Annotated in this window: 48 protein-coding genes and 5 tRNA genes (1 of these 53 running past the window's edge); 26 read left to right on the top strand and 27 right to left on the bottom strand. The window is 27.1% G+C overall.

Features of this window, described 5'->3' with window-relative positions:
* Positions 1–196 precede the first annotated feature (196 nt).
* The 9 genes from mnmG to BUMPG002_RS00045 all read left to right on the top strand — a co-directional run bounded on the left by mnmG (position 197) and on the right by BUMPG002_RS00045 (position 8793).
* Positions 197–2083 carry a tRNA uridine-5-carboxymethylaminomethyl(34) synthesis enzyme MnmG gene (mnmG, locus tag BUMPG002_RS00005; RefSeq protein WP_025368665.1) on the top strand — a complete coding sequence of 629 codons (1887 nt, stop codon included), beginning with the start codon at positions 197–199 and terminating at the stop codon, positions 2081–2083.
* A gap of 171 nt (positions 2084–2254) precedes the next feature.
* Complete coding sequence (gene atpB, locus BUMPG002_RS00010) at positions 2255–3079, top strand: F0F1 ATP synthase subunit A (protein ID WP_025368666.1); 825 nt, start codon at positions 2255–2257, stop codon at positions 3077–3079.
* A 42-nt stretch (positions 3080–3121) separates the two neighbouring features.
* Positions 3122–3361 carry a F0F1 ATP synthase subunit C gene (gene atpE / locus BUMPG002_RS00015; protein WP_025368667.1) on the top strand — a complete coding sequence of 80 codons (240 nt, stop codon included), beginning with the start codon at positions 3122–3124 and terminating at the stop codon, positions 3359–3361.
* 93 nt (positions 3362–3454) lie between these two features.
* Entirely contained in the window at positions 3455–3946 is a 492-nt protein-coding gene (locus tag BUMPG002_RS00020; protein WP_235065610.1) for a F0F1 ATP synthase subunit B, read from the top strand.
* A complete protein-coding gene (locus BUMPG002_RS00025; RefSeq protein WP_025368669.1) occupies positions 3946–4479 on the top strand; it encodes a F0F1 ATP synthase subunit delta in 534 nt (177 codons plus the stop codon). Before BUMPG002_RS00020 ends, BUMPG002_RS00025 begins: the two co-directional genes overlap by 1 nt.
* A gap of 14 nt (positions 4480–4493) precedes the next feature.
* Complete coding sequence (gene atpA, locus BUMPG002_RS00030) at positions 4494–6032, top strand: F0F1 ATP synthase subunit alpha (RefSeq protein ID WP_025368670.1); 1539 nt, start codon at positions 4494–4496, stop codon at positions 6030–6032.
* A 34-nt stretch (positions 6033–6066) separates the two neighbouring features.
* The gene (gene atpG, locus BUMPG002_RS00035) at positions 6067–6939 is read left to right on the top strand and encodes a F0F1 ATP synthase subunit gamma (RefSeq protein ID WP_025368671.1); all 873 of its coding nucleotides are present in this window, start codon (positions 6067–6069) and stop codon (positions 6937–6939) included.
* A 26-nt stretch (positions 6940–6965) separates the two neighbouring features.
* Complete coding sequence (gene atpD / locus BUMPG002_RS00040) at positions 6966–8363, top strand: F0F1 ATP synthase subunit beta (RefSeq protein ID WP_025368672.1); 1398 nt, start codon at positions 6966–6968, stop codon at positions 8361–8363.
* 16 nt (positions 8364–8379) lie between these two features.
* Entirely contained in the window at positions 8380–8793 is a 414-nt protein-coding gene (locus BUMPG002_RS00045) for a F0F1 ATP synthase subunit epsilon (protein WP_079172786.1), read from the top strand.
* Between the two features lie 70 nt (positions 8794–8863).
* Here BUMPG002_RS00045 and gyrB read toward each other — a convergent pair whose 3' ends face one another.
* Genes gyrB through dnaA form a run of 3 tightly spaced genes read right to left on the bottom strand, consistent with a single transcriptional unit; the run spans position 8864 to position 13803 of the window.
* Positions 8864–11275, bottom strand: coding sequence for a DNA topoisomerase (ATP-hydrolyzing) subunit B (gene gyrB, locus BUMPG002_RS00050; protein WP_025368674.1), 2412 nt, complete (start codon positions 11273–11275; stop codon positions 8864–8866).
* 58 nt (positions 11276–11333) lie between these two features.
* Complete coding sequence (gene dnaN, locus BUMPG002_RS00055) at positions 11334–12434, bottom strand: DNA polymerase III subunit beta (protein ID WP_025384556.1); 1101 nt, start codon at positions 12432–12434, stop codon at positions 11334–11336.
* Between the two features lie 4 nt (positions 12435–12438).
* Positions 12439–13803, bottom strand: a complete 1365-nt coding sequence (dnaA, locus tag BUMPG002_RS00060) for a chromosomal replication initiator protein DnaA (protein ID WP_025368676.1) — start codon at positions 13801–13803, stop codon at positions 12439–12441.
* 456 nt (positions 13804–14259) lie between these two features.
* Between dnaA and rpmH the strand changes: the two genes are divergently transcribed.
* From rpmH to mnmE, 4 genes are all read left to right on the top strand, one after another.
* Positions 14260–14403 carry a 50S ribosomal protein L34 gene (gene rpmH, locus BUMPG002_RS00065; RefSeq protein ID WP_025368677.1) on the top strand — a complete coding sequence of 48 codons (144 nt, stop codon included), beginning with the start codon at positions 14260–14262 and terminating at the stop codon, positions 14401–14403.
* Between the two features lie 12 nt (positions 14404–14415).
* Positions 14416–14760, top strand: coding sequence for a ribonuclease P protein component (gene rnpA / locus BUMPG002_RS00070; protein WP_025368678.1), 345 nt, complete (start codon positions 14416–14418; stop codon positions 14758–14760).
* Positions 14761–14943: 183 nt separating this feature from the next.
* Positions 14944–16536: a membrane protein insertase YidC gene (gene yidC / locus BUMPG002_RS00075; RefSeq protein WP_025368679.1), complete on the top strand. Its 1593-nt coding sequence runs from the start codon at positions 14944–14946 to the stop codon at positions 16534–16536.
* Positions 16537–16620: 84 nt separating this feature from the next.
* Complete coding sequence (gene mnmE, locus BUMPG002_RS00080) at positions 16621–17982, top strand: tRNA uridine-5-carboxymethylaminomethyl(34) synthesis GTPase MnmE (RefSeq protein ID WP_025368680.1); 1362 nt, start codon at positions 16621–16623, stop codon at positions 17980–17982.
* A 23-nt stretch (positions 17983–18005) separates the two neighbouring features.
* Here mnmE and BUMPG002_RS00085 read toward each other — a convergent pair.
* A tRNA-Phe gene (locus tag BUMPG002_RS00085) sits at positions 18006–18078 on the bottom strand.
* Positions 18079–18349: 271 nt separating this feature from the next.
* Between BUMPG002_RS00085 and BUMPG002_RS00090 the strand changes: the two genes are divergently transcribed.
* On the top strand, positions 18350–18640 hold the full coding sequence (locus BUMPG002_RS00090) for a co-chaperone GroES (RefSeq protein WP_025368681.1): 291 nt from the start codon (positions 18350–18352) through the stop codon (positions 18638–18640).
* Positions 18641–18688: 48 nt separating this feature from the next.
* Positions 18689–20335: a chaperonin GroEL gene (gene groL, locus BUMPG002_RS00095; RefSeq protein ID WP_025368682.1), complete on the top strand. Its 1647-nt coding sequence runs from the start codon at positions 18689–18691 to the stop codon at positions 20333–20335.
* Positions 20336–20437: 102 nt separating this feature from the next.
* On the opposite strand, the gene epmB is transcribed toward groL, so the two are convergent.
* Positions 20438–21451 carry an EF-P beta-lysylation protein EpmB gene (epmB, locus tag BUMPG002_RS00100; RefSeq protein WP_025368683.1) on the bottom strand — a complete coding sequence of 338 codons (1014 nt, stop codon included), beginning with the start codon at positions 21449–21451 and terminating at the stop codon, positions 20438–20440.
* 25 nt (positions 21452–21476) lie between these two features.
* Here epmB and efp point away from each other — a divergent pair, with 25 nt between their 5' ends.
* On the top strand, positions 21477–22046 hold the full coding sequence (efp, locus tag BUMPG002_RS00105) for an elongation factor P (protein ID WP_025368684.1): 570 nt from the start codon (positions 21477–21479) through the stop codon (positions 22044–22046).
* A 15-nt stretch (positions 22047–22061) separates the two neighbouring features.
* On the opposite strand, the gene dnaC is transcribed toward efp, so the two are convergent.
* The 3 genes from dnaC to rsmD are packed head-to-tail and all read right to left on the bottom strand — an operon-like array spanning position 22062 to position 23904.
* Entirely contained in the window at positions 22062–22802 is a 741-nt protein-coding gene (dnaC, locus tag BUMPG002_RS00110; protein WP_025368685.1) for a DNA replication protein DnaC, read from the bottom strand.
* On the bottom strand, positions 22802–23299 hold the full coding sequence (dnaT, locus tag BUMPG002_RS00115) for a primosomal protein DnaT (RefSeq protein WP_025368686.1): 498 nt from the start codon (positions 23297–23299) through the stop codon (positions 22802–22804). Before dnaT ends, dnaC begins: the two co-directional genes overlap by 1 nt.
* A 32-nt stretch (positions 23300–23331) precedes the next feature.
* Positions 23332–23904, bottom strand: a complete 573-nt coding sequence (gene rsmD, locus BUMPG002_RS00120; RefSeq protein WP_044006116.1) for a 16S rRNA (guanine(966)-N(2))-methyltransferase RsmD — start codon at positions 23902–23904, stop codon at positions 23332–23334.
* A gap of 135 nt (positions 23905–24039) precedes the next feature.
* On the opposite strand from rsmD, the gene ftsY reads away from it, so the two are divergent.
* Positions 24040–25203: a signal recognition particle-docking protein FtsY gene (gene ftsY, locus BUMPG002_RS00125; protein ID WP_025384557.1), complete on the top strand. Its 1164-nt coding sequence runs from the start codon at positions 24040–24042 to the stop codon at positions 25201–25203.
* Between the two features lie 153 nt (positions 25204–25356).
* Positions 25357–26214, top strand: a complete 858-nt coding sequence (gene rpoH / locus BUMPG002_RS00130; protein ID WP_025404212.1) for an RNA polymerase sigma factor RpoH — start codon at positions 25357–25359, stop codon at positions 26212–26214.
* Positions 26215–26367: 153 nt separating this feature from the next.
* On the opposite strand, the gene glmS is transcribed toward rpoH, so the two are convergent.
* Positions 26368–28194 (bottom strand): glutamine--fructose-6-phosphate transaminase (isomerizing), encoded by a 1827-nt coding sequence (glmS, locus tag BUMPG002_RS00135; protein ID WP_025368689.1) that lies wholly within the window; start codon positions 28192–28194, stop codon positions 26368–26370.
* Positions 28195–28259: 65 nt separating this feature from the next.
* Entirely contained in the window at positions 28260–29630 is a 1371-nt protein-coding gene (gene glmU / locus BUMPG002_RS00140) for a bifunctional UDP-N-acetylglucosamine diphosphorylase/glucosamine-1-phosphate N-acetyltransferase GlmU (protein ID WP_044006117.1), read from the bottom strand.
* 187 nt (positions 29631–29817) lie between these two features.
* Between glmU and BUMPG002_RS00145 the strand changes: the two genes are divergently transcribed.
* Positions 29818–30645, top strand: a complete 828-nt coding sequence (locus BUMPG002_RS00145) for a Cof-type HAD-IIB family hydrolase (protein ID WP_025368690.1) — start codon at positions 29818–29820, stop codon at positions 30643–30645.
* 51 nt (positions 30646–30696) lie between these two features.
* On the opposite strand, the gene metR is transcribed toward BUMPG002_RS00145, so the two are convergent.
* A complete protein-coding gene (gene metR, locus BUMPG002_RS00150) occupies positions 30697–31602 on the bottom strand; it encodes an HTH-type transcriptional regulator MetR (RefSeq protein WP_044006118.1) in 906 nt (301 codons plus the stop codon).
* Positions 31603–31744: 142 nt separating this feature from the next.
* On the opposite strand from metR, the gene metE reads away from it, so the two are divergent.
* Positions 31745–34006: a 5-methyltetrahydropteroyltriglutamate--homocysteine S-methyltransferase gene (metE, locus tag BUMPG002_RS00155; protein ID WP_025368691.1), complete on the top strand. Its 2262-nt coding sequence runs from the start codon at positions 31745–31747 to the stop codon at positions 34004–34006.
* A 169-nt stretch (positions 34007–34175) separates the two neighbouring features.
* On the opposite strand, the gene purH is transcribed toward metE, so the two are convergent.
* From purH to murB, 15 genes are all read right to left on the bottom strand, one after another.
* Positions 34176–35753, bottom strand: a complete 1578-nt coding sequence (gene purH, locus BUMPG002_RS00160; RefSeq protein WP_025404213.1) for a bifunctional phosphoribosylaminoimidazolecarboxamide formyltransferase/IMP cyclohydrolase — start codon at positions 35751–35753, stop codon at positions 34176–34178.
* A 173-nt stretch (positions 35754–35926) separates the two neighbouring features.
* The gene (locus tag BUMPG002_RS00165) at positions 35927–36199 is read right to left on the bottom strand and encodes an HU family DNA-binding protein (RefSeq protein ID WP_025368693.1); all 273 of its coding nucleotides are present in this window, start codon (positions 36197–36199) and stop codon (positions 35927–35929) included.
* A gap of 581 nt (positions 36200–36780) precedes the next feature.
* On the bottom strand, positions 36781–41013 hold the full coding sequence (rpoC, locus tag BUMPG002_RS00170) for a DNA-directed RNA polymerase subunit beta' (RefSeq protein WP_025368694.1): 4233 nt from the start codon (positions 41011–41013) through the stop codon (positions 36781–36783).
* Between the two features lie 77 nt (positions 41014–41090).
* Complete coding sequence (gene rpoB, locus BUMPG002_RS00175) at positions 41091–45119, bottom strand: DNA-directed RNA polymerase subunit beta (protein WP_025404214.1); 4029 nt, start codon at positions 45117–45119, stop codon at positions 41091–41093.
* A 234-nt stretch (positions 45120–45353) separates the two neighbouring features.
* Positions 45354–45722, bottom strand: coding sequence for a 50S ribosomal protein L7/L12 (rplL, locus tag BUMPG002_RS00180; protein WP_025368696.1), 369 nt, complete (start codon positions 45720–45722; stop codon positions 45354–45356).
* Positions 45723–45785: 63 nt separating this feature from the next.
* Positions 45786–46283, bottom strand: coding sequence for a 50S ribosomal protein L10 (rplJ, locus tag BUMPG002_RS00185; RefSeq protein WP_025368697.1), 498 nt, complete (start codon positions 46281–46283; stop codon positions 45786–45788).
* 230 nt (positions 46284–46513) lie between these two features.
* Complete coding sequence (rplA, locus tag BUMPG002_RS00190; protein ID WP_025404215.1) at positions 46514–47209, bottom strand: 50S ribosomal protein L1; 696 nt, start codon at positions 47207–47209, stop codon at positions 46514–46516.
* A gap of 3 nt (positions 47210–47212) precedes the next feature.
* Positions 47213–47641 carry a 50S ribosomal protein L11 gene (gene rplK, locus BUMPG002_RS00195; RefSeq protein WP_025368699.1) on the bottom strand — a complete coding sequence of 143 codons (429 nt, stop codon included), beginning with the start codon at positions 47639–47641 and terminating at the stop codon, positions 47213–47215.
* A gap of 58 nt (positions 47642–47699) precedes the next feature.
* Positions 47700–48245: a transcription termination/antitermination protein NusG gene (gene nusG / locus BUMPG002_RS00200; RefSeq protein WP_025368700.1), complete on the bottom strand. Its 546-nt coding sequence runs from the start codon at positions 48243–48245 to the stop codon at positions 47700–47702.
* Position 48246: 1 nt separating this feature from the next.
* Positions 48247–48630, bottom strand: a complete 384-nt coding sequence (gene secE, locus BUMPG002_RS00205) for a preprotein translocase subunit SecE (protein ID WP_025368701.1) — start codon at positions 48628–48630, stop codon at positions 48247–48249.
* Between the two features lie 280 nt (positions 48631–48910).
* Positions 48911–48983: transfer RNA gene (locus tag BUMPG002_RS00210), tRNA-Thr, on the bottom strand.
* Between the two features lie 7 nt (positions 48984–48990).
* Positions 48991–49062: transfer RNA gene (locus BUMPG002_RS00215), tRNA-Gly, on the bottom strand.
* A 19-nt stretch (positions 49063–49081) separates the two neighbouring features.
* Positions 49082–49163: transfer RNA gene (locus BUMPG002_RS00220), tRNA-Tyr, on the bottom strand.
* A 42-nt stretch (positions 49164–49205) separates the two neighbouring features.
* A tRNA-Thr gene (locus BUMPG002_RS00225) sits at positions 49206–49278 on the bottom strand.
* Between the two features lie 117 nt (positions 49279–49395).
* Positions 49396–50466 carry a UDP-N-acetylmuramate dehydrogenase gene (gene murB / locus BUMPG002_RS00230; protein ID WP_025368702.1) on the bottom strand — a complete coding sequence of 357 codons (1071 nt, stop codon included), beginning with the start codon at positions 50464–50466 and terminating at the stop codon, positions 49396–49398.
* Between the two features lie 124 nt (positions 50467–50590).
* Here murB and metF point away from each other — a divergent pair, with 124 nt between their 5' ends.
* Complete coding sequence (gene metF, locus BUMPG002_RS00235) at positions 50591–51469, top strand: methylenetetrahydrofolate reductase (protein WP_025368703.1); 879 nt, start codon at positions 50591–50593, stop codon at positions 51467–51469.
* 7 nt (positions 51470–51476) lie between these two features.
* Here the strand turns inward: metF and argE are convergent, their stop codons facing one another.
* Positions 51477–52622 (bottom strand): acetylornithine deacetylase, encoded by a 1146-nt coding sequence (argE, locus tag BUMPG002_RS00240; RefSeq protein ID WP_025368704.1) that lies wholly within the window; start codon positions 52620–52622, stop codon positions 51477–51479.
* Between the two features lie 162 nt (positions 52623–52784).
* Between argE and argC the strand changes: the two genes are divergently transcribed.
* The 5 genes from argC to BUMPG002_RS00265 form a co-directional block, all read left to right on the top strand.
* Entirely contained in the window at positions 52785–53789 is a 1005-nt protein-coding gene (gene argC / locus BUMPG002_RS00245; RefSeq protein WP_025368705.1) for an N-acetyl-gamma-glutamyl-phosphate reductase, read from the top strand.
* A 20-nt stretch (positions 53790–53809) separates the two neighbouring features.
* Positions 53810–54583, top strand: a complete 774-nt coding sequence (argB, locus tag BUMPG002_RS00250) for an acetylglutamate kinase (RefSeq protein WP_079172795.1) — start codon at positions 53810–53812, stop codon at positions 54581–54583.
* Positions 54584–54611: 28 nt separating this feature from the next.
* Entirely contained in the window at positions 54612–55823 is a 1212-nt protein-coding gene (locus BUMPG002_RS00255; RefSeq protein WP_025368707.1) for an argininosuccinate synthase, read from the top strand.
* 20 nt (positions 55824–55843) lie between these two features.
* Positions 55844–57223, top strand: a complete 1380-nt coding sequence (argH, locus tag BUMPG002_RS00260; RefSeq protein WP_025368708.1) for an argininosuccinate lyase — start codon at positions 55844–55846, stop codon at positions 57221–57223.
* 126 nt (positions 57224–57349) lie between these two features.
* A protein-coding gene (locus tag BUMPG002_RS00265) for a rhodanese-like domain-containing protein (RefSeq protein WP_025368709.1) crosses the window boundary here: on the top strand, positions 57350–57671 show its 5' portion. 113 nt of this gene lie beyond the right edge of the window; 322 of the gene's 435 nt are visible here — the first part of the coding sequence; its start codon is at positions 57350–57352; the stop codon falls past the right edge of the window.

The following is a 57671-nucleotide window of genomic DNA, read 5'->3' on the forward strand; positions in this document are numbered from 1 at the left end:
TATCCACAGATTTCACCTTCACTAATAATAATAATAATATCATTATATTTTTCTTTATTTTTAATAAATAAAATAAAACAAAACAAAAAGATCTTTTTCTTTAAGATTTTATGTTTATAATTTACATGTGTTATCTTTAATTAAATATTAATATATATTAATAAAGTAATTTAAAATGGTCTAAAAAGGTTTTTATATGTTGAAATTAAAAAATTTTGATGTAATTATTATAGGTGCCGGACATGCTGGTACTGAAGCAGCTATGGCTTCAGCAAGAATGGGTTGTAAAACTCTGTTATTAACTCAAAAAATAACAGATTTAGGTGTTTTATCATGTAATCCAGCTATCGGAGGTATCGGAAAAAGTCATTTAGTAAAAGAAATAGATGCATTAGGTGGGATCATGGCAAAAGCTATTGATTATTCAGGTATTCAGTTTAGAATTTTAAATTCTACTAAAGGTCCAGCAGTTAGATCTACAAGAGCTCAAGCTGATAGAATTCTTTATCATCAAAATATTAAAAAAATATTACAAAAACAAAGTAATTTGTTAATTTTAGAAGAAGAAGTTAAAGATTTAATTATTAAAAATTATACTGTTGTAGGTATATTAACACAAAATGAAATTAATTTTTATTCAAGATCTATTGTTTTGGCGACAGGTACTTTTTTAGGTGGTAAAATACATATAGGGTTAAATAGTTATTCTGCTGGAAGAATGGGAGATAAATCTTCGATAGATTTGTCTGTTCGTTTAAGACAATTATCCTTAAAAGTTAACAGATTAAAGACTGGTACACCACCTCGAATTGATGTAAATACTATTAATTTTGATAATCTATTTGTACAATATGGAGATGTTCCTGTTCCAGTTTTTTCGTTTATGGGAGATCCGTTAGATCATCCAAAACAAATACCATGTTATCTTACATATACGAATGAAAAAACACATGAAATAATACGTAATAATTTAGATAAAAGTCCAATATATACCGGTTTTTTGAAAGGATTGGGACCACGATATTGTCCTTCTATAGAAGATAAGGTTGTACGTTTTCCGGATAGAAAATCACATCAGATTTTTTTAGAACCAGAAGGATTATCTAGTATTAAAATATATCCTAATGGAATTTCTACTAGTCTTCCTTTAAATATTCAAGAAAAAATAATAAAGTCTATTAAAGGTTTAGAAAAGTCTAAAATTATTAGTCCTGGATATGCTATTGAATACGATTTTTTTGATCCAAAAGATTTAAAACTTACTTTAGAAAGTAAGTTAATTAGTGGGCTTTTTTTTGCTGGTCAAATTAATGGAACAACTGGATATGAAGAAGCTGCTTCTCAAGGATTATTAGCTGGTTTAAACGCTGCATTAAATTCAATGAATTCTGAAGGTTGGTTCCCTAGACGTGATCAAGCATATTTAGGTGTTTTAATAGATGATCTTACTACCCAAGGTACACAAGAACCATATCGTATGTTTACTTCACGAGCTGAATACCGACTAACATTAAGAGAAGATAATGCGGATTTACGTTTAACTGATATTGGTCGTAAGATTGGATTAATAGATGATCTAAGATGGGCTCGTTATAATGAAAAATTATTGAATATTAAAACAGAAAGTAGGCGTTTGAAAGAAATAAAAATATATCCTAAATCATCTGATTCTGATTTTTTAAATAGGTTATGCAATATTAAATTAACGAAAGAAGTCAGTGCAGTCGATTTATTAAAAAGACCAGAAATTACATATAAAAGTTTAAAAAAATTAGAAATATTTAAAGAAGGAATTTCCGATTTAGAAGCTATTGAACAAATAGAAAATGAAATAAAATACGAAGGTTATATTAAAAGACAAAAAGAAGAAATTTATCGACAAATGAAAAATGAACATACTTTTTTATTATCTATTCAAGATTACAAAAAAATAAAAGGTTTATCTAATGAAGTAGCTGTAAAATTAAATACTTATAAACCTCTTTCTATTGGTCAGGCATCACGAATTTCTGGTATTACGCCTGCTGCAATATCTATTTTATTAGTTTATTTAAAAAAAGAATCTTATAGAAATGTTTTATAGTTTATTATTTTTTTAAAAAATTAAAATTTGATTTTCATTGATTTAAAATACATAATAATTTTTTATTAGTTTTATTATTTTAAGAATTTTTAAAAAAAATTATTTTTTAATTTTGTAATATTTTTTTTGTTGTATAATCTTCTTTAAAATTATAAAAAATGAGAAAATCCTATGATTTTAGAAAAGATATCAAATCCTCAAAAATATATTAGTCATCATTTAAGTCATTTACAGATAGATTTGTGTAGTTTTGAAATTGTAAAACCAGGAACATATTCTTCTCATTTTTGGATGTTAAATATTGATTCAATAATTTTTTCTTTTGTTTTAGGAAGTTTTTTTTTGAGTGTTTTTTATATAGTAGGAAAAAAAATTACTACAAGTATTCCGAATAAATTACAAGTTTTGATTGAATTGATTTTTGAATTTATTACTTCGAATGTAAAAAATATGTATCAAGGTAAAAATTCTTTAATTGCACCTCTATCGTTAACAGTTTTTATGTGGGTTTTTTTAATGAATCTCATGGATCTCGTGCCCATTGATTTTTTTCCATTTATTTCTGAAAAAGTATTTAAACTACCAGCTATGCGTATTGTACCTTCTGCTGATATCAATATTACTTTGTCAATGTCACTGGGTGTTTTTGTTTTAATTTTATTTTATACTGTTAAAATAAAAGGATTTATAGGTTTTTTAAAAGAACTAACTTTACAACCTTTTAATCATCCTGTATTTTTTGTTTTTAATTTTATATTAGAATTTGTCTCATTATTATCTAAACCAATTTCTTTGGGATTACGACTTTTTGGAAATATGTATGCAGGGGAAATGATTTTTATTTTGATTGCAGGTTTGCTTCCATGGTGGTCACAATGTTTATTAAATGTACCATGGGCTATTTTTCATATTTTAATAATTTCATTACAGGCTTTTATTTTTATGGTATTAACAATTGTTTATTTATCAATGGCTTCACAATCTCATAAAAATTAAAATATTATATGAATTTATTAGAAATAGAAACTGGAGTGTATAATGGGAAATTTAAATGTTGACATGCTTTATATAGCCGTAGCTATAATGGTGGGATTAGCATCCATTGGAGCTGCAATTGGAATAGGTATTTTAGGTGGTAAATTTTTAGAAGGTGCTGCTAGACAACCTGATTTGATTCCTTTACTCAGAACACAATTTTTTGTAGTAATGGGATTAGTTGATGCTATTCCAATGATTGCTGTAGGTTTAGGCCTATATATGCTTTTTGCTATTTCATGATTTTTTTAACAAATACTATTTTGATGATTGAAAAAAATCTTTACGTTTTTTTGATAACGTAAAGATTGATTTTTATTTTAATACAAAAGGTGCATGACTGTGAATTTGAATGCAACAATTCTTGGACAAACTATTTCATTTATTTTATTTGTCTGGTTTTGTATGAAGTATATTTGGCCTCCTATTATTTTAGCTATTGAAACTAGACAAAAAGAAATTAAACAATCATTAATTATTGCAAAACAAGCTAAAGAAGAATTATCTATTATTCAAAGAAAAATGGAAATAGAAATTCAAGAAGCAAAAGAAAAAGCATCTACTATTCTTAACGAAGCAAATAAACAAAAGTTGTTTATTTTAGAAACAGCAAAAGAACAAGCATTAGAAGAAAGTAAAAAAATTCTGATAAAAGCTCAATTAGAAATTGATATGAAAATAGCTTCTGCACGTAAGAATCTTCAAAAAGAAATAGTAGATTTATCTGTTTCTATAGCAGAAAAAGTTATTAAAAAAAATGTTTGTCAAGATAAAAATGAAATTTTAGTGGACGAATTAGTTGTTTCTTTATCACAGGTAAAAAATTAATGTCAGTAGAACATACTATTGCTAGACCGTATGCTAGAGCAATATTTGAAATTGCGGTGAATAGTAATTCCATTGAAAAATGGAAAGAAATGTTAATTTTTATTAATGTAATTGCTTCTTGTGAAAAAGTTAGAAAATTTTTATCAGGTTCTCTTTCACCTAAATATCTAGCATCAATTTTTATAATTGTTGGTGGAGAAATAATTAATCAAGAAGCAAAAAATTTAATAAGAGTATTAGCTGAAAATCAACGTTTGAAAATATTAGATAGTATATTAGAACAGTTTTTAGCATTAGAAGCAGATTATAAAAAAATTGTAATTATTGAATTGAGAACAGCGTTTCTTTTAAAAGAAAAACAGATTGTCAAAATACGAAAAACACTAGAAAAATATTTTTCAAGTAAGATTAAACTTGTGTATAAAATTGATGAATATATACTTGACGGTATTATTATAAAAGTGAATAACATAGTTTTTGATTTATCTGTTCGAAGTTATCTTAAACAATTATCAGATGCTTTAAATTTTTAAGAGAAAAATAATATATGCGATTAAATTCGACAGAAATTACTAAATTAATTAAAGAAAGAATAACTCAATTTGAAATATTAAATGAATCTTATAATGAAGGTACTATCATTTCTATTAGTGATGGTATTATCAGAATTAATGGTCTTTCCAATGTAATGTTAGGTGAAATGATTCTATTGCCTAATCATCAATATGCAATAGCTTTAAATATTGAAAGAGATACAATTGGTGCTGTAGTTATGGGGCCTTATATTCATGTTACCGAAGGTATGCAAGTTAAGTGTACAGGTAAAATTTTAGAAGTGCCAGTAGGTGTTAATTTACTTGGACGCGTAGTAAATGCATTGGGTAGTCCTATTGATGGAAAAGAGTCTATAAAAAATGATGGTTATTTTCCGGTAGAAGCTGATGCACCTGGTGTTATTGAACGTCAGTCAATCAATCAACCAATACAAACAGGTTATAAAGTTATTGATGCGATGATTCCTATTGGACGAGGACAACGTGAGTTAATTATTGGTGATAGACAAACAGGAAAAACTGCACTTGCTATTGATACAATTATTAACCAAAAATCATCTGGTATTAAATGTATTTATGTTGCTATTGGACAAAAACTTTCTACTGTTATTAATGTTGTTAAAAAATTAGAAGAAAATGATGCTTTATTTAATACGATTATAGTTGTAGCTTCTGCTTCAGAAGCTGCTGCTTTACAATATTTAGCACCGTATTCTGGTTGTGCAATGGCTGAATATTTTCGCAATCAAGGACAAGATGCATTAATTATTTATGATGACCTTTCAAAACATGCTGTAGCTTACCGTCAAATCTCTTTGTTATTACGTAGACCTCCAGGTCGAGAAGCTTTTCCAGGAGATATATTTTATCTTCATTCTCGTTTGTTAGAACGATCATCTCGTATTTCTTTAGAACATGTTCAAAACATCACTAAAAATAAAAATATTAAACAGACTGGTTCAATTACAGCTTTGCCTATTATTGAAACACAATCAGGAGATGTTTCTGCATTTGTTCCTACGAATGTAATCTCTATTACTGATGGTCAGATATTTTTAGAATCAAATTTATTTAATTCAGGTATTCGTCCTGCTGTAAATCCTGGTATATCTGTTTCTCGTGTAGGTAGTGCTGCACAAACTAAAATCATAAAAAAATTATCTTCCGGAATTCGTACAGCATTAGCTCAATATCAAGAATTAGTAGCATTTTCACAATTTGCATCTGATTTAGATGAAATAACTAGAAAACAGCTAAATTATGGTCAAAAAATTACAGAATTATTAAAGCAAAAACAATATTCTCCTATGTCTGTAGCTGAACAAGGACTCATACTTTTTGTTGCAGAAAATAATTTTCTTGATGATGTTTCTGTAGATGAAATTGTTAAATTTGAAAAATTAATATTACTTTATGCACATAATTATCATTCAGAGTTAATGGAAGCAATTAATAAGGATGGTATTTTTAATGATGTCATAGAAAAAAAATTTATACAATTAATTACTGATTTTAAAAAAACTCAATTTTAATTAAATATATTTCATAAGTTAAAAAGAGAAGATAGTGACTAGTACAAAAGAAATAAAAAATCAAATAATTAGTGTTATTAATACAAAAAAAATTACGAAAGCCATGGAAATGGTTGCAGTATCTAAAATGAGAAAAACTGAAGAAAGAATGCGATCTGGTCGTCCATATTCTGATATTATTAGGAAAGTGATTGAACACGTTTTACAAGGAAATTTAGAATATAGACATAGTTATTTAGAAAAAAGAGTAATTAAACGTATTGGAATGATTGTTATTTCTACTGATAGAGGACTATGTGGAAGTTTAAATAGTAACCTTTTTAAAAAAGTTTTATTAAAAATTCAAAAATTTACTAAAATAAATATTCCATGTGATTTTATACTATTTGGTTTGAAAAGTTTATCTGTTTTTAAATTATTTGGTAGTCATATTCTCTCTAAAACAACTAATTTAGGAGTCAATCCCAATTTAATAGACTTAATTAATTCTGTTGAAATTATATTAGAAGAATATCGATCTAATCGTATTGATAAAATTTTTGTTGCCTATAATAAATTTTATAATAAAATGTTGCAACAACCTAAAGTAATGCAATTACTACCTTTATCTAGAAATAGTATGGAAAATATTAGTACCAAAAAATGGGACTATTTATATGAACCAGAATCAAAATTTATTTTAGATACTTTATTTAAACGATATGTTGAATCTCAAGTCTATCAAAGTATTTTAGAAAATATAGCAAGTGAACAAGCTGCTCGTATGATTGCAATGAAAACTGCAACAGATAATAGTGGTAATCGCATTAAAGAGTTGCAATTAATATATAATAGAGTTCGACAAGCTAACATTACTCAAGAATTAACTGAAATTGTTGCTGGTGCATCAGCAGTTTCAATTAATTAAAAATTAGTTAGAGGTTTTAAAAAATTATGTCTACTGGCAAAATTATCCAAATTATTGGTGCGATAGTCGATGTAGAATTTCATCAAGATTCAGTACCAAAAATATATAATGCTTTAGAAGTACACCATAAGCATGGTAAATTGATATTAGAAGTACAACAACAATTAGGTGCAGGTGTTGTTCGAACTATTGCTATGGGCTCTTCTGATGGTTTAAAAAGGGGTCTAGTCGTCACTGATCTCGAACATTATATAAAAGTACCAGTAGGAGAAGCAACATTAGGTCGTATTCTGAATGTATTAGGTGAAACAATAGATCATAAAGGTGTATTAAAAAATAAAAAAAACATTGATATAGAATATTGGGAAATTCATCGTTCTCCGCCTAGTTATCAGGAACAGGCTAGTTCTCAGGAAATATTAGAAACTGGTATAAAAGTGATTGATTTAATTTGTCCTTTTGCAAAAGGTGGTAAAGTTGGTTTATTTGGTGGTGCTGGTGTAGGTAAAACTGTAAACATGATGGAATTGATTCGCAATATTGCAATAGAACATTCTGGTTATTCAGTCTTTACTGGAGTAGGAGAAAGAACTCGCGAAGGAAATGATTTTTATCATGAAATGAATGATTCTAAAGTATTAGATAAAGTTTCTCTTGTATATGGACAAATGAACGAACCTCCAGGTAATAGATTAAGAGTTGCTTTTACTGGTCTGACCATTGCAGAAAAATTTCGTGATGAAGGAAAAGACGTTTTACTTTTTATTGATAATATTTATCGGTATACATTAGCAGGTACAGAAGTTTCTGCATTATTAGGACGTATGCCATCCGCAGTAGGCTATCAACCAACTTTAGCAGAAGAAATGGGTTTACTTCAAGAAAGGATTACTTCCACAAAAAAAGGTTCAATTACTTCTGTTCAGGCTGTCTATGTTCCTGCTGATGATTTAACAGATCCTTCACCTGCTACAACTTTTGCACATTTAGATTCTACTGTTACATTAAGCCGTCAAATAGCATCGTTAGGTATCTATCCTGCTATTGATCCTTTAAATTCGACAAGTCGTCAATTAGATCCTTATATCGTAGGTGAAGAACATTATAAAACAGCCTTAGGTGTGCAATCAATATTACAAAGATATCAAGAATTAAAAGATATTATTGCTATTTTAGGTATGGATGAGCTTTCAGAACAAGACAAATTATTAGTATCAAGATCACGTAAAATACAAAGGTTTTTATCTCAACCATTTTTTGTTGCGGAAGTATTTACTGGTTTTCCAGGAAAATATGTTTCCTTAAAAGATAATATTCGTGCATTTAAAGGAATTATAGAAGGTGAATTCGATCATCTACCAGAGCAAGCATTTTATATGGTAGGTTCTATTGAAGAAGTTATAGAAAAAGCTAAAAGTTTATAATATTTAGGATATATCTATGAATTTTTATTTAGATGTTGTGAGTGTTGAAAAACGCATATTTTCTGGATTAGTAAAAAAAATACGCGTATCCGGAAGTGAAGGCGAACTTGGTATTTATCCAGGACATGTTCAATTATTAAGTATTATTAAACCTGGTATGGTACATATTTTTCATACAGAAGGAAAAGAAGAATGTATTTATATATCTGGAGGTATATTAGAAGTTCAACCATCTATTGTTTCTATCTTATCAGATATCGCTATTCCTGCTGTTGATTTAGATCGTAGATCTATTTTACAAGCAAAAAAAAATGCAGAAAAAAAAATTAATAATGAAAATTTAAAAATAAAAAAAAATGATATTTTATTAGAAATTTCTAAAGAAATTGCAAAATTACGTGTTCTTGAAATGATGGATAAATTCAAATGAAAAAACATTTCGCGGCTGGTTTTTTCCTGCCGCAAGTATTTTAAAGATGTTATAGTTGATTAAAATTTTTTCATATATCAATATTTTCTGCTTTTAAAGCATTTTTTTCTATAAATTTTCGTCTAGGTTCAACTGCATCTCCCATTAAGGTATTAAATAAATTATTCGCAGAGATTGCATCTTGAATACTAACTTGTAACATATTTCTAGTTTCAGGATTCATGGTTGTATTCCATAATTGTTCTGGATTCATTTCTCCTAATCCTTTATAACGTTGTATAAATAAACCACGTTTAGATTGTTGGATTAACCATTCTAAAGTGTTTTTTATATTATCTATTTTATAGCTAGATCCTGTTTTTTCTACAAAAACTTCATGTATAAAAAAATTTTGAAATATTTTACCTAAATTAGTAATCAAGAAATATTCTTTACTTTTAAAAAAATCTGCTTTAAATTCATATTTAACATGATATGAGTATCTAGAGATTTTTATAGTAGGTTCAAATATATTTTGATGTATGTTCTTTTTTATTTCTGTAGAATAAGAATTATTATTATAATCTTTTTTATTCAATTTATCTGATAAAGTATTTATCCAAATTTCTACTGTATTAATATTATTTAAATTATCTAAATGAGGATGATAAATAAGTTCATTTAAAATTACTTTTGGAAAGTAATGTTTGTTTTTTTCCATGATAATTAGAATTGAATTATATTCAGATATCATTTTTTTAAATTTTTGTATGTTTTTATTAATATCAGGATTATTATTACTTTTTAACATTAAATCTTTTAGAGCATTTTTAATTTGATATTTATTCATGTCTTGATCATTTTTAATATATTCTTCTTTTTTTCCTTTTTTTACTTTGTATAATGGAGGTTGTGCAATATAAATATGTCCTTTTTCAATTAATTCTGGTAATTGACGATAAAAAAAAGTTAAAAGTAATGTTCGAATATGTGCACCGTCTACATCCGCATCAGTCATGATAATAATATAGTTATATCTTAATTTATCTATGTTATATTCGTTTTTACCAATTCCACAGCCTAATGCAGTTATTAGAGAAGATAATTCTTGAGATAAAAGCATTTTTTCAAATTTTGATTTTTCGACATTTAATATTTTTCCTTTTAAAGGAAGTATAGCTTGATTTTTTCGATTTCTTCCTTGTTTTGCGGATCCACCAGCTGAATCACCTTCAACTAAATAAATTTCTGAAAGTTTAGGATCATTTTCTTGACAATCAGATAATTTTCCAGGTAAAGCTCCTAAATCTAATATTCCTTTTTTTTTGTTTATTTCTCTAGCACGTCGTGCAGCTTCTCTTGTTTTTGCAGCAGTGATGACTTTTTGAATAATAGATTTGGCATCAGTGGGATTTTCTAAAAGATATTCAATAAGATTTTCGTTAATTAATGATTCTATAATTGATCTTGCTTCAGAAGATACTAACTTATCTTTAGTTTGAGAAGAGAACTTTGGATCAGGTATTTTAATTGATATAATAGCTGTTAATCCTTCACGTGCATCTTCACCTATAATAGTTGTTTTATTTTTTTTATTATATCCTTCTCTTTCTATATGGAGGTTTAAAGTCCGAGTTAGACCAGAACGAAAACCTGCTAAATGTGTTCCTCCATCTTTTTGCGGTATATTATTAGTGAAACATAATATATTTTCTTTATGTGAATTAGTCCATTGCATAGCAACTTCTAATTCTATTTGATTTCTCATAGATCGAAAATAAAAAATGCGTGAATGAATTAGTATTTGATTTATATTTAGGAATTTAATAAAAGCTTTAATGCCTCCTTTATGTTGATAATGGTTTTTTATATTAGTTCTGTTATCTTTTAGATGAATTGAAATATTTGCATTTAGAAAAGATAGTTCGCGTAATCTTTTAGACAAAATTTCATATTGAAATTGGATGTTATTAGTAAATGTTTTATAACTAGGCCAAAATCTTATATAAGTACCTGTAGTATCACTTTTCCCAATAATAGAAAGAGGGTGATCTGGTTTTCCATTTCTATATATTTGTTGATATTTTTTTTTATTTTTATAAATTATAAGTTCTAATTTTTCTGACAGAGCATTTACAACTGATATTCCTACACCATGTAATCCACCTGATATTTTATATGAAGAATTATCAAATTTACCTCCTGCATGTAGTACTGTCATAATCACTTCTGCAGCTGAAATATTTTCTTCAGGATGAATATCAGTAGGAATACCTCTTCCATTATCTTTAACAGATACAGAATTATCTGAATGAATAATAATTATAATTTCTTTACAATAACCTGATAATGCTTCATCAATAGAATTATCTACAACTTCAAAAACCATGTGATGCAATCCACTTCCATCATCTGTATCTCCAATATACATACCTGGTCGTTTACGAACCGCATCGAGCCCTCTTAAAATTTTTATATTAGAAGAATCATATATATTTGTCATGAATTTTCCTATTTAATTAAATGATTTTTTTATTAAAAAAGAAATATTTTTTAAATATTTATCGTTTTAATAACATTACGACATATAAAGTAGCAGTATCATTTTCTGATTTTATTTGAATAGAATTATTAGATTCATTCAAATATAAAAAGATATTTTCACTAGTAATAGTATTTAATACATCAATTATATAATATACATTCATGGACATTTTTATTGTCTTCCCAGAATAATTGATATTAAATTTATCTTCTGCTGTTTCTTCTTCCTGATTATCAGAGAATACTTTCAGTTGATTATGTTTAATATGCATTTCTATTCCACAAAATTTTTCATGTGATAAAATAGCTACACGCAATAGTGATTTTTTTAGTAATTGACAATTTAAAATAATTGGTTCTTTTTTTATATTAATTAAAATACTTTCATAATCAGGATACTTACCTTCAATGAGCTGAGTAGTAAAAATTAAATCTCCTATATGTATTCTAATATTATTTTTACCAATCAAAATATGTATTAATTGTTTTTGAATATTTAATAATCTATATAATTCAAGTATACCTTTTCTTGGAATAATTACTGAGAAAGGAATTATATCTTTTTTTAAAAAAATTTTTGAGATTGCTAGACGGTATCCATCTGTAGCAACAGTACGAAGGAACGTGTTATTTTTTTCTAATAACATGCCATTCAAATAATATCGAACATCTTGTTTGCCCATAGAAAATTGAGTTTTTTCGATCATATTTTTTAAAATATCTGAAGAGATGAAAAATTCAGAAATATGACGAAAATCATGATGATTAGGAAAATTATCAGATGGTAAAGTAGTTAATATATAATTACTGTTATTAGAAGTAATATGCATTTTGTTTTCATATAATTGCATCTGCATTTCTGATGATTCTAATGCATTTCGACAAATGTCTAAGAGTTTTTTACCAGAAATTGTTATAGTTCCAGATGTATATTTTTTTGATACTGTAATATTAGAAATTAATTCTATTTCTAAGTTTGTTGTTGTTAACGATAAAATTCCATTTTTAATAGTAATTAATATATTTTCTAAAATAGGAAATGCAGTATTTTTAATAATTAAGCGATTTATTTTTTGTAGATGCTTAATTAAAATATTATTATTAATGTTAAATTTCATATAATCACACTGATAGAGTTCTAATTAAATTTGAAAAATCTTCTTTAATATCATGACTTTCTTCTCTTAATTGTTCAATTTTTCGACATGCGTGTAATACTGTTGTATGATCTCTCCCACTAAAAGCATCTCCAATTTCAGGTAAACTATGATTTGTCAATTCTTTAGCCATAGCCATGGCCATCTGTCTCGGACGAGCTACTGAACGTGAACGTCTCTTAGATAATAAGTCTGCTACTTTAATTTTATAATATTCAGCTACTGTTTTTTGAATATTATCGATAGTAATAAGTTTTTCTTGTAAAGCTAGTATATCTCGAAGTGCTTCACGAACAAAGTCTACCGTAATCGTTCGATGGGTAAAATGAGCATTCACAATGACTCGATTAAGAGCTCCTTCTAATTCACGTACGTTAGAACGTAACCGTTTTGCAATAAAAAAAGCAACTTCATCAGATAATACAATATTATTTTCATCAGCTTTTTTTATAAGAATAGCGACTCTAGTTTCTAGTTCTGGTGGATCTATAGCTACAGTAAGCCCCCAACCAAATCTAGATTTAAGACGATCTTCAACACCATTTATTTCTTTGGGATAACGATCTGAAGTTAAAATTATTTGTTGATTACCTTCTAGTAATGCGTTAAATGTATGAAAAAATTCTTCTTGTGACCGTTCTTTGTTTGCAAAAAATTGAATGTCATCAATTAATAATGCATCAACTGAACGATAGTATAATTTAAATTTTTCAATAGCATTATTTTGTAGTGCTTTTACCATATCTTGGACAAAACGTTCAGAGTGCATATAGATAATTTTAATATCATATTTATATGCTAGAATTCCGTTTCCTATAGCATGAAGCAGATGTGTTTTTCCTAATCCTGTGCCACCATATAAATATAATGGATTATAAGAATTTCCAGGATTTTTAGCTACTTGAGATGCTGCAGCTCTTGCTAGCTGATTAGATTTACCTTCTATAAAATTTTCAAAATTATGTTTTTTGTTAATATTGGAACGATAAGATGATTTTTTAAATGTTGGGATTTCATCCCAGATAAGTTTTTTATTTTTATTGTTAAAGCTATTTGCAATATTTTTTTTTAATTTTTTTTCTTTAGAATGATGGTATATTCTAAATTTTACTAATGGCGGACTAGAACCACAAAAATCTTGCAATATTATTTTAATCTGAATTAAGTATTTATCTTTTACCCAATCTAAAACAAATTTATTTGGAGCATATATTTCTAAGATATTATTGTTTATTTTGGCCTTAAGAGAGCGTATCCACATACTAAACTCTGTAGTTGGTAGCTCATCCTGTAACCGGTCAAGACACTGTTTCCAAAGACAAAGTGACACGGTAGACTCCAATCGAACAAAAATTAATAAAAAATAAAATTTGAAAAATTATTGTTTCTTTATATATTTATTTTGAGATATATAATTTTATGCAAATAATTTACATAAAATTATATTTTTTTACATTAAAAGTTATACAATCTAAGATTGGTGAGTATAACGCAAAAGGATGTAATATATTTTTGAGATATTTTATTTATCTAAAGAAGTGATTTTTAGATTTACTGTTATTTTTTAAATAGAAATATAGTTATCATAACAGAATATAAAATTAAAAATGTTTTTTTAGATAAGTTAATTTTGTATCTATTTTTTATGTTTATACAATCAATAAGAATCATTTATGTAAGTAGAGATTTACATAAAGTTAATTGACTATATAATTAATAATATTTACTCTTATTTAAAGTCCACACCATAAATCATATTTAATGAAAATTATTAGGTAATATTAAAATGAAACGAACTTTTCAACCATCAGTCTTAAAACGTAATCGATCACATGGATTTAGAATTCGTATGGCAACAAAAAATGGTCGTTATATTTTATCACGCAGACGTGCTAAATTGAGAACACGTTTAACTGTTTCTAGTAAATAGTAGGTTAATATTGTGCTAGATTATTTTTTTAAAAAAAAATTAAGATTGTTGAATTCTGTAAATTTTCAATATGTTTTTAGTCAACCCTCTAAAAAAAATACTTTAGAGATAAGTATATTAGGACGTTTGAATTTTTTACAATATCCTAGATTAGGTCTAAGTATACCTCGTAAAAATATTAAACATGCTCATAATCGAAATTTAATTAAACGATTAGTTCGAGAAACTTTTCGTTTATTACAACATAAATTAATTGCAATGGATTTTATCGTTATAGCACAAAAAAAAATTACTAATTTAAAGAACAAAAAGATAATAAATATGTTAAACATTTTATGGTCTAATTATTACCGATAATTTTATTATCTACTTAATTCAAATCATTTTGTCATGAATACAATTAAATTATCAATTGTATTCCATCCATATATTATTTTTTTATATATTTTAATGATTTATTTTTTTTAAATCATAGATTTAAACAGTAGATAGCTATAATTATTTAATTTTAAATATTAAAGATACAAGTGAATATTAATTATGGAAGTACAACGTAATTTTTTTATTTTTGCTTTTTTATTTGTTTCTTTTTTGCTTTGGCAAGCATGGCAAAGTCAATCATTTCCAAGAAACAAAATGAATGAAAAAACAGAAAAAATTTTTCATTTAACTGGTACAAATAAAAATAAAAAACAAATTTTTCTTAAAAATAATGTAGTTAGTTTATTAGTAAATATGTATGGAGGTGATATAGAAGAAGCAAATTTACTTGCATATAAAGAGACATTATATTCATCTCATCCTTTTAAACTTCTTGAAACTACACCTGATTTTATTTATCAGGCACAAAGTGGTTTAATTGGTAAAAATGGTCCAGATAGTTCAATATATAATACTAGACCATTATATTCTTCTAATAAAAAATTTTTCGAACTAAAAGAAGGTCAAAAAGAACTACGTGTTCCAATAAAATGGAGTGATAAAAACGGTGTAACTTATACAAAAATTTTCATTCTCAAACCCGATAGATACGACATTGAAGTAGAATATGATATTTGTAATTTGAGTAAAGATAGATTAGAAATGAATATGTTTGGCCAAATTAAACAAACAATCAAGTTACCTAAAAATCGTGATATTTATAGTGGTAATTTTGCTCTTCAAACATTTCGTGGTGCTGCTTATTCTAGTACTACTAATAAATATGAAAAATATAAATTCGATACAATTTCTAACAATAAAAACTTAAACGTTATTACAGAAAAAGGATGGATTGCAATGTTACAGCAATATTTTGCTGTTGCTTGGATTCCTGATAATTTAGGTCAAAATACAATATATACTTCTAGTTTAGATAACGGTGTTGTAGCAATTGGTTATAAGTCATCTTCTATTAATATTTTACCAAATTCTAGAACTTTGATAAAATCAAAATTATGGGTTGGTCCTGAAATACAAAAAGAAATGAAATTAGTAGCTCCAAATTTAGATTTAACAGTCGATTATGGTTGGCTCTGGTTTTTATCTCAACCGTTGTTTAAATTATTAACTATTATAAATAGTATTATAAATAACTGGGGTTTTTCTATTATTTTAATTACTTTTATTATGAAAATAATAACTTATCCTCTGACAAAATCACAATATGTTTCAATGTCAAAAATACGTGCATTACAACCCAAAATTAAAGAAATAAAAGAAGCGTTTTCAGATAACAAACAACGAATTAGTCAAGAAATGATTATTTTATATAAAAAAGAAAAAATAAATCCTTTAGGTGGATTTTTACCTGTTTTTATTCAAATGCCAGTTTTCTTATCTCTTTATTATATGCTGATAGGTTCTGTTGAATTACGTCATGCTCCTTTTGTATTATGGATTAAAGATTTATCTAGTCAGGATCCATTTTATGTATTGCCTATAATAATGGGTTTGACGATGTTTTTTATTCAAAAAACATCATCTAATAATATTTCTGATCCTATTCAAAAAAAGATTATGAATTTTATGCCTGTTATTTTTACAGTGTTTTTTTTATGGTTTCCTTCAGGATTAGTTTTGTATTACATTGTTAGTAATTTAGTCACTATTATACAACAAAAGTTTATTTTTTCTAATTTTAAAAGCAATTAGTTTCATAAGATTAATATTTCAAAAATTGAAAAATAAATAATTAAGTTTTAAACTCGTAACATTTATAATGTAAGAAAATATTTTATGATTCATATTGAAACAATTGTTGCACCAGTTACTTCTCCAGGAAAAAGTGCAGTTAGCATTTTGAGAATTTCTGGTTCTCAAACGAAAATAGTTGCTAAAAAAGTTTTGGGTTCAATTCCCAAAGCAAGATTTGCTACTTATTCAAAATTTTTAGGTAAAAATTCTGTAGTATTAGATCAAGGTATATCTTTATGGTTTCCTGCTCCTTTTTCATTTACAGGAGAAGATGTATTAGAATTACAAGGGCATGGTAGTCCTTTAATAATGGACTTATTAATCAAAAGAATTACTTCTATTGAAAACGTAAGAATGGCTAAACCAGGAGAATTTTCTGAACGTGCTTTTTTAAATGGGAAAATAGATTTAATTCAAGCTGAGGCTATAGATGATTTAATTAATTCAGAAACAGAATCATCTATTCGTGCATCATTACATTCTTTGCAAGGAGATTTTTCTTCTCATATTAAACAGTTAATATCTACAGTGATTGAATTTCGTACTAATATAGAATCTAGTATAGATTTTTCAGAAGAAGAAATTGATATTGATTTAAAAAGTTTAATATATATAAAACTAAAAGAGCTAGAAGAAAAATTTATAAAAACAAAAAAAGTAATTTCAGAAGGAAGTTTATTAAAAGAAGGAAAAAAAATAGTAATTGCAGGTCCTCCTAATGCTGGAAAATCAAGTTTATTAAATGCTTTATCACACTCTAATAGAGCGATAGTAACTAAAATTCCAGGAACTACACGAGATCTTCTATATGAAAATATTTCTATAAATGGTATTTCATGTCAATTAATTGATACGGCTGGTTTACGTGATACAAAAAACGAAATAGAACGTATTGGAATTTTTCGTGCTTGGGAAGTAATTAAGAAAGCAGATCATGTTCTTTTTGTGATTGATAAAACAACTAAACAATCAGAACAAAAGAAAATATGTAATGAATTTATCCAAAATATTTCTGTTAATAATATTCAAATTACTTTTATTTTAAATAAAAATGATTTAGTACAAGATAAATTTAACACAGAAAAGATAGAGTCTTTATTATTTATTAATATTTCAGCTCGAACTGGTCAAGGTATTGATAAATTACGTAAACATATTGTAAAAATAGCAAAAAATGAAAATAAAGAGGGTGTTTTCATTGCTCGTAGGCGTCATATTAATCAGATTAATTTAGCGTATAATGAATTTTTAATGGCTAAAAAAAAATGGATAATATCTAAAAATATTGAATTATTAGCTGAATCACTAAGATTAATAAATAGATTTTTGGGAGAAATAACTGGTCGATTTACTTCTAACGATTTATTAAAACGTATTTTTTCTAGTTTTTGTATCGGAAAATAATGTTTAATACTTTTGCTTTAATATGCCCGGAGGCGGAATTGAACCACCGACACGGGGATTTTCAGTCCCCTGCTCTACCGACTGAGCTATCCGGGCTTTTTTTATATTAAATCATCAAATATAAAACGTTGTCAATGTTTTTTTATTTTTATAAAATTACTTAATAATTTGACATTTTATATTTTTGAATACTTTATTTCTATCAAATTAATAAAGTTAAAATATCTTAATAAAAAAATAAAAAAATAAATTTTACCCTTGAAAGTTTTGACAAAGAACCCTATATTTAAAGTAAGCGAACATATTAGATTATTAAAAAATAATTTTAAAAATAATAAAATAAGATTACTCACAGGAGTATTATCATATGAAAATTCGTCCGTTGCATGATCGTGTGCTCGTTAAACGTCAAGAAGTAGAATCTAAATCTGCAGGCGGTATTGTGCTCACAGGTTCTGCTGCAGGAAAATCTACTCGAGGCACAGTAACTGCTATTGGTAAAGGTCGTGTTTTAGACAATGGGCAGATTAAACCATTAGATGTGAAAGTAGGTGATACTGTTATTTTTAATGAAGGTTATGGTGCAAAAACAGAAAAAATTAATAATGAAGAGTTATTAATTTTAACTGAAAGTGACATTTTAGCAATTGTTGAATAGTAAACTATATGCTATATCCATTTAAAAATTTATTTAAGGGAATGTCAAATGGCCGCTAAAGATGTAAAATTTGGTAATGAAGCCCGAATTAAAATGCTTCGTGGAGTTAATGTATTAGCAGATGCAGTAAAAGTAACTTTAGGTCCAAAAGGTAGAAATGTTGTTTTAGATAAATCTTTTGGCGCACCTAGTATTACTAAAGATGGTGTATCAGTAGCTCGTGAAATCGAATTAGAAGATAAATTCGAAAACATGGGAGCACAAATGGTAAAAGAAGTTGCATCAAAAGCTAATGATGCAGCAGGTGACGGTACTACTACAGCAACATTATTAGCACAATCTATAGTTAATGAAGGTTTAAAAGCAGTTGCTGCTGGTATGAATCCTATGGATTTAAAACGTGGAATCGATAAAGCTGTTATTAGTGCTGTAGAAGAATTAAAAAATTTATCTGTACCATGTTCAGATTCTAAAGCTATAACTCAAGTTGGAACTATTTCTGCCAATGCAGATGAAAAAGTTGGTGCTTTAATTGCAGAAGCAATGGAAAAAGTTGGTAACGATGGAGTTATTACAGTAGAAGAAGGCACTGGTCTACAAAATGAACTAGAAGTCGTTAAAGGTATGCAGTTTGATCGAGGTTATTTATCTCCTTATTTTATTAATAAACCCGAAACTGGAATTGTAGAATTAGAAAATCCATATATTTTAATGGCTGATAAGAAAATATCTAACGTTCGAGAAATGTTACCAATATTAGAATCTGTCGCAAAATCAGGAAAACCTCTATTAATTATTTCAGAAGATTTAGAAGGTGAGGCTTTAGCTACTTTAGTTGTTAATTCCATGAGAGGTATTGTAAAAGTAGCAGCAGTAAAAGCCCCAGGATTTGGAGATCGTCGTAAAGCTATGTTACAAGATATTTCTATTCTTACTGGCGGTTCTGTGATTTCTGAAGAATTAGCTATGGAATTAGAAAAATCTACTCTAGAAGATTTAGGTCAAGCAAAACGTGTTGTTATTAGTAAAGATACTACGACAATTATTGGTGGTGTTGGAGAAAAACACACAATCCAAAGTCGCATTAGTCAAATTCGTCAAGAGATTCAAGAAGCTACTTCTGATTATGATAAAGAAAAACTAAATGAACGTTTAGCTAAATTATCAGGAGGAGTTGCAGTACTTAAAGTAGGAGCAGCTACTGAAGTAGAAATGAAAGAAAAGAAAGCTCGTGTTGAAGATGCATTACATGCAACTCGTGCAGCTGTTGAAGAAGGTGTAGTTGCTGGTGGTGGTGTTGCATTAGTACGAGTGGCTGGAAAAATATCTAATTTACGTGGTCAAAATGAAGATCAAAATGTAGGTATTCGAGTTGCTTTGCGCGCGATGGAAGCTCCGTTACGTCAAATTGTTTCTAATTCAGGAGAAGAACCTTCTGTGGTTACTAATAACGTAAAAGATGGAAAAGGTAACTATGGTTACAATGCAGCGACTGATGAATATGGTGACATGATAGACTTCGGTATATTAGATCCTACAAAAGTTACACGTTCGGCTTTACAATATGCTGCTTCTGTTGCTGGTTTAATGATCACAACAGAATGTATGGTTACTGACTTACCAAAAGAAGATAAATCTTCTGATTCCAATTCTTCTCCAGCAGGAGGAATGGGTGGTATGGGCGGAATGATGTAATATAATTTTTTTGATTTAAGTAATATAATATTAATTTAAAAATATCTTTCCTCAGATTTTATTATTCTGAGGAAAGCTTTTATTTTTTAATTAATAAATTAGTTATATAATAATTGATTTGCTATTTTGAGAACCAGTATCTTGCACTAACCTAGGTATTAAATAACCAGATATCATTTTAATTAAACTCTTCATAATAGATTTAGCTTTTTTAGAAGAAACTGAAAAATGCATCGTACCTTTCACTGTATCTAAAATATGTAGATAATATGGAAGAATATTATTATCACACAAAAGATTGCTTAATTCTGCTAGAATTATAGGATCATCATTGATATTTTTTAATAAAACACTTTGATTAAGCATAATAACACCAGATTCTTTTAATTTTAATAAACTATTGCTTAAATTTTTGTTTATTTCTTGTGGATGGTTAATATGAGTGACGATAATAATTTTTAGAGAAGATTGAATAAATATTTCACAAAGATTAGATGTGATACGATTAGGTATTACAATTGGCAATCTAGTATGAATTCTTAATCTTTTTATATGATTAATTTTAGATAATGATGTAATAAGCCATAATAATTCATGATCTTTTGCTATTAATGGATCTCCACCTGAAAAAATAACTTCATTTAAATTTTTATTTTTTTGAATATATTCAAGTGATTTAATCCAGTTAATTTTGCTTCCTTGATTTTTTTCATATGGGAAATATTTTCTAAAACAATATCTACAATGAATAGCACAATTTGTTTTAACAAATAATAATACTCGATCTTTGTATTTATGTAGTAGTCCTGGTAAAATAATATGTTTTTTTTCTTTTATAGGATCTTTAACATATTTTGGAGAATTTAAAAATTCTCGATTATTTATAATTACTTGTAATAATAATGGATCTTGTGGATCATTTTTTTTCATTCTTGAGACAAAAGAATGTGGTACACGAAATGGAAAAAGTGTATTAAATTTAGATGTATAATATTGAGGATGATTTTCTAAATTTAAAATTTTTAATAATTCTTTTGGTTCAGTTATAGAGTTAGATAATTCATACAACCATTTATCTTTTTTTCTATATAGAGTATCGATTCTTGTTAATTTCATATATTTTATAGCAATAGAGGTTTATATGAGAGTATATCACAGCAATAATTTTCGTTCAGGTTGTAAAATTATATTTGAAAATGAACCTTATTTAATAGAATCTAGTGAATTTGTTAAACCTGGAAAAGGTCAAGCTTTTGTGCGTGTCAAATTAAGAAAATTATTAACAAGACAACTTATAGAAAAAACCTTTAAATCTACAGATTATTTAGAAATAGCTGATGTCATAGAACACACATTATGTTATTTATATAATGATGGTTTTTTTTGGTATTTTATTAATAATAATACTTTTGAAGAATTATCAGTAGAAAAAAAAATTATTGGTATCCAGAAGAAATGGTTATTAGAACAGGATACGTGTATTGTGACACTATGGAATAATAAACCAATTTTAGTAACACCTAATACTTTTGTAGAAATTAAAGTTATAGAAACAGATGCAACTTTAAAAGGTGATACTATTAATACTGGTGTAACTAAACTAGCTATCTTAAGTACAGGTGCGATTGTAAGAGTGCCTTTATTTATTCAAGTTGGCTCATTAATTAAAGTAGATACACGATCTGGTGAATATGTCTCTAGAATTAAATAAAATATTTTAGTAGATTTAATATTCATTACCTTTTACATATTGTCTATAACTATCCCATTCAAAAGTTAACCATAAACTATTACCTAAGCGCATTCTGTCAATAACTCTTTCTCCTAATAATGTTTTCATTCCTTTATGATCTAAATTAGATAACATTCCAGTCGATCGTTTAGATGATGACCGCCTATCAACAATTTGATTAATAATTACTTTCTCATAACGGGATTCAGTTTGCATACCAATTTCATCAATCATTAATAAATCAACACTGCTTAGATTATGTAATAAATTTTCTTCAGTAATATTACTAGTACCACTGAAGGTTCCTTTCATATTTGACATTAAATCAGCTACTGTTACAATTAGAATACTTTTCCCATGTAAAATTAAGTAGTTACCTATAGCCGATGCTAAATGATTTTTACCTGTTCCTGGTTTTCCTGAAAAGATAAAGCTTGCAATATTTTTATGAAATTCTTCTGCATATCTTTTTGATGCTTGGAGTACTTTTCTCTGACCATCATGTTCAATTTTATAATTGTCAAATGAACAATTCATATATAATTCTCGTATTCCTGATCTTCCTAATACACGTTGCATTTTCATTGCTTTATTTTCACGTAATATAGATTCAGAAGATAATCTACCTTGTTCTTGATTCCAAGCCAATAGACCTTCGTCACTATCAAATTTTGGTTTAATATGATTCGGCATAAGACGTTGAAGTCGTTTAAAAAATTCAGTATAAAATGTCATTATTTACCTCTAAATCCACTGGGTATAGTTTGATCTGGTGTTGGAATATAGGTAATATCTCTTCTTTTTTTTGAAAATTGATCAGTAAGAGATCTACTTTTTTGTAAACTTCTAGCAAGTTTTTGTTGCCATTGTATATGGTAAAAGAAACAGCCTTCGGCTTGCCAGTAAGAGATGAAGCAAGCTAGTTCTGATTCTAATACTTCTTTATCTAATATAATCCCCCATAAAGCTGCTTGACGAATAAAATCTTTATCAGGAGTCCATTTGGGATGCATTGAAAATTTCTTATTTATATTTTCTTTTTCTGAATGTGTATAGACCGAATTATATTCTATATCAAATATTTTTTTTAAAAAATCAGGATTTATTGCATAAAATATAGTAGTATCATTTTGTAAAACTGCTATAGCTTTATTATCAAATTCTTTTAATATTTTAATGGGATTTTTACAAAATAAATCAAGAGTTATATTTTTAGAAACAAGAATTTTCATAAATACTTTACCTTTTTTAAATTTTAAAAATTTTATGTATCAAAAATATAAAGAGAATATTCTATTTGACTTGTAACTTTTTTTTTATATAAAATCCAATTTTTTGGCATTTTTAATACTTGCTGCTTTTCTTTTTCTATATAAATTAAAGAATCTTTTTTAATCCATTTTTTATTTTCTAGCAAAAACACAGTTTTTTTAATTAGTTCTTGATAATAAGGTGGATCAATAAAGATTATATCATATGGTTTTCCAGTTTTTCTTAACCAATGCAAAGTGTTAGTATGTATTAGTTCTAAATTAGATATATTTAATTCTTTAATATTTTTTTTTAGTTTAAAGATTGTTTTTTTTTCTATTTCTAATAGGGTTAAAAACCCAGCATTCCGAGATATAGCTTCTAATCCTAGTGCTCCGCTACCAGCAAAACAATCTAGACACCGTGAGTTTTTAATATATTTTGATAACCATTCAAATAGTGTTTCTCTTATACGACTCGTAGTAGGACGTAATCTCTGATTATTGTTAAAAGATATTTTTCTTCCCTTTAATTTTCCAGCAATAATATAAATTCTACCATTTTTTTTCAAAAAACAATTGTTCATTTTATTAGATTATTTCTGTTAGTGATATAATTTATTTTATTATTAATTATAATTCAAATAAAGATTTTATTTTTAAACTTTTTAAAAAATGTAAAATACATAAAAAAATTATTAGTTATAAGAAAGGTAAATAAAATGAAAGATGAAAAAGAAAATGGTTTTTTTTCTTGGTTAGGTTCTAAAATAAAAAAAAATAAAGAAAAAATAGAAAAAAAAAATGATTGTGTATCTAGTCATACGTCAGCAAATAAAGATAAAAAATATATTGATGCTAATAAAAAAATAAATATTAAACAAAATATTTTCACTGAAAAACAGGATATTACAGATGTCAAAATAGAACAAATTAGTGATAACTATGATAATTTAGATAAAATTCAGAATAAAAAAATAAATTTTTTTATACGTTTAAAAAAAAGTTTAAAGAAAACAAAAAAATTTTTAGGAGAAGGACTTGCTAATATTTTTTTATCAAAAAAAGTTGATGATATTCTTTTTAAAGAGTTAGAAGAAAAAATGTTATTAGCTGATATTGGAATTAATACGACTAATCAGATTATTAGCAATTTAATTCAAGATACAAATCGTCAGGATTTAAAGAATTCTGAAAAAGTTTATGCTTTATTAAAAAAAAATATGTATGGTATTTTAAAAAAAGTAGAAAAACCTTTACAAATATCTAATAATATGCCTTTTATAATCTTAGTAGTAGGAGTAAATGGTACAGGAAAAACAACAACAGTTGCTAAATTGGCGCAAAAATACAAATTAGAAGGAAAATCTGTTTTTTTAGCTGCTGCAGATACATTTAGAGCAGCAGGAATAGAACAATTACAAACACTAGGTAAATTAAATAATATACCAGTAATATCACAGCGATCTGGTTCTGATCCAGCAGCTTTAGTCTTTGATGCCGTACAATCAGCAAAATCAAAAAAGATAGATGTTTTAATTATCGATACAGCAGGACGATTACATAATAAATTACATTTAATAGAAGAATTAAAAAAAATAGTTAGAGTGATAAAAAAAATAGATCCGTTAGCACCACATGAAAAAATATTAATCGTTGATGCTTGCAATGGACAGAACACAATACAACAGACAGAAATATTTCATAGAGCATTAGATTTAACAGGAATAATAATTACAAAATTAGATGGAACGGCTAAAGGAGGCGTAATTTTTGCATTATCTGATCAATTTAAAATTCCTATTCGTTATATTGGAATTGGTGAAAAAATACAAGATTTAGGTACTTTTAATAGTCAAGAATTTATAAAAGCGCTATTTAATTGAAAAAAATATTTTTGAGATAAAATATATTTTTTCGTTTATGATCAATAAATAAATTAGTAGAAATCTTTGATTTATATTTATAATTCAAGTATGATTAATATGTCCCACATATTCATAATTCAGTAAATATAATTCGTTGATGCGGGAATGCACATGATTAATAAAGTACAGATTTTATCTGTAACACTACCAGGTAATTTAGATGCTTATATTAGAATAGCTAATTTATGGCCGATGTTATCAATTGAAGAAGAAAAATCACTTACTCAACGCCTACGTTATAATAGCGATTTAGATGCCGCTAAAAAATTAATTTTATCCCATCTCCGTTTTGTCATTCATATTTCACGCAACTATTCAGGATACGGTTTACCGCAAGCAGATCTAATACAGGAAGGTAATATAGGATTAATGAAAGCAGTAAGGAGATTTAATCCAGAAATAGGAGTACGTTTAGTCTCTTTTGCTGTTCATTGGATTAAATCTGAAATACATGAATATGTTTTACGAAATTGGCGTATTGTCAAAGTAGCAACTACAAAATCCCAAAGAAAACTATTTTTTAATTTAAGAAAAACAAAGAAAAGATTAGGCTGGTTCAATGAAGAAGAAATTAAAATAGTGGCTAAAGAATTGGGTGTTAGTAGTAAAGATGTTAGAGAAATGGAATCTCGTATGGCAGCTCAAGATGTGACTTTTAATCCATTACCAGAAGAAGATTTTGTCGACGGAAAAAATAATAATACAATACAATATTTACAAGATAAAACATCTAATTTTGCTTGTAGAGTAGAAAAAGATAATTGGGAAGAACATGCTACAAATAAACTCAGTAATGCATTATTAGGACTTGATAAACGTAGTCGAGATATTATTTATGCTCGTTGGTTAGATAAAAACCAAAAAAATACATTACAAACAATAGCAAATAATTATGGCATTTCTGCAGAACGTGTTAGACAATTAGAAAAAAATGCCATGAAAAAGTTGAGAATAGCTATAGAAGCTTAGTAGGATATATTAAATTTAATTATTCAATACTTTTAAAAGAAATTTTTATATAGAGTATGAGAGTAAGTTTTAAAAAATTGAAAACTCATACTCTTTTGAAAAAAAATAAAATTTTTTTATTTCTATAGATCAAAATAAGAATAAAATAGAATTTTATTCTACTGTTACTGATTTAGCTAAATGTCTTGGTTGATCAATGTTTTTTCCTTTATTTAATGCAATATAATAAGCAAGTAATTGTAATGGGACTATATAAAAAATAGGTGCTATTAATTCTTCAATATAAGGCAGTTTTACAAGATGTATATTTTTTTCAACATTAAATTCTTGATCTGAAAAAATATAAATTACACCTTCTCTTGAATATATTTCTTTTATGTTTTTCTTTATTTTTTCTAAAAGTGAATTTTTTGGTGCAATGATAATAACCGGTATATTTTTATCAATTAAAGCCAGTGGACCATGTTTAAGTTCTCCAGCTGCATATGCTTCAGCATGAATATAAGAAATCTCTTTTAGTTTTAAAGCTCCTTCCATTGCGATTGGATATTGTTCACCTCTCCCTAAAAACAATATGTTTTTTTTATTAGATAATTTCTTGGCTATATTTTTAATTAATTCATTTTTTTTTAAAACTTCTTCTATTCTCTGAGGTAAAATATGTAATGTTTCTATAATTTTTTCTGCTATTTTATTTTCTTTTTTAAAATGTGCTATTTGAGCAACAAGCATGAGTAAAACAGTTAATTGAGTAGTAAAAGATTTTGTTGAAGCTACTCCTATTTCTATTCCAGCTCGAGTTAATATATAACTATCAGATTCTTTAACAAGAGAGGATCCTTCCATATTACATATAGTTAAATTTCCTAAATATCCAAATTTTTTAGAGTATCTCAATGCTGATAATGTATCAGCAGTTTCACCTGATTGCGATAAAGTGATTAAAAAACTTTTTTTTCTTATTGCTATTTTTCTAGAAGAAAATTCAGAAGCTATCTCAACGTCACAAGGAATCTTAGCGAATGCTTCAAACCAATATCTAGAAACCATAGCTGCATGATATGAAGTACCACAGGCGACCATTTGAATATGTTCTGCATAATAAAGAAGATTTTTTTTCTTGAATTGTAATTCTGAAAAATATATTGTATTATTTTTTTGTACACGATTTTTTAAAGTATTTCGAATTGATGCTGGTTGTTCATAGATTTCTTTTTCCATATAATAAGAGTATTTTCCCTTCTTTATTGATTTATATTTTATATTAGATATAGTTTCTTTTCTTTTAATTTTAAAATTTTTTTTATTAAAAATATTAATTTCTTTTTTTTTAATAATAGCAATATCACCTTCTTCTAAGTATATAAAACGTTTTGTCAAATTTAATAATGCAATTTGATCAGATGCTATAAAATTTTCTTCTATTCCTAATCCTATTACTAATGGACTACCAGATCTAGCTGCTATTAATCGTGTTGGATTATTTTTATCTATTACTACCATACTATAGTTTCCATATAACTGTTTTATACTATTTTGTATAACTTGTTCAATAGATTCTTTTTTTTTGTTTTGTTCCCAATGTAATAGATGTGCAATTGCTTCTGTATCAGTATCAGAATAAAATATATATCCTTTTTTTTGTAAAAAAATGCGTAATACCGAATAATTTTCGATAGTTCCATTATGAACCACAATAATATTTTTAGAAACATGTGGATGAGTGTTTGCTTTTGAAATTTTGCCATGAGTAGCCCATCTAGTGTGAGCAACACCAATGTGACCTAATATTTTTTTTTTCTGTATTTTTCTAATAAGTTCATCTACTTTTCCGATACATCGAATTCTTACCATATTATTGTCATGATCAATTATAGCTAATCCTGAAGAATCATATCCTCGATATTCTAATTTTTTAATACCATCAATAAGAATATTCATAATATTACGTTGTGTTATTGCAGCAAAAATGCCACACATATATTGATACCTTTTTAGTTTTTTATTAAAATAATTATATTTATAAAAAAATATAATAATTATTTTTAATTTAATTTACGAGGACGGATCCAATTTTTCTTATATTTTTGTTTTTTAGTGTTATAAACTAAACAAGGTGTATCAACATCTTTCATTAAAGTAGTACCAGCTGCAATAGTTGTATTTGCAGTAATTTTAATAGGTGCAATTAATTCTGTATTCGAACCAACTAAAACGTTATCACCAATAATAGTTTTTAATTTGTTTATTCCATCATAATTACATGTAATACTACCAGCTCCTATATTAACTTGAGAACCAATTTCAGAATTTCCTAGATAACTCAAATGTTTTACTTTTGATTTTTTTTGTATAATAGTGTCTTTTGTTTCTACGAAATTACCTATTTGTACATTTTTATCTAAACAAGTATTTTTTCTTAAATGAGCAAAAGGACCTATAATGCAATTTTTACCTATCTTGGTATTTTCTATAATAGTATATGGTTCAATAATTGTATTACTATCAATAATGGTATTTTTGATAATACATCCAACACCAATTTTGATATTATCACCTAAAATAATATTTCCTTCGAAAACAACACCAGTATCTATTTCAATATTTTTTCCATGTTTTAATGTTCCTCTTAGAATAAAATGAGAAGAATCTTTTAATGTAACTCCAGATATTAATAATTTTTCAATTTGTTTTTTTTGAATAATTTCTTCTAAAATAGATAATTGTAATTTATTGTTTATACCAAATATTTCTTCTTCTTTCAAAGGTTGTATTGTTTGAATTGAACTACCTTCATCATATGCTAAAGCAATAATATCAGTGGCATAAAATTCTTTTTTTTTGTTTTTATTATTAATTTGTCCTAACCATCTTTTTAAATCTTTCCCATTAGCTATAAAAATGCCAGAATATATTTCCTTTATTTTTTTTTCTTTGTCGTTTGCATCTTGTTCTTCTACTATACTAATAACATGACCTTTTTTTCTTAAAACACGTCCATATCCATCAGGATTTTTTACTTTCATAGTTAATAAACTAATAGTTGATTTTTTTTTAGATTTTTCTAGTTTTTTGATTGATTCAACTGAAACTAATGGTACATCTCCATATAAAACTAGTATATTTTCATTATCAGAAAATTTTTTTGAAGCTAAAAGTATAGCTTGTCCTGTTCCTTCTGGTTTTTCTTGTATCACCCATGTAATTGGAATTTCAGGAATATTAGATAATATAATTTCTTTTTCTGAATTATAAACTAATATGATTTTTTTAGGTTGGATAGATCGTGCTGTACTTACTATACGGTCTAAAATTGTTTGACCTCCTAAAAAATGTAATACTTTAGGATAATTAGATTCCATTCTAGTTCCTTTTCCAGCTGCTAGAATTACTACACTGATTTCTTTTTTTAACATAGAAAGCCTTTTTTTATAAAATTTTTAATAACATATTCATATTAATAAAAATATTTTTAAATTAAGTAAAAGTAATTATTAATTATATTTGATAAGTGATTTTTTTAGATATGTATATTATAGTATATGTTTATACAATGTATTTTTTTATAATAAAATATATTATATTTTCTTATAGGGTTATTTTATGCATCAAATTATTTCAGTAGATTTAGATGGTACTTTACTTTCTCCAGAGAATCAAATTACGGAATATACTAAGAAAACGATTCAGCTATTAGAAAAAAAATTTTATTTTATTCTTGCTTCAGGTCGTCATCATATAGATGTTTTACAGATTAGAGATATTTTAAATATCCAATCCTTTATGATTACTTCTAATGGTGCTAAAGTTTATAATTTAAATAATGAGTTGATATTTAGTAGTGATTTAGATGAAGATATTTCTTTAAAACTTTGTAATATAGTGTATTCAGATCAAGACATTATTACTCAAGTATATCAAAATAATCGATGGTATATAAATAACAACAAAATAGAGAATAACTTTTGTCCTGCTTTAACGAATTTAAAATACCAATATTTTGATTTAGACAATTTTAAATTTACTAATATTAGTAAGATTTTTTTTACAAGTAAAAATTATAAAAAATTATACAATATTGAGAAAAAAATTATTAATTGTTGGAGTGATAAAGTTAATATTAGTTTTTCAGTTTTAGGTTGTCTGGAAGTTATATCTAGAAAAACTTCAAAAGGTCATGGATTAAAATTAATATCTAATTTAATGGGTATTCCTTTAGATCATTTTATTTCTTTTGGAGATGGTATGAACGATGAAGATATGCTGCGTATTTCCGGAAAAGCCTATATTATGAAAAATGCAGATACACGATTAAAAGCTGCATTACCAAAACTAGAAGTAATTGAAAGTAATAATAATAATGGAGTTGCAAGATGTTTAAACAGAATGTTTATCAAAAATAATAATATACTAAAAAAATATAGAAAATAATTTTATATTGTTCAGATAATATAATATTCAAGTATTTCAAAAATATTTTGATTATAATACATTACGAATAAATTTTAGATTAGTGCAAGCATGTAAGCGTATCGAACTAATGAAATTTTTTATCACTAACTCTTTTTGTTCACCGTTACGTGTAGCAGCATATAATCTTCCCCATATACCATTTCCTATTTTTTTTGTTACGATTAAACCTTGATGTTCAAAATTATCTACTACCCAATGAGGTAGTGCTGCAATTCCCATTTGAGCTGATACCATTTGAATTAAAAGTAAGGTATTATTTACATTTTTAAAAATAGGTATAATACCAGCAGGTTGTAAAAAATGTTTCCATATATCTAGTCTATGTCTTTCAATAGGATAAGTCATTAATATTTCAGACGCAAGATCTTCAGGAACGATATTATTTTTCTTTAAGACTAAAGGATGGTGAGGAGATAAAACTAGACGTACTTCAAAATCAAACATTGGAACGTAAAATAAATTACTTCTAGGAAGTACTTCAGAAGTCAGTACGACATCTAATCTGCCTTGTTGTAGGAAAGGTTGAGGAGTAAATGTCATGTCTGAATAGAAATCTACTTCTACTTTCGGCCATTTTTTTTGGAAAATTTTTAATGCTGGCGTAAGCCACTGAATACAACTATGACATTCAATAGCTAATCGAATAATCATATGATGTGAATCCGTACATTTTTGTATTGCATGATGTATTTTAGGTAATATTTCTTCAGATAGTTGAAGTAAAATTTTACCTTGAATTGTAAATTTTATAGGATTACTTTTTCTAAGGAATAATTTAAATCCTAATTTTTTTTCTAATTCATTACACTGATGCGATATTGCAGATTGTGTTTGATGAAGTTGAATTGCAGCTGCACTTAATGAGCCATTATTTTTCAATGCTTGCAGTGTTCGAAGATGTTTAATTTCAATCATGAGATTCCTTCATATTGAGAATTAACTATTTACGCTTGCTAATTTTCTTTAATACTAGAATTATAGATTATCTATTTTAAATAAATCAATTATAAATTCTTGATTAAATAATAATGTAATAACAAACAATAGGATATATAAAATGGCAATTTTAAATCATACTCTCGGATTTCCAAGAATAGGTTTGAATCGTGAATTAAAAAAAGCTCAAGAAGATTATTGGTCTGGTAATATTTTACTTCAAGATTTATTATCAGTAGGTTATGAAATCAGAAAAAAAAATTGGAAACAACAAAAAGAATCTGGAATTAATTATATACCTGTTGGTGATTTTTCTTGGTATGACCATGTTTTAAGTACTAGTATGATGTTAGGAAATATTCCAGAAAGACATAATATTGGAAAGTCTATTGATTTAGATTGCTTATTTAGAGTCGCACGAGGTTTTGCTCCTGATGTTGCTGCATCAGAAATGACCAAATGGTTTAATACTAATTATCATTACATTGTTCCTGAATTTAATAAAGATAGAAGGTTAAAATTTTCTTGGAAACAAATTTTAGATGAAGTAGATGAAGCATTATTATTAGGTTATAAGGTAAAACCTATATTGTTGGGTCCAATTACGTATCTTTGGCTTGGAAAAGTAAAAGGAGAATATTTTGATCGTTTAGATCTTTTAAAAAATATCCTTCCAATATATCAAGAAGTTTTAAAAGAATTATCACAACGAGATATTGAATTCGTTCAAATTGATGAGCCTGCTTTAGTTTTAGAATTACCTAAAAAATGGCAAGAAGCTTATTCTTATGCTTATAAAAAGTTAAATGGTACAACAAAACTATTATTAACGACTTATTTTGATAGTATTGAACATAATATAGATTTTATTCGTGTTTTGCCAGTTCAAGGCATTCATATTGATTTAGTTTTTGGAAAATATAATATAATTGATTTTAATTCTAAACTACCATCAGAATGGATCTTATCTTTAGGTGTTATTAATGGTCGTAATGTTTGGAAAGCTGATCTTGTAAAGTGGTTTGAAGCTGTTTCACAAATTTCTAAAAAGCGTAAAAATCTTTTAATTGGTTCTTCATGCTCTCTTTTACATACACCAGTTGATTTAAAAACAGAAGAAAATTTAGACGAAGAAGTTAAACAATGGTTTTCATTTGCTGTACAAAAATGTACAGAATTATCATTATTATCAAATGCTTTAAATAATCATTATATTGATGATATTACAAAATGGAGTAAACCTATTTATCAACGCAGTTTTTCTAAAAGAGTACATAAAATAGAAGTAGAAAATCGTTTGTCTAGTATTTCAACTAATGAATTTCAACGTATGAATTCTTATGATGTACGTGCTATAGAACAAAATAAAAAGTTTAATTTACCTGTTTTGCCAACAACTACTATTGGATCTTTTCCTCAAACTATTGCAATAAGAAAATTACGACGTGATTTTAAATTAGGATTAATTAATAAAGAAAAATATTCTGAAAATATTAAGAAACATATTAAAAAAGTGATTAGAACACAAGAAGAATTAGATCTAGATGTTTTAGTACATGGAGAAGCTGAAAGAAATGATATGGTAGAATATTTTGGTGAACATTTAGATGGATTTGTTTTTACAGATAATGGATGGGTACAAAGCTATGGTTCACGCTGTGTTAAACCTCCTGTTATTATTGGTGATATTAGTCGCTCAAAACCAATTACTGTAGAATGGTCTAAATATGCTCAATCTTTAACAAAAAAACCAGTTAAAGGTATGTTGACTGGTCCAGTTACTATTTTATTTTGGTCTTTTCCTAGAGAAGATGTAGAACTAAAAAAAATTGCTATGCAAATTGCTTTAGCTTTACATGACGAAGTAATAGCTTTAGAAAAAGAAAAAATAGAAATTATTCAAATTGATGAACCCGCATTACGAGAAGGTTTGCCTCTACGTAAAAGTTTTTGGTCTGAGTATTTATCTTGGGCAGTGAATGCTTTTCGTTTGAGTGCATCAGGTGTAAAAAACACCACACAGATTCATACACATATGTGTTACTGTGAGTTTAATGATATTATGAATTCTATTGCTTTATTAGATGCTGATGTGATTACAATTGAAACAGCTCGTTCAGATATGGAATTATTAGAAGCATTTAGACAATTTCAGTATCCTAATGAAGTAGGTCCTGGTGTATATGATATTCATTCATCTAATATACCTAGTATTGAATCAATCACTAGTTTATTAACTAAAGCTATAAAATGCATCCCTGTTAAACGTCTATGGGTTAATCCTGATTGTGGTTTAAAAACACGTAACTGGGTAGAAACTATGCTAGCATTAAAAAACATGGTTGAAGCTACAAAATTATTAAGAGAAAAAATTAAAAAATAATTATTTTATTCAGATTAATTTATTTTTAAGATTATTATATAAATTAATATTAAATCATCTTTTAGATTGTTTTATGTACATCTAAACGATGATTTAATAATCACAATTTTAGAGCTAATTACAAAATTAAAAAAATAAGAGAATAGAGAATCATAATATATTCTATATATTAATGTTTAAAATGTCGTTGATTAGTAAAAATCATTGCTATATTATAATCATTTGCAGTTTGTATGATTTCTTCATCACGTATAGATCCTCCTGGTTGAACAATACAACTAATCCCAACTGAAGCAGCACTATCAATGCCATCTCTAAATGGGAAAAAAGCATCAGAAGCCATAGTTGCTCCTATGACATTAAAACCTTGATCTTTCACTTTAATATTAGCTAATTTGGTAGAATAGATTCTACTCATTTGACCAGCACCTATTCCTATAGTTACTTGATTACGACCGTACACAATTGCATTAGATTTTACAAATCTAGCTATTTTCCAACAAAAAATAGCGTCTGTTAATTCTTGTTTTGTTGGATTTCTTTTTGTAACAAATTTCCATTTTTTATAATCTATATTATTATAATCATGTTCTTGTATGAGTAATCCATTAGTAATTTTTTTAAAATCTAGTCCTTTTTTAGTTTTTTTTATTTTTCCACTAACTAGTATTCTTATATTTTTTTTTTCTTTTAATATTTTCAACGCTGATGTTTTTATTTCAGGTATAATAATCACTTCTACAAATTGTTTTTTAATGATTTCTTGAGCTGTTTTACTATCTAATACTGAGTTAAAAGCAACTATACCTCCAAATGCTGAAATAGGATCAGCTTGATACGCTAGTAGATAGGATTCTAAAAGACTGTTACTGACTGCAACACCGCAAGGATTATCATGTTTTACAATTACACATGCTGGTTTCGTAAATTCTTTTACACATTCTAATGCTGTATCAGCATCAGATATATTATTATATGATAAACATTTTCCTTGAATTTGATTAGAACTACTAATTGTTCCTGATGTTAATATTTCACTTTCTACATAAAAAGATGCTTTTTGATGTTGATTTTCTCCATATCTTAAATCTTGTTTTTTTATAAAAGAAAAATTTATTTTTTTTGGAAATAAATTATTTTGATTATCGGTTTTAAAAGTATTTTTTTTTGTAAAAAATTGTGAAATAATTTTTTCATAACTAAATGTATATTGGAACGCTTTATCAGCCAAATAGAATCTTTTTTCTATATTCATAGTATTATTATGAATAGAATTTATAATTAATGGAATGTCAGATAAATCTACTACGACTATAACATTTTTATAATTTTTTGCAGCAGCACGGATAAGTGTCGGTCCACCGATATCAATATTATTTATAATATCATCTATATTATTTTCCTTAACAAATTGTTCTTTTTCAAAAGGATAGAAATTTACGATCACCATATCTATTGGAATAATATCATATAATTTCATAATTTCTTGATCTTGATCTTGTCTCCTTAAAATACTAGCCATTAATTTGGGATGTAATGTTTTTACGCGTCCATCCATTATTTCCGGAAATTTAGTATAATCTGAGATTTCTGTAACAGAAATTTTATTTTTTCGTAAAAATTTTGAAGTTCCTCCAGTTGAAAATAGATCAATTTTATTTTTTATTAATGTTTTTGCTATTTCTACAATATTAGCTTTATCTGAAACACTAATTAAAGCGTTTTTTATGACGTTAACAAATGGCATAATAGGTTTGGTCTTTTTAAAAAAATAAATATATTTATAATATAAAATAAAAGTATTCTTGTATGATTGAATTAATGTAAAATTAAGTGTTTTCAAAAACTATACAAGATATAATAATTTTTTTATCAGGGGCAATGTGCCCCCTTTAATACTTCATTGGTAGTTTTTAAAAATCATTTAATTGCATTTTTTAATGTTTTACCGGATGTAAAACTAGGAACTTTAGTAGCGGGAATTTGTATTTCTTTTCCTGTTTGAGGGTTTCGTCCTGTACGAGATGCTCTTAAGTTAACTTTAAAAGTACCAAATCCAACTATTTGTACAGATTCTCCTTGTTTTAAAGATTCTATAATAGTAGATAGTGTTGCTTCTAAAGTAGATTTAGCTTGTATTTTAGATAAATTAGATTTTTTAGAAATGATATTAATTAATTGAGTTTTATTCATTATTTTTCCTTTTTTATTCAAATGAAAAAATTAATAATGTATTTGATATTTTTATAAATTTAGATAGAAACATTTATATGAAAAATATGTTTTTTTATGTCTTTTTTTATATATATTGGATATAAAAGAACATAAAAATAAAGAAAAGCAGATTGAAAAATTATTAACTAAAAAAAATTAATATATAATATGTCTGATAATAATTTAAAAAATACTATATAAATTATAGATATCTTTTAAAAATAAATATTTTTATTTAAAAGTATTAATTGATATAAGTATTTTTATAGTAAAAATTAAAAACATTAGAAAATATATACTTATTATGTTGAAGAAATATTATTTTAAATAACAGTAATTATGTTCAACAGAATTTTATTATTTTTTTTCATTAATAAACAATATGATTAGATAATTAATATTTGAATAAATATTAATTTTGACTTGTTATAATATTATGTTAAACATCTTTTTTAATATTTCATCATACTGATTTATGTACTTATTAATCAATACAAATTATTAGTTTTTTACTTTGGCTGCTTTTCAGAGCAGCCATAATTTAGATATATTTTAAAATATTAAGTATAATCATTTTGTGTAAGAGTAGAATTTAATAATTCAGAAAGACTAGCAGAAGCTTCTTCAGCACTAATTTGAGAACTGTTTACTGTGAGATTATTATGTTTTTTTTGACGACGGTTTAATCGTTCTTTATGATATGCATATCCTGTACCTGCAGGAATCAAACGTCCAACGATAACATTTTCTTTTAAACCTCTTAATTCGTCTCTTTTTCCTGCTACTGCAGATTCAGTTAACACTCTAGTTGTTTCTTGAAAAGAGGCTGCAGATATAAAAGATTCTGTTGCAAGTGAAGCTTTAGTAATACCTAGTAAATCTCTTGAAAAAGTTGCAGGTATTTTCTTTTTTTTCTCTAAAACACGATTAGAAATTTTAATTCGAGAAAATTCAACTTGTTCTCCGTTTAAAAAATCAGAATTTCCTGATTTAATAATAGTAGCTTTACGAAGCATTTGTCTTATAATTACTTCAATATGTTTATCATTAATTTTTACACCTTGCAAACGATATACTTCTTGTACTTCATTAACAATATATCTAGTTACAGCTTGAACTCCTCTTAAACGAAGAATATCATGTGGTGATTCAGGTCCATCAGATACGACATCACCACGTTCAACTCTTTCTCCTTCAAAGACATTTAACTGTCTCCATTTTGGAATCATTTCTTCATAAGAATCACTACCATCTACTGGAGTAATAACTAATCTTCTTTTTCCTTTAGTTTCTTTTCCAAATGATATAATACCACTAATTTCAGCTAAAATAGCTAATTCTTTTGGGCGTCTAGCTTCAAATAAATCTGCTACTCTTGGAAGTCCACCAGTGATATCTTTAGTACCACCTGATTCTTGTGGTACTCTTGCTAGAGTATCACCTGAACTAATTTGTACACCATCGTTTAATTGAACGATTGCTTTTCCAGGTAAAAAATATTGTGCAGGCATATCTGTACCTGAAATTAAAACGTCTTTTCCATCACAATCAATTATTTTTAATGCTGGTCTTAAATCTTTTCCAATTGACATTCTTTCTGCTGTATCTAATATTACTATAGAAGATAATCCTGTTAGTTCATCAGCTTGTCTCGTAATACTTTGTCCATCTATCATATCCACAAAACGGACTAAACCATTTACTTCAGTAATTACAGGCATCGTATGCGGATCCCATTTTGCTACAGTTTCTCCTGAATTAACTTTTTCACCATTTCCTTTAGCCATAATAGCACCATAAGGAACTTTATAACTTTCTTTGGTTCTACCAAAATTATCAATTATATTTAGTTCTACATTTCTAGAAGTAATTACTATTTTACCTGTAGAATTAGTAACAAACTTAGCATTATTTAGATGTATAATACCTTGATTTTTTACTTCAATGCTAGATTCTGCTGCTGCTCTAGATGCTGCACCACCAATATGAAAAGTTCTCATAGTTAATTGAGTACCCGGTTCACCTATAGATTGAGCAGCAATAACTCCAATTGCTTCTCCTTTATTAACTAGATTACCTCGTGCTAAATCTCGTCCGTAACAATAAGCACATACACCAAAATCAGTATCACAATTAACTACTGATCTTACTTTAACATTATCTATAGAATTTTTTTCTAAAAGATCACACCATTGTTCATTTAATAACGTATTTCTTTGAATTAATATATTATTAGTATTTGGAATAATAACATTTTCTGCTGTAACACGACCTAAAACACGTTCACGTAATGGTTCTTTTACATCACCTCCTTCAATTAACGGAGTCATTAAAATTCCTTCATGTGTTTTACAATCATCTTTTGTTACAACTAAATCTTGTGCCACGTCTACTAAGCGACGTGTTAAATACCCAGAATTAGCTGTTTTCAGTGCTGTATCTGCTAATCCTTTACGTGCGCCATGAGTAGAAATAAAATATTGCAAGACATTTAAACCTTCTCGAAAATTAGCTGTAATTGGTGTTTCAATAATCGAACCGTCTGGTTTTGCCATTAATCCTCTCATCCCAGCTAATTGACGAATTTGTGCAGCAGAACCACGAGCTCCAGAATCTGCCATCATAAATATACTATTAAAAGAGATTTGTTTTTGTTTTTCTCCTTTTTTATTTATAACAGATTCTGTAGATAAGTTTTCCATCATAGCTTTAGCTACTCTTTCATTAGCTGCTGCCCAAATATCAATTACTTTATTATATCTTTCGCCAGCTGTTACTAGTCCAGATTGGAATTGTTCTTGTATTTCAGCAACTTCAATTTCTGCTTCGTGAATAATATTTGCTTTTTTCTTTGGTATAACCATATCATCAATACCAACTGAAGCTCCTGATCTTGCAGCATAAGCAAATCCTGTATACATAATTTGATCAGCAAAAAAAACAGTCGGTTTAAGTCCTAAAATACGATAACAAGTATTAAGCATTTTAGAAATATCTTTTTTACCTAAAGTTTGATTTACAATACTGAAAGGAAGACCTTTCGGAACAATTGTCCATAAAATTGCTCGCCCTATAGTAGTGTGAATAATTTTTGTTATTTGAGTAAAGCTATTATCTTCATTTTTTTTATATTCTGTGATTCTTATTCTAACTAAGGAATGCAATTCTGCAATTCCTAAACGATATACTTTTTCTGCTTCATTTGAACCATTTAATAACATCCCTTCACCTTTCCCGTTTATTTTTTCACGAGTCATATAATACAATCCTAAAACTACATCTTGAGAAGGTACAATAATTGGTTCTCCATTAGCTGGAGAAAGAATATTATTAGTAGACATCATTAACGCTCTAGCTTCTAATTGAGATTCGAGAGTTAATGGGACATGAACAGCCATTTGATCTCCATCAAAGTCTGCATTATAAGCAGCACATACTAATGGATGTAGTTGAATAGCTTTTCCTTCTATGAGAACAGGTTCAAATGCTTGTATACCTAATCTATGTAAAGTCGGTGCACGATTTAATAAAACTGGATGTTCTCGAATTACTTCATCTAAAATATCCCATACTACTGCTTCTTCTCTTTCTACCATTTTTTTTGCTGCTTTAATAGTAGTAGCTAAACCACGAACTTCTAATTTTCCATATATAAATGGTTTAAAAAGTTCTAATGCCATTTTTTTAGGTAATCCACATTGATGTAAACGGAGATAAGGACCTACAGTAATTACTGAACGACCTGAATAATCTACACGTTTTCCTAAAAGATTTTGCCGAAATCTTCCTTGTTTTCCTTTAATCATATCAGCTAGTGATTTTAGAGGTCTTTTATTAGATCCTGTAATTGCACGACCTCTTCTTCCATTATCTAGCAAAGCATCAACTGCTTCTTGTAACATTCTTTTTTCGTTTCTTACAATTATATCTGGAGCTGCTAAATCTAATAAACGTTTCAGACGATTATTCCTATTTATAACTCTGCGGTATAAATCATTTAAATCAGATGTTGCAAATCTTCCTCCATCTAATGGTACTAATGGCCTAAGATCAGGTGGTAGTACTGGTAAGACGGTAAGAATCATCCATTCCGGTTTATTGTGAGATTGAATAAAAGATTCTAATAATTTAATTCTTTTTGTTAGTTTTTTTCTTTTAGTCTCAGAATTGGTATCATGCAATTCCATTCTTAGAATATCGCATTCTTGTGCTAAATTAATATCTTTTAATAAAAATTGAATCGCTTCTGCTCCCATTGTTGCATGAAATTCATCACCAAATTCTTCTAAAGCATCTAAATATTGTTCTTCAGTTAAAATTTGATTTTTTTCAAGATTAGTCATTCCTGTTTCTATAACAACATAAGATTCAAAATATAATACTCTTTCAATATCTCTTAAAGGCATATCTAATAATAGACCTATACGTGAGGGTAAAGATTTTAAAAACCAAATGTGAGCTGTAGGTGAAGAAAGTTCTATATGACCCATTCGTTCACGTCTAACTTTACTTTGAGTTACTTCAACACCACATTTTTCACAAATCACACCTCGGTGTTTTAATCTCTTATATTTACCACATAAACATTCATAATCTTTAACTGGACCAAAAATACGAGCACAAAATAGTCCATCTCTTTCGGGTTTAAAAGTACGATAATTAATCGTTTCAGGTTTTTTAACTTCACCAAATGACCAAGATCTAATCATATCAGGTGAAGCTAATGAAATTTTAATAGCATCAAAATCTTCATTTTTAGTTTGGGATTTAAGAAATTTTAGTAAATCTTTCACGAATTAGCTCTCGTTGGAGTGAAACTTTTAAAGGTAATAAATCTATCAATATTTTTTCTTAATATACAGTAATTGAATTATTCACTTTCTAATTCAATATTAATACCTAATGACCTAATTTCTTTTAACAATACATTAAAAGATTCTGGCATACCAGGTTCCATTTGATGATTTCCATCTACTATGTTTTTATACATTTTGGTTCTTCCATTGACGTCATCAGATTTTACAGTTAACATTTCTTGTAATGTATAAGAAGCTCCATATGCTTCTAATGCCCAAACTTCCATTTCACCAAAACGTTGTCCACCAAATTGAGCTTTTCCACCTAATGGTTGTTGAGTTACTAAGCTATAAGAACCAGTAGAACGAGCATGCATCTTATCATCTACTAAATGATTTAATTTTAACATATACATATAACCAACTGTCACTGGTCGTTCAAATTTTTCTCCTGTTCTTCCATCAAAAAGTGTAATTTGACCAGAAGTAGGTAAATTAGCAAATTCTAAAAGTTTCTTTATCTCATTTTCTTGTGCACCATCGAATACAGGAGTAGCAATAGGCATGCCATTTTTTAAATTATTTGCTAGGCATAGTATTTCTTCATTTGAAAAAGTATCTAAATCTATTTTTTGACGTAAATTGTCACCTAAATCAAAAGCTTGTTGTATAAATTTTCGTAAATTAGATATTTTTTCTTGTGTTTTCAACATATGATTAATTTTGTTACCAATACCTTTTGCCGCCATGCCTAGATGTGTTTCTAATATTTGTCCAATATTCATACGAGAAGGAACACCTAATGGATTTAAAACAATATCTACTGGGATACCATATTCGTCATAAGGCATATCTTCAATCGGATTGATTTTAGATATTACTCCTTTATTTCCATGTCTTCCTGCCATTTTATCACCAGGTTGAATTTGACGTTTAACAGCTAAATATACTTTTACTATTTTTAAAACACCTGGAGATAAATCATCACCTTGTGTGATTTTTCGACGTTTTATTTCAATCTTTTTATTAAATTCTTCTTTTAATTCATGATGTTGTTTTGCAAGCTTTTCAATTTCTTTTTTTTGATCTTTTTGTTTTATTTCTATTGAAAGCCATTTTTCATAAGGTAATTTATTTAATTTTTCTATTTTAATATCAAAAGATATAAGAGTTTTTTTAATATTAAGAAATAGACTAGATTCAAATATTTTAAATTCTTCTGTTAAATCTTTTTTCGCTTGTTTAAGTTGCATATCTTCAATTTCTAAAGCTCTTTTATCTTTTTTTACACCATCTCTAGTAAATATTTGCACATCTATTACGGTTCCTGATACTCCATTAGGAACTCGTAATGAAGAATCTTTTACATCTGATGCTTTTTCACCAAAAATAGCACGTAATAATTTTTCTTCTGGTGTTAGTTGTGTTTCTCCTTTAGGTGTCACTTTACCTACTAATATATCTCCTCCAGTCACTTCGGCTCCAATGTATACAATACCTGATTCATCTAATTTAGATAAAGCTGCTTCTCCTACATTTGGGATATCTGAACTTATTTCTTCTGCTCCTAGTTTAGTATCGCGAGATATACATGATAGTTCCTGAATGTGAATAGTAGTAAAACGATCTTCTTGAACTACTCTTTCTGATACTAAAATAGAATCTTCAAAATTATATCCATTCCAAGGCATAAAGGCCACTCTCATGTTTTGTCCTAATGCAAGTTCTCCTAAATCAGTGGATGGACCATCTGCTAAAACATCACCTTTTTTGATTTTTTCACCTAGATCGACACATGGTTGTTGGTTAATACAAGTATTTTGATTAGACCGAGTATATTTGGTTAAATTATAAATATCTATTCCAGCTTCTTCTGAATGCATTTCTGTTTCATCAACTTTAATAACTATACGAGAAGCATCTACATATTGAATAAAACCGCTTCTTTTAGCAACAACTGTTACGCCTGAATCTACTGCTACTGCTCTTTCCATGCCTGTTCCAACTAACGGTTTATCTGTTTTCAAAGTAGGGACTGCTTGACGTTGCATATTTGCACCCATTAATGCTCTATTGGCATCATCATGTTCTAGAAAAGGTATTAAAGATGCACCCACAGATACAATTTGCTGAGTAGAAACATCCATATAATTCACTTGATTGCGGTTAAATAAACTAGATTCGCCTTTATGTCGACAAGTTACTAAATCATCAGTAAAAAATCCATTTTTATCAATATTAGTATTAGCTTGAGCAATAATATAATTACCTTCTTCTATAGCAGATAAGTAATTAATTTCTTTAGTGATGAATCCGTCTCGTACTTTTCTATAAGGTGTTTCTAAAAATCCGTATGAATTAGTTTGAGAATATACAGATAAAGAATTGATTAATCCGATATTAGGACCTTCTGGTGTTTCTATAGGACATACTCGGCCATAGTGAGTAGGATGAACATCTCGAACTTCAAATCCCGCTCTTTCTCTAGTTAAACCACCTAATCCTAAAGCTGAAATTCTTCTTTTATGTGTAATTTCTGATAAAGGATTATTTTGATCCATAAATTGTGATAATTGACTAGAACCAAAAAATTCTTTCACAGCAGCTGATATAGGTTTTGCATTTATCATATCTTGTGGCATTAGAGTTTCTAAATCACCAATTGACAATCTTTCTTTAACTGCTCTTTCAACTCTAACTAGACCAATTCTAAATTGATTTTCTGCCATTTCTCCAACTGATCTAATACGTCTATTTCCTAAATGATCAATATCATCAACTTCTCCTTTTCCATTACGGATATCAATTATTTTTTTAATAACATCAATAATATCTTCTTTATTTAGAGTACTTGATCCTTCAATTTCTTTACGTAAAAGAGATCTGTTAAATTTCATTCTACCGACAGAAGATAAATCATATCGATCTTCACAAAAAAATAAATTTTCAAATAGATTTTCTGTTGCTTCTTTCGTAGGTGGTTCTCCAGGTCTCATCACTCGGTAGATTTCTATTAAAGCACTCATACGATCATGAGCAGAGTCTATCCGTAATGTTTCTGATATATACGGACCATGATCTAAATCATTAGTAAATAATGTTTCAATACAATTAAAACCTGATTTTCTAAGTTTTTCGAGCCCTTCTAAAGATAGTTCAGTATTAGCAAAAACAATTATTTCACCTGTTTTTTTATCTAAATAATTTTTAGATATAATTCTTCCTAAAATGTATTCTACTGGAACAGTAATCGATTTGATTTTATAATTTTTTAATTCTTGAATATGTCTAGCGGTAATACGACGACCTTTTTCTACATATATTTTTCCATCTTTTTGAATATTAAATGATGCAGTTTCACCACGTAGTCTTTCAGGAACTAATTCTAACTGAATAGTATTTTTATCTATGTAAAAGATATTTTTTTCAAAAAATATATTTAATATTTCTTCTGTATTATAGTTTAGCGCTCTTAAAATAATACTTACTGGTAATTTACGACGTCTATCAATTCTTACAAATAGATTATCTTTAGGATCAAATTCAAAATCTAACCAAGATCCTCGATAAGGAATAATACGAGCATTATAGAGAACTTTTCCTGAAGAATGTGTTTTACCTTTATCACTATCAAAAAAGACTCCAGGACTACGATGTAGCTGAGAAACTACTACTCTTTCTGTCCCATTTATGATAAATGTACCATTGTTTGTCATTAATGGTATTTCACCCATATAAACTTCTTGTTCTTTAATATCTTTAACAGTAGCTTCTAATATATCTCGTTCATAAATTACCAGACGTAATCTGACTCTTAATGGTGCTGAATAAGTTGCTCCTCTTATTTGGCATTCTTTTACATCAAAAATTGCTTCTCCTAAACGATAACTAACATATTGAAGTTCAGAATTTCCATTATAACTTTGAATAGGAAAAACAGAACGAAAAGCTGCTTCTAATCCTTGTTGACCATCTAAATCTGGTTCAATAAATTTTTTAAAAGAATTCAGTTGAATTGAAAGAAGATATGGTATATCTAAAACTTGAGGGCGTTTACCAAAATCTTTACGAATACGTTTTTTTTCGGTGTAAGAGTAAACCATAGGGTTCCTAAGCTCGCTGATAGATAAGTTAAAAAAATTTATTTTTTTATCTGAAGGGAGAGACAGTTTTAATGTTTTTTAGAGAATTTTGATTGTTTTTTACAATTACTTTTATTAACCTATGATAAAAGATTTTTGGAGAAAAAATTGAATGTTATCTTAATCAAAAAGGCTGGTGAGTTAAAATCACCAGCCGCGCATGAAACTGAATTAAATTATAAAATATAATATTTTTTATTTAATTTCGATTTCTGCACCAACATCTTCTAATGTTTTTTTAAGTGATTCTGCATCTTCTTTACTAATATTTTCTTTTAAAACTGTGGGAGCTGATTCGACTAAGTCTTTAGCTTCTTTTAGTCCTAAACCAGTTGCACTGCGTACAGTTTTAATTACTGATACTTTATTTGGTCCAATAACTTTTAAAAAAATATCAAATTCTGTTTTTTCTTCCTGTACATCTTTCTCATGATTATTGTTAGAATTCATTGACATGCTAGCAGAAACACCAAATTTTTCTTCCATTGCGGTAATTAGTTCTACAACGTTCATAACTGACATCTCTGATACAGCTTCTAAGATTTGTTCTTTAGTAATAGACATAATAATTCCTAATCAGAATTAGAATTATTTTAGATGTTATTAAAACATCAAAAATAATAACCTTTAAGAGGTTTCTTTTTTCTTTTTTATAGCAGATAATGTATAAATAAGTTTTCCAGCAACCGACATTTTTAATACTAATAGAAGTTTTATTATCGCTTCTTTATAAGTTGGCATATCTGCCAGTTGATTAATTTCTAAAGTAGAAAGTAATTTTCCTTCAAAAGCTGCTCCTGTGATTTTAAATTGTGTATATTTTTTTGAAAATTCTTTAAATAATCTAGCACCGCTACCCGGATGAATCATAGAATAAGCAATGAAAGTCGAACCTTTTATTTTTTTTTTTAAACATTCAAAAACAGTATTTTTAATTGCTAGAGATAACAGAGTATTTTGAACAATACTCATTTTTACTCCTATCTCACGTCCAGATTTACGTAGTTTATTTATTTTATTTACTGAAATGCCTTGAGAGTCTGCAGTTACAGCTGATAATGCTGTTTTTGATATTTTATTAATTTTAGATACAATTATTTTTTTTTCATTAAGATTTAATGCCATTTTATCGGATTCTCCTGTAGAGAGAAATGATCTGTAATTCATGATTTAATAAAAATATTTTTATGAGTATTATAAAATAACTATAAAATAAATTTTTAAATGGCAAATTTATTTTATTAAAATCAGATTATTTTGAAGATCAACTTTACAAAAAACTTCAGATGCTGATTAAAAAATGGGGATACCATTATAGAGAATTTTTTTTCTAGCGTAAAGTAAAAATCATTTCTTTAAAGAGATAAACTTGATTGATCAACTATTAGTCCGATACCCATAGTTGTCGATAGTACTATTTTTTTTATATATATTCCTTTTGATTGCGGAGGCTTAGCTTTTTTTATAGACTCTAAAAACACATGAAAATTCTCTTTTATATGATTGTTATGAAAATTAATACGACCTAGTGTAGCATGAACAATTCCATTTTTATCATTACGATAACGGACTTGTCCTGTTTTTGCATTTTTAATTGCTTCACCAATATTTGTGGTAACTGTGCCTAATTTTGGATTTGGCATCAAACCACGAGGTCCTAGTATTTGTCCTAATTGTGTTACTACTTTCATTGCATCAGGTGAAGCAATAACTACATTAAAATTGATACCTTCTTTTTTAATTTTTTCAGCTAAGTCTTCCATTCCTATTAATTCTGCACCTGCATTTTTAGCGATTTCAATATTATCACCTTGAGTAAAAACAGCTACTCTAACAGTGCGTCCAATACCGTTTGGTAATACTGTTGAGCCTCGAATATTTTGATCTGATTTTTTTGAATTTATTCCTAAATTAATAGCAATATCAATACTTTCATTAAATTTTACTTTTGATGTTTTTTTTAATAAAACAATTAATTCATCAATATGGTATGATTTTTCACAATTAATAGTATCTTTAATTTTTTTTATGCGTTTAGTAATTTTCGTCATTTATTATTCCTCAATCATTAAACCCATGGACTTAGCTGTTCCTTCAATAGAACGCATCATACTTTCAATATTAGAACCCGTCATATCATCATTTTTTATTTTCGCTATTTCTTTAATTTGCGAACGATTTATTTTTCCTATTTTTTCTATTTTTGGTTTACTAGAACCTGATTTAATTCCAGATATTTTTTTTAATAAAATAGAAGCTGGAGGAGTTTTTGTAATAAATGTAAATGAACGATCAGAATAGACTGTAATTACAACTGGTATAGGAAGTCCTTTCTCTAAATTTTCTGTTTTTTTATTAAATAATTTACAAAATTCCATGATATTAACACCCTTTTGACCTAATGCAGGTCCAATTGGTGGACTGGGATTAGCTATACCAGCTGAGACTTGAAGTTTAATATAAGATTGTATTTTTTTTGCCATTTTTTTGTATTCTCAAATATATATAAAACATTGTTGTTAAAACAGATATAAGAATTATTTAGTTTTTTTCAACTTGTCTGAAATCTAATTCGACAGGAGTCGATCTTCCAAAAATAGACACAGAAACTTTAAGTCTACTTTTTTCATAATCTACCTCTTCTACAACACCATTAAAGTCTGAAAAAGGACCATCATTTACCCTGATCATTTCTCCAGGTTCAAATAAAGTTTTAGGTCTAGGTTTATCACCTATTTGACGTAGCCTGTTAATAATGATTTCCACTTCTTTATCGCTAATAGGTGATGGTTTATCTGATTTTCCTCCAATAAATCCTAATACTCTAGGAACATTTCTAATTAAGTGCCATGTTGCGTCAGTCATAATCATTTGAATTAAAACATATCCAGGAAAAAATTTATATTCACTTTTTCTGCGTTGTCCACCTCGTATTTCAATAACTTCTTGAGAAGGAACCATAACTTCTCCAAATAAATTTTCCATTTTATTTAATTTTACATGTTCTCGTATTGATTGTGCTACGCGACCTTCAAAGCCAGAAAAAGCTTGTAATACATACCATCTTTTTTTTTGACTCTCATGCATTTTAGAACCTTAAACTAATAATAAATGCTATTAAACGAAAGATAATATTATCTAAACCCCATAAAATAAGAGATATAATAATTGTGACAGAAATAACAATAAATGTAGTATATAAAGTTTCTTTATATTCTGGCCATGTTATTTTTTGCATTTCTTTTTTTGACATTTTTATATAAGAAAATATATTTTTTCCTTTTTTTGTACATAGTAAAATACTAATAGAACAGATCACTAAAAAAAATATTATTAATATACGAAGAAGTAATTGTTTTTCATAAAAATAGTAGTTAATAAAAATTGATAGAATAAAGAATACGGACACAGACAACCATTTTATTTTTTCTAGAATTTTAGATTCGTTTTGTTTATGGCTATTTTTATTCATAATTTCTCCTAAAATTATAAAATAATATAGAAAAAATATGTTAATATATACTAAAATTATTATTTTATTTTTTATTAGGAAAATATTTTAATATTACGATATTAATAGAAAACAAAAAAATACATTCTATTTTTTTAAAATAGATCTAATAGTTATGAATTAAATTTATTTTTAATTTAAAATAAAGTATTAGGTGAGATTTATGAAAAATGATTTTACGATAATTTTTTTATATTTATAGGTAAAATTTAAAAGAAAAGTTAGTAGTTTTTTTTTAATATGCTGATACCCAGGATTGAACTGGGGACCTCACCCTTACCAAGGGTGTGCTCTACCTACTGAGCCATATCAGCAATTTTGAGCGGACAGCGGGAATTGAACCCGTATCATCAGCTTGGAAGGCTGAGGTAATAGCCATTATACGATGTCCGCTTTTTTTAAAATATTAAATTGGTGGGAGAAGGATTCGAACCTTCGAAGTCGATGACGGCAGATTTACAGTCTGCTCCCTTTAGCCGCTCGGGAATCCCACCTTATTATTTTTTCTATTATTCTACTAATTCTACTATATTTTATGCCGGCTACCGGAATCGAACTGGTGACCTACTGATTACAAGTCAGTTGCTCTGCCTGCTGAGCTAAGCCGGCATTTTATATAATCGAATATAATAAATAATTTTTAAAATTAATTTTAAAGAGATTATATTATATAATTTTTAGTTTGTATTGCAAGTTTTTTATAAAAAATATTTTTTAAGAATTCTTTTAATAAATAATTTTTTTATTTTTTAATGTAAAAAGATCTGATGTTTTTATTTTTTTAATAGATCCGATAAAGTCTACTTCTGGTTCTAGGTGTATGTTAAATTTTTTTAAAACATGTCTATATATTATTTGGGCTAATTGGAGTATTTCTTGAGGAGTCGCTTTTTTTTTATTAATTAATATAAGTTTTTTTTTCTGATATATAGCAGCATCACCAATTTGAATATTTTTAAGATTGCAATGTTCAATTAGCCATCCACCAGAAATTTTTATTAAACCATCTGATTGCGGATAATATGGAATATTATATAAACATATTAGTTTTTCTGCATGTTTTTTTTTAATAATTGGATTTTTAAAAAAACTTCCAGCATTTCCAATTTTTTTAAGATTAGGTAAATTTTTAGTGCGTATTTTAGATACTATATTAAAAATTTGATGTGCACTTATAAATTTTGGTTTCATGTGATTTTCTAGTTCAGAAAAGATAAGTGGTTGCCATTTTTTTGATAATTTAATTCCAACAGCAATAACAACACATTCAGAATAATATTGATTTTTAAAAATACTATTTCGATAAGAAAATTTACATGAATTTTTATTCATTCTTATAATAGAATTATTTTTAAAAGACATGACATCAACATAATGACATACATCTTTAAATTCTAAACCATAAGCACCTATATTTTGAATTGCTGCTGATCCTATACAACCAGGAATTAATGCTGAATTTTCTAATCCTAAAATACCTAAATTGAGAGTATATTTTACTAAATCATGCCATTTTTCTCCTGAAAAGACATGTAATAACCAATTGTTACTTTTTTCTACTATTTTTATTCCTTTAATACGATTAACAATAATAATTCCTTGATAATTTTTTAAAAAGAGTACATTACTTCCTTCCCCTAAAATTAAGTGAGGAATTTGATATAGTTTACATATTTGTAATATATAAATAAGCGATTTAATGTTTTTTATAAAAATAATTTTTTTTGCTGTTAGATCTACTCTAAATGTGTTTAAATCTTTTATTGATAAATTAGAAAAATATTTTATTTTATACATATTTTAATTAAATAATAATATTATTGAATTAGCTATTTATGTTCATTAATTAATATTTTTAGTATATATTATTTTTTTATATTTGAATAATCGAGATAAAAAATTATTTAATGGAGTTTTAGAAATGAAAAATTTTTTTCAATACCATAAAGATATCATACTTCAAAAAAAAGAAAATATTTCTAAAGATATCAAATGTTCTTTTGAATTTTTTCCACCTAAAAATCCTATAGCAGAAAAAAAATTATGCTCTTCAGTTGAGTATCTTAGTAAATTAAATCCAGTCTTTTTTTCTGTGACTTATGGTGCCAATAGTGGCGAACGTGAAAAGACATATGCAATCGTAAAAAAAATAAATGAAAAAACCGGAGTCATAACAGCACCACATTTAACTTGCGTGGATTCTACACCTGATGAATTAAAGAAAATAGGAGAACATTATTGGAACAGTGGTATCCGTAATATCGTTGCGTTAAGAGGAGATACATTGCAAAAAAATTATAAGCATAAAATGTATGCCTTAGATTTAGTGATTTTATTAAAAAAAATTGCCAATTTTGATATTTCTGTCGCTGCATATCCGGAATTACATCCAGAATCAAAAAACGCTACATTTGATATTATAAATTTAAAAAAAAAGATTGATGCGGGTGCAAATAGGGCTATTACACAGTTTTTTTTTAATATTGAAAGTTATCTTTATTTCCGAGATAATTGTATTAAAAACAATATTACTTCTGATATTATACCAGGTATTCTACCAGTTTATAATTTTCAGCAATTACAACGTTTCTCTAGTATGACTAACGTCAAGATCCCAAAATGGATGTTTGAAATATTTAATGGATTAGATGATGATCCAATTACACAAAAAATGATAGGTTCTACTATAATGATAGATATGATAAAAAATTTATCTTCTGAAGGAGTAAAAAATTTTCATTTTTATACTTTAAATCAATCTGATATTATTTATTCTATTTGTCGTATGTTAGATTTATAATTTTTTTTTAGCAACAAAATTTATGTATAATTTTATTAAAAACATTTATAGTCGGTTGAATGAAAGAAGAATCTAAATATTCATCTGGTTGATGTGCTTGTCTAATAGATCCAGGTCCCAATATTAAGGTAGGAGCAATTTTTTTAAAAAAAGGTGCCTCCGTACAGTAATTTGCTGTTTTACTATTTAAACTGCATAGTTTTTCGACTATTTTTGTAACGTTCTTATTTTTACAACATTGATAAGCAGGTACTGCACTATAAAGTTTTTTTAAAATAATACGATTAGACCATTTTTGTATAATTGATTGTAACTTTTCTTGAATTAAAATTTCAATTTGTGTTAAAGTCAATCCAGGTATAGGTCGTATTTCAATATTTAAAGTGCATAAAGAACAAATTCGATTAATAGCATCTCCTCCATGTATAGAAGATAAATTCATAGTGGGGTATGGTACTGAAAACTTTTTATTTTCGTATTTTTGTTTGAGATATTTTTTTAAAGAAATCAAGTTTTCGATAATATTATGCATAATTTCAATACTATTGACACCATCATCAGGATTGCTAGAATGACCAGTACTGCCAACTACTTGAATTGAATAAGATATATGTCCTTTATGTGCATTTATTAATTCTAAAGATGTAGGTTCTCCAATGATTATACAATCTGGTCTGATAATGCTTGATGTCATAAAATATTTGGCTCCAGACATATCCGTTTCTTCATTAGCAGTAGATAGAATATAAATTGGTTTTTTTATTTTCTTGCTATTTATAGAAGACAGTACTTCTAACAAAAAAGCAAAAAATCCTTTCATATCCACTGTTCCTAATCCATAAAATTTATTATCAATTTCAGTTAAAGTAAAAGGATCTTTTGTCCATGTATTTTCGTCAAAATCAACAGTATCTGAATGACCAGATAGAAGTAATCCTCCATCTCCTGAACCAATAGAAGCTAACATATTAAATTTATTAGTATCTGGAACTTGATTTATTTTTATTGAAAAATTTAAATCAGATAAATAATTAGATAATAAATCAATAAAGTTTTTATTCGTTTGATCTAATAATTTATTATGACTACTAATTGTAGGAATACTAATTAATGATTCATAAATTTTAATAAAAGAAGGAATTTTTCTTTCCATGTAATTTTTATAAATATTTGCTATGATTTATGTTGTCAACATTTTATTCATAAATAAAGAATTTATCAATATATTAATGATATGAAATTTATTTTTATTAAAAAATTTAATACAATATTTCATTTATAAATAGTATTTTTTTGTTTAAGGTTTATTAATTTTATGTTAAATGTATTAATTGTTGGAGCGAGTGGTTACGCTGGTGCAGAATTAGTAAATTACATGAATCGTCATGAATTTGCAAAAATAAAAAAAATATTTGTCTCACAAAATAGTTTAGATATAGGTAAAATGTTTTCAGAAGTTCATCAACAATTTACAGATATTGTAAATTTAAAATTTGAATCTATGAGTAATTTTAATATATCAGATCAAGAAATTGATGTTGTTTTTTTGGCAACAGACCATAATGTGAGTCATGATTTAGTTCCTTTTTTTTTATCTTCTAATTGTGTTGTATTTGATCTTTCTGCTTCATATAGAATAAAAGAAAGTAAAGTTTATCTAGATCATTATGGATTCGTTCATCAATATAAACAACTTTTAAAAAAATCTATTTATGGATTAGCAGAATGGCAAGAAAAAAAAATAAGACAAGCACAATTAGTTGCAGTGCCTGGATGTTATGCAACTTGTGTGCAATTAGCATTAAAGCCTTTGGTTGAAGAAAATATTTTATGCAAGGATCATATCCCTATTATTAATGCTGTTAGTGGTGTAAGTGGCGCGGGTAGAAAAGTGAATATGACGAATAGTTTTTGTGAAGTAAGTTTACAGCCATATAATATTTTTACGCATCGTCATACTCCTGAAATTGTAGAAAATTTAGGTATTCCAATAATTTTTATTCCGCATTTAGGTTCATTTTCTCGTGGGATTATTGCTACAATTACATGTAAATTAAAACTTAATATTAAAATACTTGATATGTATAATATATTTAATAAATTTTATAAAAACAAACCATTAATTCGTATATATAATAAATTTTTGCCGAGTATTAAAACAGTTGTAAAACTTCCATATTGTGATATTGGTTTTAAGATTCAAGATAATTATATAGTTATTGTAGCTGCTGAAGATAATTTGTTAAAAGGAGCTGCGGCACAAGCAGTGCAGTGTTTTAATATGCGTTTTGGTTTTTCTGAAACAGAATCAATTATTTAATTAATAATGAGCTATTTATGATAAATCCTTTAGTTATTAAATTAGGTGGTGTTCTTTTAGAAAGCGATGATGCTATGATGCGTTTATTTAAAGCGTTAGTCGATTACAAAAAACATTATAAACGCCATGTATTAATTGTTCATGGAGGAGGTCGTTTAATTGACGATCTGATGATAAAACTTTCTTTACCAGTTAAAAAGAAAAATGGTTTACGTATTACTCCATATGAACATATTAACATTATTACAGGTGCATTAGCTGGAACAGCTAACAAAACCCTTCTTGCTTGGGCGTTAAAGCATAAGCTGAATGCCGTTGGACTGTGTTTAGCAGATGGAAACAGTGTTAATGTAGAAAGAATAGACCAAGATTTAGGTCACGTAGGAAAAGCCTCACCTGGATCACCATTATTTTTAATAAAATTATGCGAAGAAGGTTTTTTACCAATTATTAGTTCCATAGGAATTACTGATGATGGTTTGTTAATGAATGTAAATGCTGATTTAGCAGCTACAGCTTTAGCAACTACTTTACAAGCTAATTTAATTTTATTATCTGATATAAGTTCAATATTAGATGGCAAAGGGCAAAGAATTTTAGAAATTAATAGAGTGCAAGCTGATCAATTAATTGCACAAGGAATTATTACTAATGGTATGATTGTAAAAGTGAATGCGGCTTTAGAAGCAGCATATATTTTGCAACGTCCTGTAGATATAGCAAGTTGGCAAAACACAGAATCCTTAGAATTATTATTTAATGGAGTAAATATTGGTACTCGAGTTTCTGTCTAGTTTTATTATAAATATAGTAGGTTTTAAAATGATGAGTAAAAAAATAAATAAAGTGGTTTTAGCATATTCTGGTGGATTAGATACTTCAGCAATTATTCCATGGCTTAAAGAAAATTATAATGTTGAAGTAATTGCTTTTGTGGCAGATATAGGACAATCTAAAAAAGATCTATGTGGCATTGAAAAAAAAGCATTAGAATCAGGTGCATCTAGTTGCCATATATTTGATTTAAAAGAAGAATTTATAAAGAATTATGTATATCCTATATTAAGAACAGGTGCATTATATGAAGGCAGTTATTTATTAGGAACAGCATTAGCAAGACCTATTATTGCACAGAAACAAGTAGAACTTGCATTTAATATTGGTGCAAATGCACTATGTCATGGTGCTACTGGAAAAGGTAATGATCAAGTACGATTTGAAATGGCTTATGCAGCATTGGCTCCAGATTTGCACGTTATAGCGCCATGGAGAGAATGGAATTTACATTCAAGAGAATCGTTATTAAAATATTTAAAAGAAAGAAACATTTCCACAACAGCTACATTAGAAAAAATTTACAGTAAAGATGAAAATGCTTGGCATATTTCTACAGAAGGAGGAATACTAGAAAATCCTTGGAATCCGTCAAATGAAGATTGTTGGAATTGGACAGTAGACCCTGAAAATGCTCCAGAAAAACCTGAATATATTTCATTAACATTAAAAGAAGGTTCAGTAGTATCTATTAATGATCAAGTATTAAGTCCATTAACATGTGTCGAAAAATTAAATGAAATAGGTTCTAAACATGGTATTGGTAGAATTGATATTATTGAAAATAGATTAATCGGTATTAAGTCTAGAGGTTGTTATGAAACACCTGGTGGTACTATTATTACAGCAGCTATTAAAGCTATTGAACAATTAGTATTAGATCGTGAAAGTTTTCAATGGAGAGAAAAAATTGCTTTAGAAATGTCTTTAGTCGTGTATGATGGCCGTTGGTTTTCTCCTATACGAAAATCTTTACAAGCTGCTGCAGATTCATTATCTTTTGAAGTAAATGGAGAAGTTGTATTAAAATTATATAAAGGTAGTGTTACTGCTGTTCAGAAAAATTCTCCGAATTCCTTGTATTCTGAAGAATATGCTACTTTTGGAAAAGATCAAGTTTATAAACAATCTGATGCTGATGGTTTTATTCGGTTATTTTCTCTTTCTTCAAGAATACGAGCAAAAAATCAATTGAAATAGTTTTTTTATAGAGAAAAAATATGGCTCTTTGGGGTGGACGATTCATTAATGAATCTCATAAATTATTTAAAAAATTTAATACATCTTTATCGTTTGATCATGTTTTAGCAAAAGAAGATATAATCGCTTCTATTGCTTGGTCTCAAGCGCTAATGAAAAGTAATATTCTTACTAAAGAAGAGCAAAAAACAATAGAGTCTGCACTTCTTGTCTTATTAAAAGAAGTTCAAGATAATACTCAAAGTATTCTCACAAGTAATTCTGAAGATATTCATAGTTGGGTTGAGTCTAATCTGATTAATAAAATTGGAAAACTAGGAAAAAAACTACACACAGGTCGCAGTCGTAATGATCAAATTACTACGGATTTAAAATTATGGTGTAGAAAAAAAATTTATATTTTGTTAGAAACAATAATTGAATTGCAAAAAAATTTTATTTTAAGTGCAGAATCTAATTATAATGTTATTATGCCAGGATATACTCATTTACAACGTGCACAACCAATTACTTTTGCATATTGGTGTTTAGCTTATGTAGAAATGTTGAAGCGAGATGTTAGTCGTTTAAAAGATGTTTTAAAGCGTTTAAACATAAGTCCTTTAGGTTCTGGTGCTCTTTCTGGAACAGCATGGAAAATCAATCGTGAAGAACTTGCCTTATCTATGGGATTTAAATCAGCAAGTAATAATGCATTAGATAGCGTTTCTGATCGTGATTATATTATTGAGCTTTTATCCACTGCTGCTATTTCTATGATGCATTTATCACGATTTTCTGAAGATTTAATTTTTTTTAATTCTGGTGAAGCTAATTTTATTGAATTATCTGATGCCATTACATCAGGATCCTCTTTAATGCCTCAAAAAAAGAATCCAGATGCATTAGAGCTTATTCGTGGTAAATGTGGTCGTGTTTATGGTTCTTTAAATTCTATTTTAGTTATACTAAAATCTCTTCCTTTATCTTATAACAAAGATATGCAAGAGGATAAAGAAGGCTTATTTGATTCTATAAAAACATGGAATAATTGCTTAAATATTGCGATATTAGTTTTAAAAAACGTAAAAATAAAACATAAATCTTGTCGTAAAGCTGCAGAAGAAGGTTATTCTAATGCAACAGAAATTGCTGATTATTTAGTAAAAAAAGGTTTAACTTTTCGTGAAGCTCATAATATATCTGGTCAATTAGTATTACATGCAATTAATGAAAATAAATCTTTAAATAATTTAACGTTATCTACGTTTCAAACTTATAGTAATCTTATTGAAGAAGATATTTATAAAAACATTACTTTAGAATCTTGTTTAGAAAAAAGATTATCACAAGGTGGTGTAGCACCATTTCAAGTGTATCAAGAAATTGTTAAAGCTAAAAAAAGATTAAATATTCTTTAAAAATATCATTAAAAAAATTACAGCTTTTATAGTTATTAACTGGCATTTAAAATTATTTAAATGCTAGGTTCATAAGAGTTCAAAAATAAATATATTTAAAGTATAAATATATAGGATATATAATTTATGCAAGATATAGTGTTTTTTATTAGTGAAAATCTTATACTTAGCAGTATATGGTTTTTTTTACTAATAATAGTAATATTATTAATAGTTAAAAATTTTTTTTTAAATTTTAAATTTATTAATAATATACAAGCAATAAAATTAATAAATAAAAATAATGCGATTGTAATTGATACGCGTTCTTCAAAAATTTTTGAAAAAGGTCATATTGTTCATTCTATCAACATTCCATTACAAAAAGTATCTTTAAAAAATATTAACGAAATAGATTTAGATAAATCATTTCCTATTATTTTAATATTTCATGAAGTCAATGAATATA

Origin of the sequence: Buchnera aphidicola str. G002 (Myzus persicae) (assembly GCF_000521565.1) — a bacterium.
Taxonomy (GTDB): Bacteria; Pseudomonadota; Gammaproteobacteria; order Enterobacterales; family Enterobacteriaceae; genus Buchnera; species Buchnera aphidicola_C.

Coding starts and splice junctions, on each gene's coding strand:
- mnmG (WP_025368665.1), top strand. CDS start 197: ATGTTGAAATTAAAAAATTTTGATGTAATTATTATAGGTGCCGGACAT.
- atpB (WP_025368666.1), top strand. CDS start 2,255: ATGATTTTAGAAAAGATATCAAATCCTCAAAAATATATTAGTCATCAT.
- atpE (WP_025368667.1), top strand. CDS start 3,122: ATGGGAAATTTAAATGTTGACATGCTTTATATAGCCGTAGCTATAATG.
- BUMPG002_RS00020 (WP_235065610.1), top strand. CDS start 3,455: ATGACTGTGAATTTGAATGCAACAATTCTTGGACAAACTATTTCATTT.
- BUMPG002_RS00025 (WP_025368669.1), top strand. CDS start 3,946: ATGTCAGTAGAACATACTATTGCTAGACCGTATGCTAGAGCAATATTT.
- atpA (WP_025368670.1), top strand. CDS start 4,494: ATGCGATTAAATTCGACAGAAATTACTAAATTAATTAAAGAAAGAATA.
- atpD (WP_025368672.1), top strand. CDS start 6,966: ATGTCTACTGGCAAAATTATCCAAATTATTGGTGCGATAGTCGATGTA.
- BUMPG002_RS00045 (WP_079172786.1), top strand. CDS start 8,380: ATGAATTTTTATTTAGATGTTGTGAGTGTTGAAAAACGCATATTTTCT.
- gyrB (WP_025368674.1), bottom strand. CDS start 11,275: ATGACAAATATATATGATTCTTCTAATATAAAAATTTTAAGAGGGCTC.
- dnaN (WP_025384556.1), bottom strand. CDS start 12,434: ATGAAATTTAACATTAATAATAATATTTTAATTAAGCATCTACAAAAA.
- rpmH (WP_025368677.1), top strand. CDS start 14,260: ATGAAACGAACTTTTCAACCATCAGTCTTAAAACGTAATCGATCACAT.
- yidC (WP_025368679.1), top strand. CDS start 14,944: ATGGAAGTACAACGTAATTTTTTTATTTTTGCTTTTTTATTTGTTTCT.
- mnmE (WP_025368680.1), top strand. CDS start 16,621: ATGATTCATATTGAAACAATTGTTGCACCAGTTACTTCTCCAGGAAAA.
- BUMPG002_RS00090 (WP_025368681.1), top strand. CDS start 18,350: ATGAAAATTCGTCCGTTGCATGATCGTGTGCTCGTTAAACGTCAAGAA.
- groL (WP_025368682.1), top strand. CDS start 18,689: ATGGCCGCTAAAGATGTAAAATTTGGTAATGAAGCCCGAATTAAAATG.
- epmB (WP_025368683.1), bottom strand. CDS start 21,451: ATGAAATTAACAAGAATCGATACTCTATATAGAAAAAAAGATAAATGG.
- efp (WP_025368684.1), top strand. CDS start 21,477: ATGAGAGTATATCACAGCAATAATTTTCGTTCAGGTTGTAAAATTATA.
- dnaC (WP_025368685.1), bottom strand. CDS start 22,802: ATGACATTTTATACTGAATTTTTTAAACGACTTCAACGTCTTATGCCG.
- dnaT (WP_025368686.1), bottom strand. CDS start 23,299: ATGAAAATTCTTGTTTCTAAAAATATAACTCTTGATTTATTTTGTAAA.
- rsmD (WP_044006116.1), bottom strand. CDS start 23,904: ATGAACAATTGTTTTTTGAAAAAAAATGGTAGAATTTATATTATTGCT.
- ftsY (WP_025384557.1), top strand. CDS start 24,040: ATGAAAGATGAAAAAGAAAATGGTTTTTTTTCTTGGTTAGGTTCTAAA.
- rpoH (WP_025404212.1), top strand. CDS start 25,357: ATGATTAATAAAGTACAGATTTTATCTGTAACACTACCAGGTAATTTA.
- glmS (WP_025368689.1), bottom strand. CDS start 28,194: ATGTGTGGCATTTTTGCTGCAATAACACAACGTAATATTATGAATATT.
- glmU (WP_044006117.1), bottom strand. CDS start 29,630: ATGTTAAAAAAAGAAATCAGTGTAGTAATTCTAGCAGCTGGAAAAGGA.
- BUMPG002_RS00145 (WP_025368690.1), top strand. CDS start 29,818: ATGCATCAAATTATTTCAGTAGATTTAGATGGTACTTTACTTTCTCCA.
- metR (WP_044006118.1), bottom strand. CDS start 31,602: ATGATTGAAATTAAACATCTTCGAACACTGCAAGCATTGAAAAATAAT.
- metE (WP_025368691.1), top strand. CDS start 31,745: ATGGCAATTTTAAATCATACTCTCGGATTTCCAAGAATAGGTTTGAAT.
- purH (WP_025404213.1), bottom strand. CDS start 35,753: ATGCCATTTGTTAACGTCATAAAAAACGCTTTAATTAGTGTTTCAGAT.
- BUMPG002_RS00165 (WP_025368693.1), bottom strand. CDS start 36,199: ATGAATAAAACTCAATTAATTAATATCATTTCTAAAAAATCTAATTTA.
- rpoB (WP_025404214.1), bottom strand. CDS start 45,119: ATGGTTTACTCTTACACCGAAAAAAAACGTATTCGTAAAGATTTTGGT.
- rplL (WP_025368696.1), bottom strand. CDS start 45,722: ATGTCTATTACTAAAGAACAAATCTTAGAAGCTGTATCAGAGATGTCA.
- rplJ (WP_025368697.1), bottom strand. CDS start 46,283: ATGGCATTAAATCTTAATGAAAAAAAAATAATTGTATCTAAAATTAAT.
- rplA (WP_025404215.1), bottom strand. CDS start 47,209: ATGACGAAAATTACTAAACGCATAAAAAAAATTAAAGATACTATTAAT.
- rplK (WP_025368699.1), bottom strand. CDS start 47,641: ATGGCAAAAAAAATACAATCTTATATTAAACTTCAAGTCTCAGCTGGT.
- nusG (WP_025368700.1), bottom strand. CDS start 48,245: ATGCATGAGAGTCAAAAAAAAAGATGGTATGTATTACAAGCTTTTTCT.
- secE (WP_025368701.1), bottom strand. CDS start 48,630: ATGAATAAAAATAGCCATAAACAAAACGAATCTAAAATTCTAGAAAAA.
- murB (WP_025368702.1), bottom strand. CDS start 50,466: ATGTATAAAATAAAATATTTTTCTAATTTATCAATAAAAGATTTAAAC.
- metF (WP_025368703.1), top strand. CDS start 50,591: ATGAAAAATTTTTTTCAATACCATAAAGATATCATACTTCAAAAAAAA.
- argE (WP_025368704.1), bottom strand. CDS start 52,622: ATGGAAAGAAAAATTCCTTCTTTTATTAAAATTTATGAATCATTAATT.
- argC (WP_025368705.1), top strand. CDS start 52,785: ATGTTAAATGTATTAATTGTTGGAGCGAGTGGTTACGCTGGTGCAGAA.
- BUMPG002_RS00255 (WP_025368707.1), top strand. CDS start 54,612: ATGATGAGTAAAAAAATAAATAAAGTGGTTTTAGCATATTCTGGTGGA.
- argH (WP_025368708.1), top strand. CDS start 55,844: ATGGCTCTTTGGGGTGGACGATTCATTAATGAATCTCATAAATTATTT.